At 43.9% G+C, this 56,094-nt stretch carries 50 protein-coding genes; 16 read left to right on the forward strand and 34 right to left on the reverse strand.

The window, feature by feature from the left end:
• Positions 1-167 precede the first annotated feature (167 nt).
• From NO992_RS21880 to rpe, 14 genes are all read right to left on the reverse strand, one after another.
• Positions 168-851, reverse strand: a complete 684-nt coding sequence (locus NO992_RS21880) for an AHH domain-containing protein (protein WP_371380459.1) — start codon at positions 849-851, stop codon at positions 168-170.
• 10 nt (positions 852-861) lie between these two features.
• The gene (locus NO992_RS21885; protein ID WP_371380461.1) at positions 862-2,907 is read right to left on the reverse strand and encodes a hypothetical protein; all 2,046 of its coding nucleotides are present in this window, start codon (positions 2,905-2,907) and stop codon (positions 862-864) included.
• Between the two features lie 100 nt (positions 2,908-3,007).
• A complete protein-coding gene (locus NO992_RS21890) occupies positions 3,008-3,205 on the reverse strand; it encodes a hypothetical protein (protein WP_371380463.1) in 198 nt (65 codons plus the stop codon).
• 244 nt (positions 3,206-3,449) lie between these two features.
• Positions 3,450-4,259 (reverse strand): adenosylmethionine decarboxylase, encoded by an 810-nt coding sequence (gene speD / locus NO992_RS21895; protein ID WP_010607075.1) that lies wholly within the window; start codon positions 4,257-4,259, stop codon positions 3,450-3,452.
• An 85-nt stretch (positions 4,260-4,344) separates the two neighbouring features.
• A complete protein-coding gene (locus tag NO992_RS21900) occupies positions 4,345-4,758 on the reverse strand; it encodes an OsmC family protein (RefSeq protein WP_010607074.1) in 414 nt (137 codons plus the stop codon).
• Positions 4,759-4,861: 103 nt separating this feature from the next.
• Positions 4,862-5,197: a DUF3802 family protein gene (locus NO992_RS21905; protein WP_026000926.1), complete on the reverse strand. Its 336-nt coding sequence runs from the start codon at positions 5,195-5,197 to the stop codon at positions 4,862-4,864.
• 152 nt (positions 5,198-5,349) lie between these two features.
• Positions 5,350-6,822: a succinylglutamate-semialdehyde dehydrogenase gene (gene astD, locus NO992_RS21910; RefSeq protein WP_017217246.1), complete on the reverse strand. Its 1,473-nt coding sequence runs from the start codon at positions 6,820-6,822 to the stop codon at positions 5,350-5,352.
• Between the two features lie 15 nt (positions 6,823-6,837).
• The gene (gene astA / locus NO992_RS21915) at positions 6,838-7,851 is read right to left on the reverse strand and encodes an arginine N-succinyltransferase (RefSeq protein ID WP_010368879.1); all 1,014 of its coding nucleotides are present in this window, start codon (positions 7,849-7,851) and stop codon (positions 6,838-6,840) included.
• 67 nt (positions 7,852-7,918) lie between these two features.
• Positions 7,919-9,130 carry an aspartate aminotransferase family protein gene (locus tag NO992_RS21920; protein WP_371380466.1) on the reverse strand — a complete coding sequence of 404 codons (1,212 nt, stop codon included), beginning with the start codon at positions 9,128-9,130 and terminating at the stop codon, positions 7,919-7,921.
• A gap of 357 nt (positions 9,131-9,487) precedes the next feature.
• Complete coding sequence (locus tag NO992_RS21925; protein ID WP_010368884.1) at positions 9,488-10,663, reverse strand: HDOD domain-containing protein; 1,176 nt, start codon at positions 10,661-10,663, stop codon at positions 9,488-9,490.
• A gap of 213 nt (positions 10,664-10,876) precedes the next feature.
• Positions 10,877-11,458 (reverse strand): aminodeoxychorismate/anthranilate synthase component II, encoded by a 582-nt coding sequence (locus NO992_RS21930; RefSeq protein WP_371380468.1) that lies wholly within the window; start codon positions 11,456-11,458, stop codon positions 10,877-10,879.
• Positions 11,459-11,643: 185 nt separating this feature from the next.
• Complete coding sequence (gene trpS, locus NO992_RS21935) at positions 11,644-12,648, reverse strand: tryptophan--tRNA ligase (RefSeq protein ID WP_010368888.1); 1,005 nt, start codon at positions 12,646-12,648, stop codon at positions 11,644-11,646.
• Positions 12,649-12,673: 25 nt separating this feature from the next.
• Positions 12,674-13,339, reverse strand: coding sequence for an HAD-IA family hydrolase (locus NO992_RS21940; protein ID WP_371380470.1), 666 nt, complete (start codon positions 13,337-13,339; stop codon positions 12,674-12,676).
• Positions 13,339-14,010, reverse strand: a complete 672-nt coding sequence (gene rpe, locus NO992_RS21945) for a ribulose-phosphate 3-epimerase (protein ID WP_010368892.1) — start codon at positions 14,008-14,010, stop codon at positions 13,339-13,341. The genes NO992_RS21940 and rpe overlap by 1 nt, the downstream gene beginning before the upstream one ends.
• 137 nt (positions 14,011-14,147) lie before the next feature.
• Here rpe and NO992_RS21950 point away from each other — a divergent pair, with 137 nt between their 5' ends.
• Entirely contained in the window at positions 14,148-14,450 is a 303-nt protein-coding gene (locus NO992_RS21950) for a hypothetical protein (RefSeq protein ID WP_010368894.1), read from the forward strand.
• A 38-nt stretch (positions 14,451-14,488) separates the two neighbouring features.
• Complete coding sequence (locus NO992_RS21955) at positions 14,489-14,683, forward strand: DUF2970 domain-containing protein (RefSeq protein WP_010368896.1); 195 nt, start codon at positions 14,489-14,491, stop codon at positions 14,681-14,683.
• 18 nt (positions 14,684-14,701) lie between these two features.
• Here NO992_RS21955 and NO992_RS21960 read toward each other — a convergent pair whose 3' ends face one another.
• The 9 genes from NO992_RS21960 to NO992_RS22000 form a co-directional block, all read right to left on the reverse strand.
• Complete coding sequence (locus NO992_RS21960; RefSeq protein ID WP_010368897.1) at positions 14,702-15,535, reverse strand: Dam family site-specific DNA-(adenine-N6)-methyltransferase; 834 nt, start codon at positions 15,533-15,535, stop codon at positions 14,702-14,704.
• 47 nt (positions 15,536-15,582) lie between these two features.
• Entirely contained in the window at positions 15,583-16,944 is a 1,362-nt protein-coding gene (locus tag NO992_RS21965; protein ID WP_371380473.1) for an AAA family ATPase, read from the reverse strand.
• On the reverse strand, positions 16,945-18,015 hold the full coding sequence (aroB, locus tag NO992_RS21970; protein ID WP_017217254.1) for a 3-dehydroquinate synthase: 1,071 nt from the start codon (positions 18,013-18,015) through the stop codon (positions 16,945-16,947). It abuts the gene before it with no gap.
• Positions 18,016-18,039: 24 nt separating this feature from the next.
• Positions 18,040-18,558 carry a shikimate kinase AroK gene (aroK, locus tag NO992_RS21975; RefSeq protein ID WP_010607062.1) on the reverse strand — a complete coding sequence of 173 codons (519 nt, stop codon included), beginning with the start codon at positions 18,556-18,558 and terminating at the stop codon, positions 18,040-18,042.
• Positions 18,559-18,708: 150 nt separating this feature from the next.
• Complete coding sequence (locus tag NO992_RS21980; RefSeq protein ID WP_069020527.1) at positions 18,709-20,775, reverse strand: type IV pilus secretin PilQ; 2,067 nt, start codon at positions 20,773-20,775, stop codon at positions 18,709-18,711.
• Positions 20,765-21,307, reverse strand: a complete 543-nt coding sequence (locus tag NO992_RS21985; protein ID WP_010368907.1) for a pilus assembly protein PilP — start codon at positions 21,305-21,307, stop codon at positions 20,765-20,767. Before NO992_RS21985 ends, NO992_RS21980 begins: the two co-directional genes overlap by 11 nt.
• Positions 21,304-21,909 carry a type 4a pilus biogenesis protein PilO gene (locus NO992_RS21990; RefSeq protein WP_371380476.1) on the reverse strand — a complete coding sequence of 202 codons (606 nt, stop codon included), beginning with the start codon at positions 21,907-21,909 and terminating at the stop codon, positions 21,304-21,306. The genes NO992_RS21985 and NO992_RS21990 overlap by 4 nt, the downstream gene beginning before the upstream one ends.
• A gap of 16 nt (positions 21,910-21,925) precedes the next feature.
• On the reverse strand, positions 21,926-22,498 hold the full coding sequence (locus tag NO992_RS21995; RefSeq protein ID WP_010368911.1) for a PilN domain-containing protein: 573 nt from the start codon (positions 22,496-22,498) through the stop codon (positions 21,926-21,928).
• Positions 22,486-23,565 (reverse strand): pilus assembly protein PilM, encoded by a 1,080-nt coding sequence (locus tag NO992_RS22000; RefSeq protein ID WP_010368913.1) that lies wholly within the window; start codon positions 23,563-23,565, stop codon positions 22,486-22,488. Before NO992_RS22000 ends, NO992_RS21995 begins: the two co-directional genes overlap by 13 nt.
• A 129-nt stretch (positions 23,566-23,694) precedes the next feature.
• On the opposite strand from NO992_RS22000, the gene NO992_RS22005 reads away from it, so the two are divergent.
• A complete protein-coding gene (locus tag NO992_RS22005) occupies positions 23,695-26,151 on the forward strand; it encodes a penicillin-binding protein 1A (RefSeq protein WP_371380478.1) in 2,457 nt (818 codons plus the stop codon).
• 75 nt (positions 26,152-26,226) lie between these two features.
• On the opposite strand, the gene metL is transcribed toward NO992_RS22005, so the two are convergent.
• Together metL and metB are read right to left on the reverse strand one after the other, a co-directional pair.
• The gene (metL, locus tag NO992_RS22010; RefSeq protein WP_371380480.1) at positions 26,227-28,575 is read right to left on the reverse strand and encodes a bifunctional aspartate kinase/homoserine dehydrogenase II; all 2,349 of its coding nucleotides are present in this window, start codon (positions 28,573-28,575) and stop codon (positions 26,227-26,229) included.
• 4 nt (positions 28,576-28,579) lie between these two features.
• The gene (gene metB, locus NO992_RS22015; RefSeq protein WP_039494015.1) at positions 28,580-29,800 is read right to left on the reverse strand and encodes a cystathionine gamma-synthase; all 1,221 of its coding nucleotides are present in this window, start codon (positions 29,798-29,800) and stop codon (positions 28,580-28,582) included.
• A 344-nt stretch (positions 29,801-30,144) separates the two neighbouring features.
• Here metB and metJ point away from each other — a divergent pair, with 344 nt between their 5' ends.
• Entirely contained in the window at positions 30,145-30,465 is a 321-nt protein-coding gene (metJ, locus tag NO992_RS22020) for a met regulon transcriptional regulator MetJ (protein ID WP_010368921.1), read from the forward strand.
• An 81-nt stretch (positions 30,466-30,546) separates the two neighbouring features.
• Here metJ and NO992_RS22025 read toward each other — a convergent pair whose 3' ends face one another.
• Together NO992_RS22025 and rpmE are read right to left on the reverse strand one after the other, a co-directional pair.
• A complete protein-coding gene (locus tag NO992_RS22025; RefSeq protein WP_069020522.1) occupies positions 30,547-31,788 on the reverse strand; it encodes a malic enzyme-like NAD(P)-binding protein in 1,242 nt (413 codons plus the stop codon).
• Positions 31,789-32,556: 768 nt separating this feature from the next.
• The gene (gene rpmE / locus NO992_RS22030; protein ID WP_010607053.1) at positions 32,557-32,772 is read right to left on the reverse strand and encodes a 50S ribosomal protein L31; all 216 of its coding nucleotides are present in this window, start codon (positions 32,770-32,772) and stop codon (positions 32,557-32,559) included.
• 214 nt (positions 32,773-32,986) lie between these two features.
• On the opposite strand from rpmE, the gene priA reads away from it, so the two are divergent.
• The 5 genes from priA (at position 32,987) to NO992_RS22055 (ending at position 38,055) form a co-directional block, all read left to right on the forward strand.
• Entirely contained in the window at positions 32,987-35,158 is a 2,172-nt protein-coding gene (gene priA / locus NO992_RS22035; protein ID WP_371380483.1) for a primosomal protein N', read from the forward strand.
• Positions 35,159-35,171: 13 nt separating this feature from the next.
• Positions 35,172-35,702, forward strand: coding sequence for an SPOR domain-containing protein (locus NO992_RS22040; RefSeq protein ID WP_010368930.1), 531 nt, complete (start codon positions 35,172-35,174; stop codon positions 35,700-35,702).
• 70 nt (positions 35,703-35,772) lie between these two features.
• Positions 35,773-36,291 carry an ATP-dependent protease subunit HslV gene (gene hslV / locus NO992_RS22045; RefSeq protein ID WP_010368932.1) on the forward strand — a complete coding sequence of 173 codons (519 nt, stop codon included), beginning with the start codon at positions 35,773-35,775 and terminating at the stop codon, positions 36,289-36,291.
• Between the two features lie 11 nt (positions 36,292-36,302).
• Entirely contained in the window at positions 36,303-37,631 is a 1,329-nt protein-coding gene (gene hslU, locus NO992_RS22050; RefSeq protein ID WP_010368934.1) for an HslU--HslV peptidase ATPase subunit, read from the forward strand.
• A gap of 49 nt (positions 37,632-37,680) precedes the next feature.
• A complete protein-coding gene (locus NO992_RS22055) occupies positions 37,681-38,055 on the forward strand; it encodes a gamma-butyrobetaine hydroxylase-like domain-containing protein (RefSeq protein WP_010607050.1) in 375 nt (124 codons plus the stop codon).
• Positions 38,056-38,057: 2 nt separating this feature from the next.
• Here NO992_RS22055 and NO992_RS22060 read toward each other — a convergent pair whose 3' ends face one another.
• From NO992_RS22060 to NO992_RS22075, 4 genes are all read right to left on the reverse strand, one after another.
• Positions 38,058-38,606 (reverse strand): hypothetical protein, encoded by a 549-nt coding sequence (locus NO992_RS22060; RefSeq protein ID WP_371380486.1) that lies wholly within the window; start codon positions 38,604-38,606, stop codon positions 38,058-38,060.
• Positions 38,607-38,896: 290 nt separating this feature from the next.
• A complete protein-coding gene (locus NO992_RS22065) occupies positions 38,897-40,777 on the reverse strand; it encodes a methyl-accepting chemotaxis protein (RefSeq protein WP_371380488.1) in 1,881 nt (626 codons plus the stop codon).
• Positions 40,778-40,882: 105 nt separating this feature from the next.
• The gene (locus tag NO992_RS22070; RefSeq protein WP_371380490.1) at positions 40,883-41,935 is read right to left on the reverse strand and encodes an MJ1255/VC2487 family glycosyltransferase; all 1,053 of its coding nucleotides are present in this window, start codon (positions 41,933-41,935) and stop codon (positions 40,883-40,885) included.
• Complete coding sequence (locus tag NO992_RS22075; protein WP_371380492.1) at positions 41,932-42,456, reverse strand: phosphatase PAP2 family protein; 525 nt, start codon at positions 42,454-42,456, stop codon at positions 41,932-41,934. The genes NO992_RS22070 and NO992_RS22075 overlap by 4 nt, the downstream gene beginning before the upstream one ends.
• A 158-nt stretch (positions 42,457-42,614) precedes the next feature.
• Here NO992_RS22075 and rraA point away from each other — a divergent pair, with 158 nt between their 5' ends.
• Positions 42,615-43,118, forward strand: a complete 504-nt coding sequence (gene rraA, locus NO992_RS22080; RefSeq protein WP_010368946.1) for a ribonuclease E activity regulator RraA — start codon at positions 42,615-42,617, stop codon at positions 43,116-43,118.
• A gap of 18 nt (positions 43,119-43,136) precedes the next feature.
• Complete coding sequence (locus tag NO992_RS22085) at positions 43,137-44,192, forward strand: arginase family protein (protein ID WP_371380495.1); 1,056 nt, start codon at positions 43,137-43,139, stop codon at positions 44,190-44,192.
• Between the two features lie 44 nt (positions 44,193-44,236).
• On the opposite strand, the gene NO992_RS22090 is transcribed toward NO992_RS22085, so the two are convergent.
• The gene (locus tag NO992_RS22090) at positions 44,237-46,021 is read right to left on the reverse strand and encodes an EAL domain-containing protein (protein WP_371380497.1); all 1,785 of its coding nucleotides are present in this window, start codon (positions 46,019-46,021) and stop codon (positions 44,237-44,239) included.
• Between the two features lie 24 nt (positions 46,022-46,045).
• Positions 46,046-47,269 (reverse strand): imidazolonepropionase, encoded by a 1,224-nt coding sequence (hutI, locus tag NO992_RS22095; RefSeq protein WP_371380510.1) that lies wholly within the window; start codon positions 47,267-47,269, stop codon positions 46,046-46,048.
• 111 nt (positions 47,270-47,380) lie between these two features.
• On the opposite strand from hutI, the gene hutC reads away from it, so the two are divergent.
• The 3 genes from hutC (at position 47,381) to hutH (ending at position 51,514) form a co-directional block, all read left to right on the forward strand.
• Positions 47,381-48,142 (forward strand): histidine utilization repressor, encoded by a 762-nt coding sequence (gene hutC / locus NO992_RS22100; RefSeq protein ID WP_017217272.1) that lies wholly within the window; start codon positions 47,381-47,383, stop codon positions 48,140-48,142.
• A gap of 157 nt (positions 48,143-48,299) precedes the next feature.
• Entirely contained in the window at positions 48,300-49,979 is a 1,680-nt protein-coding gene (gene hutU / locus NO992_RS22105) for a urocanate hydratase (RefSeq protein ID WP_371380499.1), read from the forward strand.
• Between the two features lie 2 nt (positions 49,980-49,981).
• Positions 49,982-51,514, forward strand: a complete 1,533-nt coding sequence (gene hutH, locus NO992_RS22110) for a histidine ammonia-lyase (protein ID WP_371380501.1) — start codon at positions 49,982-49,984, stop codon at positions 51,512-51,514.
• Here the strand turns inward: hutH and NO992_RS22115 are convergent.
• Positions 51,506-52,303, reverse strand: coding sequence for an NADP-binding protein (locus NO992_RS22115; RefSeq protein WP_371380503.1), 798 nt, complete (start codon positions 52,301-52,303; stop codon positions 51,506-51,508). The two genes, hutH and NO992_RS22115, sit on opposite strands and share 9 nt — an antisense overlap.
• A 127-nt stretch (positions 52,304-52,430) precedes the next feature.
• On the opposite strand from NO992_RS22115, the gene NO992_RS22120 reads away from it, so the two are divergent.
• On the forward strand, positions 52,431-54,461 hold the full coding sequence (locus NO992_RS22120) for a methyl-accepting chemotaxis protein (protein WP_371380505.1): 2,031 nt from the start codon (positions 52,431-52,433) through the stop codon (positions 54,459-54,461).
• A 109-nt stretch (positions 54,462-54,570) separates the two neighbouring features.
• On the forward strand, positions 54,571-55,941 hold the full coding sequence (hemN, locus tag NO992_RS22125) for an oxygen-independent coproporphyrinogen III oxidase (protein WP_371380507.1): 1,371 nt from the start codon (positions 54,571-54,573) through the stop codon (positions 55,939-55,941).
• Positions 55,942-56,094: the final 153 nt, after the last annotated feature.

A 56,094-nucleotide genomic window follows, 5' to 3' on the forward strand; every position in this document is an offset into this window, starting at 1 on the left:
TTGTCCTTCGATCAACTGCTTGTAACTCATGGTAACTACTCTTGTTTTTTGGCGATTACAGAGTACCACCAACAGGCGGTTGATCTCTCCTCACCGATTAACCATGAGTGGTGCACTTATTATCTGAATTCGGATGTAATAAGAATCATTATAAAGACTACTCATATTCACCTCCCCACTCTCAATTTATAATAAGATTTATTATAATCGATAATTTTCCCTGATTTATAGAACTCTGCTTTTGGGTTCAGAAAATCAAGTTCACCATTATGATTCCTTTCTTGATTACATCTATCTAAAACACCTTTACACTCACTTATTTCAACTTTGTTTGCACACCCAGTTTTACTAGAAGGCTTAAAATTATTAAAAATTGGAGTTAGAGGTATTCGGAATTCTGCTACCTTTTGTAAAATATCCTCACTTATTGAGTTAAGCATACTTTGTATTTCATTGTTGGAACCCGTTACTTTTGGCACGCATTTTAAAACTTTAGTTCTAACTTTCACCAAAGCGGAAGCTACTTGCACATGATAAGCAGCTTGATTTGGTAAAGCATAAGTGTGATTATATCTATGTAATTGAACCCGTAATTGACATGCACCTTGCAATGTACTTGGTAAAAAAACTAAATTTTCAACTAAGTTAATGTTATAGCCTCGATGTACTAAAACATCACCAAGCTCACTGATCAGTACCCCTTTATTTGAAATCAGATGATGAGCCGCCATATGAATACCATTATGGAATGGATGATCTTTCTTGTGTTTAATATTTGCGATTAATCTATTTCTATACTTTTTGTCCTTATCAACCATCCCTTCAATTTGTTCTTCAATTTCTTCACTCATGAATCACTCCTTATTCATAATGAACGATGCCACGTAGACTGCGTGGTGTTGTGTGATCTGTTTTGCCACATAAGCGGCATCGTGTCTGTCGTTTTGTTGTTTGCTTTTTCGCAGTTAGCGTCGAGTTGGTTTTGCCTTTAAGTAGCAACCCACTTGAACGCGCGGTTGTAAGCTTTTTCCCTAAGTTTTTTAAGGTTGTAGTGCTGTCGTTAAAGTCTTCAAGCGTGCGGATAAAAGCGCTGATTGCCGCTTGTGCTTTTTTAACTTTTACTGATGTACTTGCGGCTCTGGCACCGTTGGCTGATAACTTGGCAGCAAGTGCTGTTACTCTTGCGGCTGTACCCGCTCCTAATGTAAGTAATGACGTTGCTAGTAACAGACAAACCTCTATCGCGACATAAGCGCCGCCTTTTCCGCCAATGTATGCATAAAAGTTAGGAGGCACAGCTTCCATAAAGAGGGAAGCGTAAGCAACATAAGTTAGTGCACTATCATGATCGTCTATGAGCGCCAACACTAAATAGAAATCAGGAGTGTTTTTTATACTAGCGGCTAATTCAGGGTCAATATCAACTAAAGTGGTATCAACAAATTGTTGTACTTTGGCGACCTCTCCTTTCGCAATATCATCAAGTAAGTTGGTAATTGCATGGCGATGCGTGTATAACGCACTTGCATAATGGCTTGTATTTTTAATTGCGTCTGCAGCGTCGTTAAGGTACTCAGTAGTATCATGATGTACATCGCGATAAGCCTGTTCGGCTGCATCTAATGCTCGCTGTGTATTGGCTTGATACCAGTTCCAACTGAGCAAGTCTTCACTGGCATCCTCTTCAATCCAATTGGACATTTCATTGGCACTTTGTCGCAATTGCTCAAAGCGCTCGCTAGCATAATCTGCGGTGGTATCATATGCGCTACCTGCGACGGACTTAATGGTTTTTCCTAAGTCAATCCATGTTTGTGCTTCGAACAAATCTGCTTGGTCTTCAAGCCACTTACTTCCACCTTGATACGCACCTTGCGCGCCATTAATTGCAATTGCAGCAAAACCATATTCGTCCCAATCAGATTGAAATCCACTCATATTCGATACGGTATCTCGATATGCACCATCAAGCTGCATTTGTAATGATGATTTGAGGTTATTGATTTCCGCTTCTAGCGCTTCGTTACGAGCAACTTCTACAGTGACTTGCCCCTCTTGTGGTAAGTCGCTTTTTACCACAACTCCAGCCTCATTCGCCGTTGACTCTGCTCGTTCAAGTGCATTTGCATCTGTGCTTTTATCACCACTTGAATTGAGTTTAAGTTTTCCGTGGATAAGTGTATTACCTAAATGAATATTGACTTGTTCAAGGGGAAGCGCGGTCTGCCATTCATCATCGTAATACGCCCTCACTTTTATCCATGCGGCACTTGACTTAACACCGAGTACTTCAACGTCAATACTATGATTGGCTGAACCTGCGCTCGCGGTAAGAATATAAACGCCGGGATCGAGTTTAAGTCGAGTGTCCCAAAAGTGTAATTGATCTGGTGGTAGTTTTGGTACATCAAGCACTGCGCTTCCCTTGCTTGGACCTTGCCACTGCAACCTTACCGCGCGGGCATTACTTACCGAGCCACCCACTTTAGTATCCCAACCACTCGGTACCCGTAAACGGTCACCAGCCTTTGGGGGATTGTTGCGATTGACATGGTCGTTGTAACCATAAATCAGCTTAGGATCGGGCCTACCCGCATATTGGTTAGCGACGGACTCTATGGTATCTCCAGCACGAAACATGTGATCGCTAAAACGCATATAAACTTGTTGGGAGCGTTTTAGTTCCACTTTGGAATTGTTATTTGGATTAGAAATAAAAACTGTTGGCTCGAGTACCACTTCAGATTGTATTGCTTTGCTGCCACCAAGTAAGGCGCGATTAATTTCAGCTTGGCTAAGTCCTCGAGGCATATCTGCTTGCACCAAGCTATTAAAATCTTGCGCACTGCGATTTCCTCCCCCATAGCTTGTCGGTTTATCTTTTACATCAAGTGATTGATATGGCACAAAGGCATATCTCTCACCACTGTGGTGACTAAAGCTAGAGTAATTTACTCGCTGCCAGCGCTTGCTTGCAAGTATCCAAAATTGAGCCTGAGAGTGATATCTAAAAAGCGGTGCTTGTCATGCTCCAAATACGACCATGAAGCACATGCATGATTTCAATAGGAAGCTTTCGTCTTTGAATGGAGGACATTGCTGTTGCAGCAAGAAGTTGTACTTCACTTGGCGCGTCATGCTCCGTGCTATTCGTGGTGCTTTCCTGATTATCACCTAAGTGCGAGATGAGATCATCAAATGCCATTTTTAGTCCTTTAATAGCGTTATGAAATGAGAGGTTAGTATTTAATCTGAGCCTCGGATAATTAGTGTCTTCTTCCAGCTGGTTTCAGCCTGCACTATTGCCTACCGAATAAGCACTTAAGCCGCGATTTATTGCGAGCAAATATTGTCCACATTTAATTTAAATGTAGGCTGAATATCTTACAAATTTCAGACATTAAAAAAGGCGCTTGCGCGCCTTTTTTAATACCTTAATTTACCGCTGATTATTCAGTTTCTGGTAAATTGCGACCGTAGAACACTTCCTGAATTTCACGATTCAGCTTAAGACGAATTTCTTCCTCTTCGTCTGCGTCTAAATCATCAGTACTAATTCCAAATAGATATGCATTTAGGTCTGTTTCCTTAAGCATCATCTTAGTATGGAATAGGTTCTCTTGATACACGTTTACGTCTACCATGTGGTATGCGTCTTTAGTATCTTCCGTCATGTAATTCTGGATCGAGTGAATTGCGTGGTCGATATAGTGTTTAACACCATTAACGTCACGAGTAAATCCACGAACACGATAGTCAATCGTCACCACATCTGACTCTAAAGAGTGAATTAAGAAGTTAAGCGCTTTAAGTGGCGAAATAATACCACACGTTGAAACTTCGATATCAGCTCTAAAAGTACAAATGCCATCATCAGGGTGTGCTTCAGGATAAGTATGAACACAGATGTGACTCTTATCTAAGTGTGCTACCACTGACTCAGGAAGTGGACCTGGTGCTTCATTACTATCAAAAGTCTGTTGATCAACAGGCTCTTCTGATACTAATATCGTCACACTCGCCCCTTGTGGTTCATAATCTTGACGTGCGATATTCAGTACGTTTGCACCGATGATATCCGTTACGTCTTTTAGAATATCCGTCAAACGATCAGCACTGTACTGCTCATCGATATATTCTAGATATTCTTTACGTTGCTGCTCGGTCTTGGCGTAGCAAATATCGTAAATGCTAAAGCTTAAACTCTTAGTTAAGTTGTTAAAGCCATGGAGTTTAATTTTATCAAAGGGCTTGTTCACGATAGACCCACCTTAATACAAAAAATCTGCGCTGCAGAAACAAAAGTTCGCGGATTTTATACGAAAATAGCGCTATGAAAAAGCGTTATTTTTCGTCAATTTCAACCACTTCATGGCTATGCGTAATTTCTACTGCTTTTTCAAGCATTAATGCCACTGAACAATACTTTTCAGCGGATAAACTTACAGCTCTTTCTAGGTGTTTTTCAGAGACATTACGCCCTTTCACCACGAAGTGTAAATTGATCTTGGTAAAAACCCTAGGTGCGCTTTCTGCGCGCTCTGCGGTTAATTTTACTTCCACGTCGGTAACATCCTGACGCGCCTTTTGTAGAATGCTGACTACATCGACTGACGAACAACATCCCGCTGACATTAATACCATCTCCATTGGACTTGGCGCTGCACTGTCAGAACCGGCATCAAATACCACATTATGTCCCGACGCAGAGCGACCGATAAAGGTATCTCCTTCAACCCATTTTACGCTAGCTAACATAGTTATCCTCTATAAAGCATAACACCGCCAAATGGCGGTGTATCTTAAACCTAGAATTGCCTCTAAGTGTGTTTTCTACACTGTCGATAGTGATTGTGCCAAGCTATACAGCAGAATCAAACAGGTTTTTGACCAAACCTGCGAATTCTTCGATAAATTCTTTTTGTTCTACGGTGACACGTCTATCAACAACACTTGATAGCACTTCTTGTAAGTCGTACACAATGCCATCTACCTCACGCACAATCATGCTGCGCTGCTCTGTAGATAACTCTTTGTGCTGCTCGCATATACGGATAACGTTTTCAGCGATCACATCTTCGATTAATTCCATGACTGTTGGAGCCCCTGGTTCAACCGTCCCAGACTTCTCAAACAAGGCTAAGTTTTGCGTCAAATACATGACTAAATCATCGTACCCTTGTTTATCTAAAACCATACTTTGCTCACCCGAACCTATCAAAGACATCTCCTATTGATTTAAGCAGAAAGTTTTTTCGATTGCTACTTTTGTAGTCAACTAGACACAAAAAAGCAGCCGAAGCTGCTTTTCTTATCTATTTTTATTGAGTAAACCTCAATATTGGCATTTTAATCCAAAGATAAACCTGGGCTCAAGCTAGAAGGTAAAGTTACCTTTTCTAGTTCCACAGAAGCCACTGGGTATGCACAGTAATCTGCCGCGTAGTATGCACTTGCACGATGGTTACCTGATGCACCGATACCACCAAACGGAGCTGCACTTGAAGCGCCAGTGATTGGGCGGTTCCAGTTTACGATACCTGCGCGAATACGACGTAAGAAACGATCGTAGTCAGCTTCGTTGTCGCCAAGCAGACCTGCTGATAAGCCAAAGCTTGTCTCGTTCGCTTTTTCGATAGCAGCGTCAAAGTCTGTGTAACGGAATATTTTTAACAGCGGACCGAAGTGCTCTTCATCAGGGAAGTCTGCAATGTTAGTACATTCGATGATCCCAGGCGTCACAAAGCCAGTGCCTTCTGTGTGTGTCAGCTCGATAAGCGACTCACCACCGAGCTCAACAAGCTGTTGCTGTGCTTTTACCATACCAGCGGCGGCAGCATTTGAGATCATTGAACCCATAAACGGTTGATCTGCATCGTCAAAGTTACCCACTTTAATCGCTTTAGTTGCTTTGATCAGTTGCTCAAGGATTGTGTCACCTTGTTCACCAGCAGGAAGGAATAGTTTACGAGCACAAGTACAACGTTGACCACTTGAGATAAACGCAGATTGAATAATGTCATGTACTGCCGCTTTGGTATCCGCTACGTCTTTTACGATAAGTGGGTTATTACCACCCATTTCAAGCGCTAGGATCTTACCCGGTTGACCTGCATATTGCTCATGTAGCAAGTGACCCGTACGAGATGAGCCTGTAAAGAATAAGCCGTCAATGCCCGCATGTGACGCAAGTGCTTTACCTGTTTCAACTTCACCCTGAACTAGGTTAATCACGCCAGCAGGAAGACCCGCTTGTTGCCAGTATTTAAGCGTTAGCTCAGCAACATATGGCGTTAGTTCAGATGGCTTAAAGATAACCGTGTTACCAGCAAGTAGCGCAGGTACGATGTGGCCATTAGGTAAGTGACCTGGGAAGTTATATGGGCCAAATACAGCAACTACACCATGTGCCTTGTGACGGATCACGGCACGGCCAACTGGCATTGGATTTTCAACAACGCCTGTACGCTCTTGATAGGCTTTTTCAGAAATCGCGATTTTACCTACCATAGCACCCGCTTCTGTACGAGTTTCCCAAAGTGGCTTACCCGTTTCTTTAGCAATTGCGATAGCCAGCTCTTCGCTATTTTCTTTTAGTACTTCAGCGAAACGCTTAACAATTTCTAGACGCGCTTCAAAGCTCATGTCGCTCCATGCATAAAAAGCTTCACGAGCCGCTTTTACTGCGCCATCAACTTGCTCAGCAGTAGCTGCGTTTGCGCTCCAAATAACCTCGTTGTTTGCTGGGTTTACAGAGCTAAAGCTTGCGCCTTGTCCTGCAATCCACTCACCATTTATTAGTTGTGCTGCATGTGTTGTCATAATCTGTTCCCAATCTTAAATCTTTACTAGGCTTACTTGATCGCCTTCTTCAACTTTTAGCGCCGCGGCAACATGTGGAGCAAGCGTTACTTCATTGCTATCAGTCAGGGCTAACTCGATTACCGCCGCGCGATAATCAACAAGTTTACCATTTGCGACCATAACAGGGAATCCACCGTTGCTTTCGCCTATTTTCACAGTACGAGTTTCACTATTGCGAACCGTGCGGATATTCCCCACTTTTGCTTCTACCGTTGGACCTGCGTCGAAGATATCAACATAACCATTAAATGTGAAACCTTCGCTTTTTAGTAGCTCAATTGCAGGACGCGTATTGTCGTGAACTTCACCAATCACCGCTTGTGCTTCTTTACTAAGCAGGTTTACGTAGATTGGGTACTTAGGCATTAATTCAGCAATAAAGACCTTTTGGCCAATCCCCGTTAGATAATCCGCAGTCGGGAAATCCATCGAGAAGAAGTGCTCTTCAAGCCATTGCCAGAACGGACTTTCGCCTTGCTCGTTAGAAACACCGCGCATTTCCGCGATAACGGTTTCAGCAAAACGATCACGATGTTGATTGATAAACATAAAGCGAGAGCGAGACAGCAGTTTGCCGTTTGCACCTTTGCGATAGCCATCTTTTAAAAACAGAGTGCATAATTCCGTCGCGCCAGTGTAGTCATTACATAGCGTTAAAATATCCACTGCTTTATAAACATCGAGTGTGCGTGAAGAGTGGATCACTTTGCTTAGGTGATAATGATAAAACGCATCATCTAAACCAACCGCAGCTTCGATACCGCTGGTACCAACCACCTCGCCTGTTTCAGTATCTTCTAATACAAATAAATAGCCTTCATCAAAAGGCTTGTCAGCTTGCTTGCCAAAGGAAGCAACTGAGCGTGCAATCTTCTTCTGTAATAGCTCTTCGTTTACAGGCAAAGAGGTAAAACCATGACCTGATTCGTGAGCAATGTTTAAAAGCGCTGGATAATCGCTTTCTTGGATTGGGCGAAGGATCATCATGAGCCCGCTTACTCCTCAAAAATGTGGATAACAACAAGGCCACCAAAAGGTGACCTTGCAACCAGTATTAAGCGTTGTTAGCAACTACCGCAGCAACGGCTTTTTCAAAACGTGCCATCCCTTCGCGGATGTCAGCTTCTGGAATAACAAGAGATGGAGTGAAACGCACTACGTTTGCACCTGCAACCAGTGACATCACGCCTTGCTTGATACCTTCAACCAAGAATTCTTTTGCTTTGCCTTCGTACTTTGCAGTGACTACACCACCAAGCAATAGACCTTTACCACGTACTTCGGTGAATACGTTGTACTTTTCGTTGATGTCGTTTAGTAGCTCACGGAACAGCTGCTCTTTTGCTTTTACGCCATCAAGTACAGCTGTTGTGTTTACTGTGTCAAATGCCGCTTCTGCAACCGCACACGCCAGCGGGTTACCGCCGTATGTAGAACCATGAGTACCTACTTTTAGGTGCGCAGCAATCTCTGTTGTTGTGATCATCGCGCCGATAGGGAAACCACCGCCAAGCGCTTTAGCCGTTGTTAAAATATCAGGGGTTACGTTTAAACCTTGGTATGCATACAAATCACCTGTACGACCAACACCAGTTTGCACTTCATCAAAAATAAGTAGCGCATTGTGCTTGTCACACAGCTCGCGAACACCTTTTACAAACTCAGCAGTTGGTGAAATGATGCCACCTTCACCTTGTAGCGGCTCCATCATCACGGCACAAGTGTTGTCTGAGATAAGCGCTTCAAATGCCGCTAAATCGTTATAGTCTGTATGAACAATGTCGCCCGGCTTTGGACCAAAACCATCAGAGTATGCAGCTTGACCACCTACGGTCACAGTGAAGAAAGTACGGCCGTGGAAACCTTTATTGAAAGAGATGATTTGCGACTTTTCAGCACCAAACTTATCTAGTGCCCAACGACGTGCTAGTTTAAGCGCCGCTTCGTTCGCTTCTGCACCTGAGTTTGCAAAGTAGACTTTCTCTGCGAACGTCGCATCAGTTAGCTTTTTCGCTAAACGTAGTGCAGGCTCATTGGTCATCACGTTAGACAGATGCCAAATTTTCTCGCCTTGCTCTTTAAGCGCGCCCACCAAAGCTGGGTGACAATGACCTAGACAGTTAACTGCGATACCACCAGCAAAGTCGATGTACTCACGACCTTCCTGATCCCATACTCGAGAACCTTCACCTTTCACTGGAATTACCGCTGAAGGTGCGTAGTTAGGTACCATTACGTCGTCAAACAATTCACGATTGATAGTCATTTTATTTCCTCATATTTGGTGAGTGAAAGTGCAAACAAGAAGTCATTTCCTTTTGGAGGTCGGCGCGTTGCCGCCACTTGATAGGATATTTATTCACACCAATTCGGTGCTATGTATTTTGACCCGCCCCTTGATGGCACAAAATTCATACGCTCATTATTCCAGAAAAAGCGCCATTTGTCTCACTTATACCACGTTCTCAGCCCTTAGTATTCAAGGGTTTAACATATATTCTCAACTCAAGTGAATAACTATCTAGGGCAGATATTTAGGGCAAAGCAAGCGCCGTGCAGCCTTGCACAGATCATTTAAGATTAGGTTTTGAATGAATAGTCGCAAAAAAAATTTCAATTTTTTTTACAAAATCGTCAACTGCAGGTTATGGAACGCACATTTTGCCAATTGCTGACGCATTTCCTCGGTAAGTTCTAAATGATTGAGCAAAATCTCAGCTTCATCGTCTTCAATCAACTGACTATCTTTTAAAACAAGCAGTTGTGCGTAGCCATAGGCTTTTTGCATCACTTGCGTCAGTGGTAATGGGTCGGCAATGTTTTTATGCGAGTTTGGTAGATAAGTTTGCGCATACTCTTCCATGACAGCATTAAAGGGTAAATAACGTAACTCCATTTTTTCAATTAACTTACGTGAAATCTCTGCCGAATGTTCAATCAACAAATTACGTAAAAATAACGGATCAGGAGACAACTCCATTAATGCGGTGTGTAGATCTTTTTGCTTTTTGTCTCGTGCTATTTGCACCTTGGCTTGCCACACCTTTTCGAAGGTGCGTAAATAAAGACGGATCAAGGCCACTTTTCCAAGCTCTAACAACATGCCTAAAGTAAACGCATGCTGTTCTTTTACCCCAAAAAATGGTGCCAGCTCTTTTGCCGCAATGGCCGTACTCATACTCAATTCGCGTAATTTACGTTTCATCAGAGTAAACGGCTCTGTTGCATGCGGCATCCAATGTCTCACCGCCATTGTCGGGATCACCATTTGCAAGTTCTCAAGGCCTAAATACCTTAATGCTAATGCTGGCGTGTCGACCTTAATGGACGTGCCTTTACTGTTTTTTTTGCGATACTGTGGCAAGTTGACAAGCGAAACCAGCTCGCGACCCAGCCAACTTAAGTCATTGACCAAAGGCTCTAAACGTCCAACTGAAGCTGAGCGCACAGCAAGAATATCTAAAATCGCAGGAACGGAGTCTTGAATGCCAATGACTTCATGATAGATATTATCAAGGTCATGCAGTTGCTTTGTGATAGCTTCTTCGATAACGGAATGTAGATGCTTACTCGCTTTGGCAATGTATTTGTGATGACTTGTGCTGCTTTCTTGGCGTTTTGCAGCCGCAGCAATTTCCACCTCTAGCATAGTGCGCTGTGCGATATTCTCACCGTAGCTAATATCAAATGTATGGATATAGCCTATTTGCTTCTGCGCAAAGTTGAGGCTGATAAGAAGGTCATGGGCACGCTCGGATAGCGCTTGTGCCATTCTAATTTGCTTATTTTCTTGCGTCATGCATGCTACTTATCTAAAGGAAAAACACTGAGTTAAGCACTCAACAGAATCGTCTTACTGATTAACATTATACCAGTAAAAGCAATATTATGATTTGATATTGCGCACAATAGAATCAAAAAGTTATGTATCAAAAGCCAGTCTAACCAACAAAAGCGCAGCGAATATGGATATATAACACCTAGGCGAAACTCTGTTGGTTTTGTTTAAACTTTAGAAGCGTTTTATAAAGTTATCAAGTAATGCTAAGCCGTGTTCAGTGAGGATAGCTTCTGGGTGAAATTGCACTCCTTCAAGTGCCCTATCGGATACTAAGAGTCCCATAATTTCATCACGTTCACCCTCTTGCGTCTGTGTCCAAGCCGTTACGGCTAGAGACTTTGGTAAGCTACTTTGCTCAACAACCAAAGAGTGATAGCGGCATACTTCGTATGGTGATGGCAGACCATGAAATACACCCATATTGTTATGGTGCACTTGAGACGTTTTCCCATGCATCACTTGTTTTGCGCGAATGATTTTACCACCTAAAGCTTGTGCAATAGTTTGATGACCAAGGCAAATGCCAAGAATAGGGATTTGTCCCTGTAGACGTTTTACGACTTCAAGCGAGATCCCCGCTTCATCAGGACTGCAAGGACCAGGAGATAGCACGACATACTTAGGATTAAGCTGTTTGATTTGTGAGGCGCTGATTTCATCATTTCGCTTTACCAACACGTCCACATCTAAGCGCTGAAAATACTGCACTAGGTTGTAGGTAAAGGAATCATAGTTATCAATCATCAACAGCATGTAGGTACCACTAAAAGAACCAAGCGGCCTATTCGCCACTAGGGTAAAGATCTTCGTTATAAGTCTATTTTATCACGAACTCAACAGGAGGGTTTTCTTATATCTCGTATCTACTTTAAGCCAAGGGGCGATAGGCCCTTGTAAAACAAAAAGACACCCTAAATGGTGTCTTTCTTTGTGTTTTACTAACCGCGAGGAATAAAACCGACGGCGTCATACACAGCTTTCAGTGTTTTTTCGGCACGAATACTTGCTTTTTCCGCACCTTTTTTCATGATCTCGTCCAGCAGAGTTTGATCTTCACGGATTTCTTTAAAGCGCGCTTGAATAGGCTCAAGCATATTCACTACCGCATCGGCAGTGTCTTTCTTCAAATGACCGTACATTTTGTCTTCGTACTCTGGCACTAACTCTTCAATTGAGCGTTTAGTTGCAACACTAAGTAGAGTCAGTAAGTTGGATACACCAGGTTTTTCAACACGATCAAAGTAAATGCGTGCTTGCTCATCTGAATCCGTTACCGCTTTTTTCAGCTTTTTCTCTATCTTCTTAGGCTCATCCAACAACATCACAAAACCATTTGGGTTTTCGTCTGATTTTGACATCTTCTTGCTCGGATCTTGCAAGCTCATAACACGAGCGCCAAACTCTGGAATATAAGGTTCTGGGATCTTAAAGACATCACCATACAAGTTGTTAAAACGCGTTGCGATATCGCGGGTCAACTCAAGGTGCTGCTTTTGGTCTTCACCAACCGGTACCTGATCCGCTTGATACAATAAAATATCAGCTGCTTGCAATACTGGATAGGCAAATAAGCCAACGTTTACGTTATTGGCGTGCTTTGCTGACTTATCTTTAAACTGCGTCATGCGGTTTAGTTCACCCATTTGTGCATAACAGTTCAGCACCCAACCTAGCTGTGCATGCTCAGGAACCTGTGATTGAACAAATAGTGACGATTTATCTGGGTCGATGCCGCAAGCGGTATATAGTGCTACACCATCTAATACGCGATCGCGTAGTTGCTGTGGCTCTTGGCGAACCGTAATGGCATGCAAGTCAACCAACATAAAGTAACAATCATGATCGTTTTGTAGTTTAAGCCACTGGTTAATGGCACCTACGTAATTGCCTATTGTCATACCACCGGTTGGCTGAATACCACTTAATACTACAGGTTTACTCATGTCGTTCCTTTATTTCTTCATTGAATTAACGTTGATTGATAATGGGAATAATATCTAAGAATCCATCACAAAGGTACTGTGGATTGAACTCTTTCAAATCGAATCCCTGATTATACCCATAATTTAGCGCAATCACAGGTATCTTAGCGCCCTGAGCGGCCAAAATATCGCTTTTAGAATCCCCAACCATGATTAACTTATCCGCTGGTATTCCAAGACGCTCGGCAGCCAGCAATAGCGGAGCTGGTGATGGCTTTTTGTCAGTGTCATCACCACAGACGATACAATCAAAATGCGATGTGAGATTTAATTTATCTAGCAACTTTAGCGTAAATGCACGATTTTTATTGGTCACGATGGCTTTTGGCACTGTGGCAAATGCAGATAACCCCGCCTCAACATGCGGATATAAACCTGCATACTGACCAACTAATTCATCATAATGCACTTTAAAACGCTCAATGGCGGTGTGCGCTAAACTTTCGGATAAGTCTTCGCTAACTTCATGGCTACCGCTTAGACCTCTTTTTACTAACATATCGATGCCGTTACCTACCCATTCTCGCACCAGAGCATGACTAACAATCGGGTGAGCAAGCTCAGACAGCGTTAAATTGAGCGCCATATACATATCCTCGACGCTATCAACTAACGTGCCATCGAGGTCAAATAAAATACCCTCAAAACGCATTATTTTACCTTTGCTAATTCTTGACGCATGGCGTCTATTACCGCTTTGTAATCGGGTTGATTAAAGATAGCGGAACCCGCAACAAACATGTCTGCACCGGCAGCTGCGACTTCAGCAATGTTGTCTACTTTAATCCCCCCATCCACTTCAAGACGAATATCGCGACCGGAAGCATCAATGCGTGCTCTCGCTTCTTTTAATTTCTCAAGTGTATGTGGGATAAAACTTTGGCCACCAAAGCCCGGATTTACCGACATCAAGAGGATTTGATCAATTTTATCCATCACATGATCGAGATAATGCAGCGGCGTGCCCGGATTAAATACCAAGCCAGCTTTACAACCTGACTCTTTAATCAGCGCAAGACTTCTGTCTATATGCTCACTGGCCTCTGGGTGAAATGTAATAATGCTCGCCCCGGCTTTAGCAAACTCGGGAATTAGACTATCTACAGGCTTTATCATCAAGTGTACGTCGATAGGAGCGGTAATTCCGTAATTTCTTAATGCGTCACAAATCATTGGACCAAAAGTTAAATTTGGCACATAGTGATTATCCATTACATCGAAATGAACCACGTCGGCACCTGCTGTCAGTACCTTTTCAACATCTTCGCCTAACCTCGCAAAATCTGCGGATAGAATGGATGGTGCAATTAAAAAATCAGACATACTTTTCCCCTAAACGTAAGACCGCGATACTGTACCGTAAATTGCCCAAAATGTCTGCGATTTAAGGCGCTTTATGATTGTGCAATAAACGAACATTGTGTATCATTATGTGATATCTAACTTCTGGGGATAGGGTTATGGTTTCTAGATATAAAGCACGGATTGCTCTGCTTGGGACGGTATTAGCCGTGTCGGCAGGGGTATTTTCTTTCGACAATGATGAAAGTCTTGCCGCAAATTACTCCGCATGTACTTGTAGCACTGGCAATTTGAGCAGTCGAATAAATGCAGTGGAATGTCAGCAAGAAGCGCACACCAGTTGGGCTGCGTGGTTGACTGGCGGTAGTTCGAGTGGCCAATTCCATTATTTGGATTTGCTTGAGCTATTACTTGGCTCTAAAGACAATCAAAGCAGTAGTAAAGTTTCATCTCCTTACTAATACCAGTTGAGCCAATCAACTGGTAAGAGGTAAACACTATGGCTTCTTCCAATAGTAAATTCGCGTTAGTTCAAAGTGTCTGTGCAGCAATGTTTGGTGTGCAGAGTGGTCAAAAACAAGCATATGACTTTAACAAAAAGCATTTTTGGCCGTTTGCTTTTGCGGGCATCGTTTTTGTCGCCGCCTTTGTCATTGGCTTAATTTGGTTTGTAAATGGTGTGGTTTTGGCTTAGTCCTTTATGCCGCGCAAATTACGGACGGTGATATAACGCCATTAGTTCGTCAACTTTATTCCGCCCATTACCTTTAGGGCTAATTGTACGTTTCACCTTGATCACATCTAGCTTCGCTTGATTATAAATCTTTCGAGTCCACACTGTATCGTGATTGGAGATTAACACTGGCGTTTGCTTTTCAAAAGCCGCGGTTTCCGCAAGATTCGCCAGCTGTGCTTGATCGTCTAAGTTAAACCCACCTTTTGCATAGCTAGTAAATGACGCAGTTTTGCTCAAAGGTACATACGGAGGATCGCAATACACTACCGCATTCTTTGGCATGGTTTCAAATACTTGGCTGTAACTTTGACAGGTAAAAGTAGCCTGTTGAGCCTTTTCAGCAAACACATATAACTCGCGCTCTGGAAAGTAAGGCTTTTTGTATTTACCAAAAGGGACGTTAAAGATCCCTTTGAGGTTATAACGACATAAACCATTGTAGCCATGGCGATTCATATATAGAAATAGAATCGCACGCTCATACACATCAATGCTTTCGTTAAACTGTTGTCGATACGCGTAATAAGCATCTGGGTGGTTATTTAACTCGACGAATAGCCTTTTAGCATCACTGATAAATTCATCAGGAATACGCTTCAACTCTTTATACAGGTTGATAAGATCAGCGTTAATGTCATTTAAGACATAATGCTTAAACTGAGTGTTAAGGAACACAGATCCCGCTCCAACAAAAGGTTCTACTAGCGTGTCGGCTTCATTACTTGCTGCTTGTAGGCGCTTAGAAATATCTTCTACTAAGCTGTATTTTCCGCCTGCCCATTTTAAGAAGGCTCTAGTCTTTTGTTGCATGCTCGTTCTATGTCGTGAGTGGTTGCGCGATTTTACACTAAATGTGGCTAATTACCGAGAGACTGAGTAATTTCTTGTTTAATTTTACTCATTCTCTTAAAAAATGGCTGACCTTTTCGTAGCGCCTCAGGCAATACCGCCTTTGCTTGCTTCGCTGAGGCCAAACTCTCATAAGCATCAGTAGTAACTACAAACCAAGTTCGGCCGTTTCTTAAGACAGTAAACTGCTGTGTCACTACCTCGTTATGCTCCGCCATAAACCCAGCCGCAATCTCACTTTCTGTCACCGCAAGTAACTGGATAACCCATTCATCATCTGAACGACTGAGATACCAAGGGTTTCCCGTCAATGGTTCAGGCTCTGCGTACTGAGGCTCTTTTACCGGCGATAAAGTGGCCGGAGTACTATCAACATTGGCTTCTTCAGCTGCATTCGCTTGCTCTGATAGCGCGTTATTGTTGTTTGTAGTATCTTCTTTTGTTTCGGTTAGTGCAGATAAAATACTGCCAACAGGCGCAGTTTCGACTTGCGTTGGCGCTTCGGCTGGCAACTCTGGTTGTACGTTGTTTTCAACTTCAACTTTTTCAACTGTAGTAATTGGCGCTTCAAACACAGCTTGCGCATCAATAGCAGTAGCGACGGCTTCTTCATTATCTTGAGTTGGCGTCCAGTATCGTTTTAATTCTTGCTTATACACTAAAGCAACCATTAACGCGGTCAGTATCAAACAAAGCGCAATGACATACCATTGCCATTGTGATTTGCTACTCACTTTTGAACTTTGTTCACGTAAATTCAGACTCTGTTGCTGCGGCTGCCAAGAAAGTAATACACTCGGATTACCTCGAGCTTCAGCTACAAACGTATTAAAAATAGGATCTTCATCAGGTGGTAAGTCTTTGTAAAACATGCTCATCAAACGCTTACTCTCGAGCATGGATAAAGGCTCGATATGAATATCCAAACTTTCAGGGATCAGCTGAGGCTGCTGCGCCGTAGCGAGTATGTAAATTATTTCGCGAGAAGATTTTGCGAGCTTTTGTAGTTGTTCCGCAAGCTCTTGGGTTAAATGCCTAACGTTGTCTAAAACCCATAAGCATGGTCCACAAGCTTGTTCATCGTGGAGCAACATGAAGTTTTCACTTAGAGATAACTTCTGATCAATGAGAGGACTGCGAAAGCTATGCTCAAGCAGCTGCCTCACCACATCAAACTCTTGAGTACTGGCTGTCAGCTTTACAAACGCTTTGTTAAAGTCTGGATATTTATCGGTAAGAAACGATTCTGCAAGGTAGCTTTTACCAAGACCTGAAGAGCCGACTAAGGTTATCAGGTTTTGGCCATAGTCGAATTGCATAGCAATTCTATCTACCAATGCAGCTCTGCTTGGTAAAATTTGCGACTGCATTTAACGACCTATTAGAGTTACCACGGTTTCATCGCTAACATCATCCACTAGCGCACATTGACCTAGTTGCGTTGGCAGAATAAAGCGAATTTTGCCTTGTTTGTTCTTTTTGTCTTTGCGCATATGTTGTAAAAACTGCGCTGCGCTCATCTCGCTAGGCGCTTCTGTCGGTAATTGATAAAGCGCAATAACGCGACGGATCTTTTCAACATCAGCAGTACTAAGCGCGCCGCGCTGGCAAGCAAGGTTTGCAGCTATCATCATTCCAGCAGCAACAGCCTCACCGTGCAACCAATTACCATAGCCCATTTGCGCTTCAATCGCATGGCCAAAGGTGTGACCCAAATTAAGTAATGCACGCAATCCAGCTTCGGTTTCGTCTTTGGCGACGATCTCAGCTTTTATTGCACAACACTTATAAATAACTTGTTGAAGGCTTTCAGCATCTAGTGCGCTGAGCTGAGGGTGCTGATCCGTTAATGTATCAAGAAAGGATGCATCATAGATCAACGCATATTTAATGACTTCAGCCATACCCGCAGCAAACTCTCTTGCAGGTAATGTACTTAAGGTCTTAGTGTCGATAAAAACCGCTTTTGGCTGATAGAAAGCACCAATCATGTTTTTACCTAACGGATGATTTACCGCAGTTTTACCACCAACTGACGAATCGACTTGTGACAACAAAGTCGTAGGGATCTGAATAAATGGAACACCACGCTGATAGCATGCCGCAACAAAACCAGTCAAATCGCCAACAACGCCGCCACCGAGGGCAATTAAACACGTATCTCTACCACAATTATGCTCAAGCAAAAAGGCAGAGATCTTTTCAAACCATTCTAGCGATTTGTATTGTTCACCGTCAGGGATAACAAAATGTAGCGGCTCTTGAGCGTCAAATATCGCTAACAGACTGTCTAAATATAAAGGTGCGATGGTGGTGTTGGTGATGATAACAGGACGACTTTGCCCAACATACTGCTTAAGTCGTCCTTCATCTGATAAGAGATGTTCACCGATGAAGATGGGATAGCTTCGCTCGTTTAAATCAACCTTTAATTCAAGCATGGCTTCCCTCCTACGGTGTTGTTATTAGAAATCTAATTTTTCAATAATTTGGTTTGCAACTACTTTAGCGCTTTGCTCATCCGTACGAACAACGTGATCTGCCACTTCTCTATATAGTGGTTCACGCTCATCGGCTAAGCGCTCTAGTACGTCACGTGAGTCTTCACTTGTTTGTAGTAATGGACGACGCTTATCACGCTGAGTACGAGCTACCTGTTTTTCGATCGGCGTTTCTAGGTAAACAACAATACCGCGCGCAGACAACTTGTTGCGCACTTCTTTGCTGATCACAGAGCCACCACCTGTCGCTAACACAATGCCTTGCATTTCTGTTAGGTCAGAGATGACGCTTTCCTCACGCTTGCGGAACCCCTCTTCGCCTTCAATATCGAACACCCAAGAAATATCGGCACCTGTGCGGCGCTCAATTTCCTGATCCGAATCGAAAAATTCAAGGTGTAATTGATCTGCAATGTGACGACCAATCGTGCTTTTACCAGCCCCCATCGGGCCTACTAGAAATATATTACGTTTCTCAGCCATATCTTTTTAGTACAAACGAACTCTAAAATTTGAAATAAAACCCCGCCTAACGACCTGGCCCCAAAATTAAGGAGGGGATTATCTCAGTAATCCGTGAACAATTTCAAGTCAAACCACGCAAAAAGCGTAATACTTTTACTGTCAACGGGCCTATAAACTGTCTTGAATGATCTTAGGCGTCACAAATATCAGCAATTCTCGCTTCTCATTAATATCACGAGAGTTCTTAAACAATAGACCTAAATATGGGATGTCGCCCAAAATTGGGATCTTACTTACTGCTGTTTTCACTTCTTGCTGATAGATACCACCCAGTACGATAGTTTGACCATTTTCGACCAGTACTTGTGTTTGGATCTCTTGGGTATTGATTGCCGTCGCCGGGCCATTTGGCGTTTGCACGGTATCACCTTTAGTGTCTTGTGTAATCACTAAGTCGAGAATTATTTTATTATCAGGTGTAATTTGCGGTGTCACCTCCAAGCTTAAAACCGCTTTTTTGAAACTCACCGTCGTTGCACCACTTGACGATGCCTCTACGTAAGGAATTTCTGTACCTTGCTCAATACGCGCCTTTTTCTGATTGGCCGTGGTGATACTTGGCGTCGCAATTATCTCGCCTTTGTTCTCTTGTTCCAAAGCTGACAACTCGAGATCAATCAGTGTGCCATCCGCCAATTTAGCAATGTGCATACCAATACTACCAGCAGGAACCCCTTTCACGCCTAAATTAACGTTCAAGCGATTTTCCAAAGACGGGATGTTACCATTGGACAAAGCATCAGCGCCTTCCAGCGTACCAGATATAGCATCGCTACCTTGCTGGTCGCTAAAGCCCCAGCGGACACCTAAGTCTTCTTGTACGGTATCATCCACAGTAACCATACGCGACTCAATACGCACCTGTTTTACTGGCACATCTAAGGTTTCCACCATCCGGCGCACACTTTCAATACTGCGCGAGGTATCTTTAATTAATAAAGTATTGGTACGTTTGTCAACGGACACACTACCACGATGGCTAATAATAGAGTTGATATCTGTTTTAAGTAAGTCTGCAAACTCTTCCGCTTTCGCGTAATTAAGTTGAATATACTCGCTATATAATGGCTCTAGCTCTTCCACTTGCTGACGCGCTTGTAATTCTTTGGCTTCTCTTGCTGCGAGTTCTTCTGATGGTGCAACCATCAAAATAGAGCCATCCATACGCTTATCTAGCCCTTTCACACGTAACACAACATCAAGCGCTTGATCCCAAGGTACACCGTCTAAACGCAGGGTTATATTGCCAGATACCGTGTCACTCGTTACCAGATTGAAGTTGTTTGTATCGGCGATGATCTGTAGTACGGAGCGAATTGGAATATCCTGAAAATTCAACGTGATTGGCTGACCTTTATACTCTTTTTTATCGCCAAAGGTTTTATTACCCTCGTCTTTTTCAACTGATAACGTAAAGATGTTATCAAGCTGCTGATAGGTAAACTTGAATGCCGCATTTGGCTCAATCACAATGCGGCTTTTATTGTCTTCTTTAAAGGTCTCGATACGAGATACCACAGTGCCAAAATCTAACACATCAAGTTCATATAACAGGTCTTCTGCAATATCAATATGGTGGAAGTCCGCAATGATTTTGCCACCGCGCTCTTGTACATCAATAGCAGCTTGATTGTGCTCTAAAAACGCTAATACCTTCGCCTCACCTTTCTCACCGCGACGAAAATCGATAGCTTGAATTTGGTTAATAAATGCGGTGACTTTTTGGCTTTGATCTTGTTCGGAGACAATCGGTTTGTTAGATACTTCCACTATCACAAGATTATTCTTAACCTCGGTTTTATATAGCTTCAGCTCATCCATGTTGATGGAAACGGCAAAACCGCCATCTCTGAGTTCACTGGTAATGCCTTGAATGCCAGCCTTGTTAATGCTCAATGCTTTTAAGCTTTCTTCAAACTCAGCCTGCTGGAAAAATAATTCGATACTAGCACTTTCACCAACAACTCGAACTTTTGGCTCTGTATTGAGTTTTTCGTCAAACACCAGTTGTAGCTGGGTTTCCCCTGTTGGCACAGGGTTATAGCGAATGTCATACAACATAGGAATGGCATGCGCTATTGACGAAAGGCCAACTAAGGCAACACCGAGCACGGAACGCCATAGTGTTCGAGTGCTTTTAATGGTTGATTTTATAACGTTATTGTTAGTATTCACTCGCGCCACCTTGTTCCGCTTCTAACATTTCCACTTTTGTTAGCCTTTCTTTCCAACATCCCGTTCCATCTGGGATCAATTCTAATAATTCTAAATGATCGGCATGCACACTTAGCACTTTGCCATGATATAAACCCATATATTCGCCACGTTTAACACGATATAACCCCTGCGTTGCCGCTTCGATTAGCGCCCAACGACCGTCAGATTTGGCGATAATGCCTTTCATACGCAGATTATCCAATGGAAACTTCTCTAACGGATAGCGATCTCTATCTGGATCTGGGTGTAAGCAGTTTTTAATTTGAACGAGTTTATTTTCAATCACTTCGGGCTGTGGCGCAACAAAAGGACTACGTAACTCTGAAGCGCTATACTTAAACGGTTCATAATTTTGCATTTCAGGTATAGGCTCGATTTTTGGCGTTGAGCTTGCCTTTACCTGATCAATAAATTCTTTTTGTTCTGCCGTACTATCATTACAACCTGAGATGAACATCAATGTGGTCACGCAGAGCATCAGTCGGATCATTTCTGACCTCCTTGCTCATAGCGATAAGTTTTTGCCACGACACTAAATACCAGCTCGCCATTTCCTGCATTTTCGATTCTAAAATCGTGTAGGCTGACTATTCGAGGTAACTCAGATACTTTACTCACAAACTGACCAAATTCATGATACTTACCAATCACCTCTAACTTAATCGGTAATTCGGTATAAAACTCTTTACGTACCTCTGGCATCCAGCCAATTTTTAGGAAGGTTAATCCGCTTGAAGTACCAACGTAAGTCAGATCATCAAGTAACCCTGGCGTTTCGTTGGAACTTGGCAGTCGTCTCAACAGCTCTGTAAATTGCGCTTCCATATCTATCATTTGCTGTTTATAAAGCTCTAGATTATTTGCTCTGGCGTATTTTATTCGGTAGCTCGTTCTTAGCTCCTGCTCCTTTTTAACCGCTTGGTCGTAGCGGTCAATTGAGCTTGAGACCATCAGGTTATAACCCAATAACATCATCAATAAAACCACGAGAATGGAACATAAAACTTTTACAGGAAAAGGCCAATGACCTATGTTGTCTAGCTCCAGCTCATTCCAATCGATTTCTTTTAAACTGTTTAAGTCAAAATTCATGCACTGTGCCTCCGCCCTATTTCGCTTTATCGGCTAAGTGGATGTCTTCATGAGACTTAACATAAAAATGCATGGTAAAATCACTCAGTAATTTTGAACTTTGCTCACCGGCTACTATACCTTGGATCACAGGTCGCTCTAATAAATAAGACGATTCAACTTGTCGTAGCATTTGTGATAAACGGTTGTTCGATTCACTTCGACCAATGACTTTGATCATATTGTCTTGCCGTTCAAGACTGGTGAGATAAACCCCAGCCGGAACCACTCGTGCTATTTCATCGATAATTTGCGTGCCGAGACTACGGTTGAGCTGTAACTCTTCAATAAGCCGAATGCGGCGCTGTAAGTTTTCTTTTTGCTTATTCAAGTCGTTAATAGCAACTATCCGGGAATCAAGTTGAGAGATCTCACTTTCGAGATAGCGGTTCTTAATTTCTTGCCCGGTTTTCAAGCCGTCATAGAAGCTGCCAAGCAAGTACATTAACAACAGACAAGCCGCGATGATCACCGCAATGATAGTCAAAAAGATTTGTTGCGACGCTTGCCTTTGCTGCTCGCGCCAAGGTAGCAAATTTATATGTGGCATGATGAGAAGCTCCTTAGTGCTAAGCCTGTCGCTAAGGCGAACTGCGCTTTATGCTTTTGCAGCACATGCCTATCTACTTTTGGTGCAATCTCCATGTCTGTAAACGGGTCTGCCACTATTGTGTGGATCCCAAGCTCATCAATAAGCAGTTTATCTAAGCCATCTACCAAAGCTGTTCCACCCGTCAACACGATGTAGTCAATATGATCTTTACCACTAGTCGTCATAAACATTTGCACTGCTCGACGAATTTGCTGCAGCATAGAAGTTTGAAAAGGAGCCAAGACTTCAAAGGTATAGTTTGGCGGTAAATCCCCCGTTGTTTTTGCCAGTTCTGCCTCATCGTAGGTTTTGTTGTAATAAGCAACAATACTGTTGGTATATTGCTCACCACCAAACACTTGGTCACGGGTATAAATCGTTTTCCCAGATTGAATAACGCTTATCAACGTAAGCACAGCGCCAATATCTATCATTGCTACGATTTTATCAAAGGCATCATTTGGCAGTTCAGGGTAAATGACATCCATGGCTCTACTTAGTGCGTAGTTTTCTACATCAACAACTTTCGCTTTGAAACCAGCTTCTTCCAATGCGCCTACCCGTGCTTGCACGCTTTCGGTACGAGCCGCAGAGAGCAGCACATTCATTTTTGACGGATCGGCTTCGTTTACTCCAATTTTTTCAAAATCTAGACTAACTTCATCTAACGGGTAAGGGATCAGGCTATCTGCTTCAATAGCTATCTGGGACTCAAGTTCAGCATCAGTTAATGACACATCCATAAAGATCACTTTTGTAATCACGGTCTGACCGGATACGGCAACTGCTGCATATTGCGTGAGCTTTGGAATGCGCCGCTTCATTTTAGTTATCGCGTTGCCGATCGCTTCAATGTCTTGAATGGCCCTTTCATTTACTGCTCCTTTCGGAATAGGTTCAATCGCAACGGCTTCTACTCGGTAGCTGGAACTTGTCTTCGACAGCAACACCGCTTTGACACAATGGGAACCGATATCGATCCCTATCATCAGAGGTGCTTGTTTTTTTAGTAGTTGGCTCAGCATGTGAAGCGCCTGTTTCCTTTTAAGACTGTGTACCATAAAAATTTAGCACACAAAAATATTAATCGTTTTTTAATCAAGATATACTAGCAGTGTCTACCTGTAATTGGGAGTCTAACTAGGGATAATTCCGTGAAATTATTGAAAAGATTTTTACAATTCGTTTTTGTTTGTACCCTTTTAGGCGTGTTGACACTTATCAGTCTTTATTATTATGTCAAATCTGACATACCAAGTGTAGAGGTTTTGAAAGATGTTCAACTACAAACACCCATGCAAGTCTTTACACGAGACGGAAAACTCATCAATCAGTTTGGTGAAAAGCGCAGGATCCCTGTACGTTTGCAGGATGTTCCACTCCCCATGCGCAAAGCATTCTTAGCGACAGAAGATAACCGTTTTTACGATCATTTCGGCATTGACCCGATAGGTATCGTCCGCTCCGCTTTAGTGCTTATCACCACAGGGCAAAAAAAGCAGGGAGCCAGTACGCTCACCATGCAACTTGCCAGAAACTTTTTCTTAACAAGAGAGAAAGCCTATATTCGTAAAGTGAAAGAAATCTTTATTGCGTTGCATATTGAGCAGCTATTAACGAAAGATGAAATTTTTGAGCTTTACTTAAACAAAATTGAACTGGGTAATCGCGCCTTTGGTATCGGTGCAGCAGCACAAGTCTACTACGGTCGCTCACTATCAGAATTAACTTTAGCAGAAATGGCAATGATTGCAGGCCTGCCAAAAGCGCCTTCTGCGTTAAATCCAATTCGTAACCCAGAGCGCGCGCAATTGCGCCGGAATGTTGTGCTCGGACGAATGCTTGCTGAAAAGTATATTTCCCGCGCAGAATATGATGAGGCGACACAAGCTCCCATCACAGCTAAATTCCATGGTGCCGAAATTGAGCTGTATGCACCTTACATTTCTGAAATGGTTCGCGCCTATATGGTCGAACGCTACGGTACTGATAAAGCCTATAACTCTGGCATGAAAGTTTACACCAGTGTGGAATCTGACATGCAACAGGCTGCTCAGCATGCATTAGTTGATAATTTACATGCCTACGATATGCGTCACGGCTTTAGAGGCGCAGAAGAAACCTATTGGCATGCTGAGACGGAATCGCCGCTCAGCCATGAAGACATTATTACTCGCCTTAAAAAGGTCAATGAAATTGGACCTTTAAAAGCCGCTGTGGTGCTAAACATTGCAGAAAAAGCGGCCGACCTGCTCTTAAAAACCGGTGAGCAAATTACATTGGAATGGTCAGGCTTAAGTTGGGCTAGACAATACATCAGTGAAACGCGTCAGAGCTTACCACCAAAAACAACCGCAGATATCCTCGCGCCGGGCATGCAAGTGTTTGTCCGCAAACAAGACGACGGCTGGATGTTAAGTCAGTTACCGCAGGCATCCAGTGCTCTTGTCTCACTCGACCCGCAGGATGGGCGTGTAAAGGCGATTGTGGGTGGCTATAGCTTTGAGCTTAGCCAATACAATCGTGCTACCCAAGCTAAGCGTCAAGTGGGTTCAAACATCAAACCCTTTATTTATTCATCCGCATTAGAAAATGGCTATACCCTAGCCACCATCCTTAATGATGCCCCGATTAATCATTGGGACAGAAGCGTTGGCGTGGCTTGGCGTCCAAAAAATAGCCCTGAAGTGTATAACGGCCCAATTCGTATTCGCCGAGCACTTGCACAATCGAAAAACGTGGTATCTGTTCGTTTGATCAAAGGTGTTGGCATAAATAAGGCTGCTGATCATCTGCTTAAATTTGGTTTCCAAGACGCTGATATAAATCGCAGTGAGTCATTGGCGCTTGGTAGTGCTGCACTGACTCCTATTGAAATGGCGCGCGGCATGGCCACTTTTGCCAACGGCGGTCACCTGATTGAGCCGTACTTTATCGATAAAATTACCGACTCATTCGGCACTGAGCTGGGTTCGGCAGAGCCATTATTGGTCTGCGACGAACAGCAGCTGGAAGAACAACCTGAGCGCTGTGCACCGCAAGTGATTTCGGAGCAAAACGCATTTCTGATTGCTGATGCACTTCATAGTGCAATCTGGGGTGGCGGTAGCTGGAAACATGACACGGGCTGGAGCGGCACAGGCTGGCGTGGTCAATGGTTAAAACGTCGTGATCTTGCTGGAAAAACGGGTACCACCAATGACTCGGTAGATACTTGGTTTACGGGCTTTAACCGTAATGTCCTCACCACCGTTTGGGTTGGCTTTGACGATGCGAGTAAATCCTTGGGTCGTGCGGCCTACAACGCTAACCTTGGTGATAACCAACTTGTTGGCGCAGAAGCAGGTGCGATTTCAGCACAACCTGCTTGGATAGACTTTATGCGTGAGGCACTTAAAGATGAGCCTTTGGCCCCGATAGAGCCACCTCCAGGGCTTATTTCAACTCGGATTGATTTAAAGACAGGGCTGTTGTCCCGTAAGAACGATTACACATCTCGGTTTGAATATTTCGAGCAAGGTACAGCCCCAACCAAATACGTATTAGATACGGATAGCAGCACACCGTTTGACGATACCGCGCCGCTACCCACTCACGAAGAGTTATTCTAGAATAAAAATGCCGATACAGATGTATCGGCATTTTTGTCTTATACCAGTTGTATTATATCTATTTTCTTAATAGAGCTATTTTAGATTTTGCGTTAGCCAGAATAAATCGGAATGTATTCCCGCTGCTGTCACTTCTTTGCCTGCTCCGGGGCCTTGGATCACCAGTGGGTTTTGTTCATACCATTTAGTGTGGATCACAAAAATATTATCACCCGGTGTTAAATTCGCGATTGCCGAGCCGTTTGGTACCTGTGCAATGCCTACTTTTGCAGACACTTTGCCATTGCTTGCAATTTCAAGCGCACCAGTATAGCGAAGCGCAGCGTCATTCGCTGTGGCCTTTGCATAGTGTGTCGCATAAAAGTCATCGAGTTGCTGGCGATTTTCTAAAAACGTTTGCCATGAACCCACACTCAAGGACTCAGGCATTAACGCCTCTAATTCAATATCGTCAAGCTCAAGTTCAATGCCTAACTCTCGTGCTAAGATCAAAAGCTTACGCTGCATATCTCGGCCAGATAGGTCTTCGCGTGGATCAGGCTCGGTAAAACCAAGCTCTTGCGCTCCAAGCACTAACTCAGAAAATGCTTCAGAGCCATCATAGCGACTACAAAGCCAAGATAAAGTGCCAGAAAAGACGCCTTCAATTCTCACCACTTCATCACCACTATTTTGCAGATCAGCCAACGCAAAGTTAATGGGTAGACCTGCGCCAACACTGGTGTTGTAACGCCATAACAGGTTACGCTCTTGCAACTGCTGACGCAGCTTGGAGTACCAACCTTGTTGTGCCGTGCCGGCATATTTATTGGCACTGATCAAATGGCAGTCATGTTCAACAAACTGCGGATATAACTCGCTGAAACGCTCGCTCGCAGTAATATCGACCACCACTTTATGCTCGTAATCTAGCTCTTTAATACGAGTGAATAGCTCTGTTTCATTGTATTCGATAGCCTCATTTTGCCATTGCTGTTGCCACGATGTTAAATTCAACCCGCTTGGACAAAACAACATTTGCTTAGAACGCAGTAAGCCAACCAACTTAAGATCAAAGTGCTCACTCAGCTTAGCGACTTGGTTTTTGCATTGTTCGATAAACACTTCACCCACATTGCCAACACCAGCCACAATCACAGCAAGCTCTCTGCCTTTATTGACCAAACGTTCGTGCAATATAGCAAGTAGATCGCTATCAATTGCTTGATCGGTTAACACTAAGCTGTAATGACGCTCTTGCAGCACAAAACGGGTGACAATCGCATGTTCATCCAATAGCTCCAGTGCCTGCTGATGTAAGCCAGCGACATCCTGACTTGGTGCAACAATAGCAAAGCCTTGAACTTGCGACTCAATAATATTGGCTCGCGAATCCAGCGCTTTGATCACAACATGGCTAAACTCAGATGGCACCAGTAAGTGTGCCTCTCCACCTTTAACAAAATGATGAATGCTATGCTGGATAAGCTGGCTTAGCTGTTTTACTTCACCACTTTTTAGCTGCTCAACGCGTAACAGGTCAAGTTGTCCAAAAGTGGTAATAAAGCGCTTCTCTTTGCTATAGCCTGCCTTTACTATCTCAGTGCCAAGCGCATCGGCATCAAAGCTGCTACGAACTTGTAGTTTTATATCGGTATCTTTAAGTGGAGACAGCGTTTTTGCATGTAATACAGGGTTACCCAATCGTGCGAGTAATTCAGCTTGGCCACGGCATACCTTAGTGTATTTTATGGCATTGGCGACTTTACGTGGATCAGTGCTGAATACACCAGTTGTATCCGTCCAAATTGATACTTGAGCCGCATCAAGATAACTTGCCAACAAAGTTGCGCTATAGTCACTGCCATTTCGGCCTAAAGTCACCGTTTCACCTTGTGCATTTGCGGCAATAAAACCGGTAACGATATAGATAGCGTGATCATCAATAGCGCGATAGCACGCTTCTTTGTTGTGGGCGTGGAGTAACACTCCCTCTTGTTGTACAAATAACGTACGAGCGTCGATAGCTTTGGCTTCAACACCTTGAGAGCTGAGGTAGTTTGCTAATATACGAGCTGACCATCGCTCTCCATGTGCAAGTAAACTCGCGTAGTGAAGTTGCTGCTCTTCTCGCCCTAAAGCGATTGCCTGCAGCTCATTGACGAGCTGTTTGAGTAACACACTGTGTTGTTCACCTACAAACAGAGCATCAATTAATTCTCGTTGATGATTTTCAACTTGTAATAAAACATCGTTGAATGCACGAACATCTTGCTGCTCAAAGCTTTGCCATAACTTCACTAGAGTATTCGTTGTTTTTCCTGCAGCAGAAACCACAACACTGTCACCTAGTTGACATTGCTCTAACACTATCTTGGCAACCGCCTGATAACGCTCTGGCGAGCTTAAACTCGAACCACCAAACTTATGTACTACTTTTGCCATTTACTCACCACAACGCTACTGTATGTGCAGGCGTTAACTTGAATGACTTAGCATCATCACTCGCCTGACTTTCATCAATACATGCAAATCCCGATTCCAGATCTGCAATGAGATCCTGTGCATCTTCAATGCCCACAGAAATACGAATTAACGTGTCGCCCACTCCCGCTTCTAAACGTGCTTGCGGATCCATACCTGCGTGTGTCATCGTCGCTGGATGGCAAATAAGACTCTCAACCCCACCTAAAGATTCTGCCAATGAAAAATGCGTTAGAGACGTTAAAAACTTCGCTGAAGTTTGCAGATCGCCTTTGATATCAAAGCTCACCATACCACCAAAACCGAGTTGTTGTTTTTTCGCAAGTTCGTGTTGAGGATGCGACTCAAGGCCTGGGTAATAAACTTGGCTAACATACGGGGACTTTTCTAAATACTCCGCAATCAGCTGGGCATTTTCTTGATGCTGGCGTAAACGCACGTTTAAGGTGCGCAGTCCACGTAAAGTAAGATAACTATCAAAAGGCGCGCCGGTAATACCGATATTATTCGCCCACCAAGCTAACTCATCACCCAACTCCTGCGTACGCGCGATCACCGCGCCCCCCACGACATCAGAATGGCCATTGATATATTTAGTAGTTGAATGCACGACTACGTCTACGCCAAAGGCAATGGGGTTTTGTAGTGCAGGAGACAAGAAGGTATTGTCGGCGGCGACCAAAGCCCCCACAGCGCGTGCTGCATTTACGACAGCTTCTATATCCGTTAGCCTTAATATTGGGTTACTTGGTGTTTCAATCCAAACTAATTTAGGTTTGATCTGCTGCAGCTGTGCAAGACTTTCAGGTTGCGTGAGATCCAACACGGCTAATTTGAGCAGTCCACGCTTAGCAAGCGATGTAAACAAGCGATAGCTACCACCGTAACAGTCATGTGGAATAACCAGCGTATCGTCATGGTTAAGTAGCTGAGTTACTAGGTGAACAGCAGCCATGCCAGTGGCGGTAATAATGCCACGAGCACCACCTTCAAGTTCAGTCAGTGCCTGTGCAAGCACATCACGATTAAAGTTACCACTGCGGCCATAATCGTAGTCGCGTTTGGTATCAAAATCGGCAAAAGAATAGGTGGTAGAAAGGTAAAGCGGTGGCACTACTGCCCCATGTGCTTTATCAGCTTCTATACCGTGACGCACTGCAACCGTCGATTTGTTAACTTGACTCATAAGGTCACCTAGATAGTTGGATGTTTAGACGTCTAAAAGGTTAGAACAACAGAAACTAGAAGTCAAAACATTTATACTGCTAAATGGCTAAATAACTAGTATTTGACTATCTTTTTTAAACCGATAAAATTTCGCCACTCTAGGCGTTGCTAATACGACTGAGTTATTGAAAACTATGGCAGAGATTCTTCTATCTCGCTATGGCGGATTAGTTTATTCATCTATTTGAATTTAGGATTTATCTTTAATTCGTAAAGTTATCCCTATATTCATGCGGTTGATGAATAATGTAGACCAGAACCCAGTCATATTGGCATTGATGTAACTGAGGCAAGTACACAATTATGGCAAAATGGAACGGTGAGTATATTCACCCATATGCAGAACACGGTAAGAAAGCAGAGCAAGTAAAAAAGATCACGGTGAGCATACCTCTGAATGTACTCAAAGTGCTAACTGATGAGCGTACACGTCGCCAAGTGAATAATTTACGTCATGCCACGAACAGTGAGCTTTTATGTGAGGCGTTTCTACACGCCTTCACAGGTCAGCCACTGCCGAGCGATGAAGACTTGAGAAAAGATAATCCAGAGCGTATTCCGTTAGAAGTAAGACAAATAATGGAAGAACGCGGTTTGGAGATCCCAGAAATAAACGAAGAGTGATAACTACTCTTTCTCTGTGGACATACAGACACAAAAAAAGCCTCAATCGAGGCTTTTTTCATTTGGATAATACCAATGGTATTATTCCATATATCCAGCTGGCATATCGATTTGTGCCACGCCTGATTCAATTGCAGCTACCGCTACCGCTTTTGCGATACGAGGTAACAAACGCGGATCCATTGGTTTTGGAATAATGTACTCAGGACCAAACTCAAGACTATCCACGTCAGCCGCTTTTAACACTTCAGCAGGCACAGGCTCTTTCGCAATCGTTCTAATTGCTTCAACCGCTGCAATCTTCATCTCATCATTGATAGCAGTCGCACGTACATCAAGCGCACCACGGAAGATAAACGGGAAACACAACACGTTATTTACTTGGTTTGGATAATCTGAGCGGCCAGTCGCCATGATCAAATCATTACGAGCACCGTGTGCAACTTCAGGACTGATCTCTGGATCTGGGTTAGAACAAGCAAATACCACGGGCTTGTCAGCCATTAGCTTTAGATCCTCAGCAGAAAGTAAGTCTGGGCCAGAAACACCAACAAATACGTCCGCATCCGCAATCACGTCTTGTAACGTACGCTTATCCGTGTTGTTTGCAAACAACTCTTTGTATTCATTTAGGTCATCACGACGAGTATGGATCACGCCTTTTCTGTCCAGCATATAGATGTGCTCACGTTGAGCACCGCATTTGATCAGTAATTCCATACAAGCGATAGCGGCTGCACCCGCGCCAAGACACACAATAATCGCATCATGAATATCTTTACCTTGGATTTCCAACGCATTCAGCATACCCGCAGCGGTTACAATTGCGGTGCCGTGCTGATCATCATGGAATACAGGAACGTCACAACGTTCGATTAGCGCGCGCTCAATTTCAAAGCACTCTGGCGCTTTAATATCTTCGAGGTTAATACCACCAAATGTGTCTGCGATATTTGCCACAGTATTGATGAAATCTTCGGTGGTGTTGTGCTTAACTTCGATATCGATTGAATCAAGACCCGCAAAACGCTTAAATAATAGCGCCTTACCTTCCATAACAGGCTTTGACGCCAAAGGACCTAAGTTACCCAAGCCAAGAATTGCCGTACCATTACTGATCACCGCAACCATATTTCCTTTACCCGTGTAACGGTATGCATTCGCCGGATCAGCCGCGATTTCACGTACTGGCTCTGCAACACCTGGGCTATATGCAAGTGCTAAGTCTTTTACGGTCTCGGCAGGTTTAGTGAGTTCAACACTGATTTTACCTGGAACGGGCTTCTCGTGATAATCTAGAGCTTGTTGACGAAAATCTGTCATGGCGCGATATTTTCCTACGAAGTTAATGTGAGAGTGTGGTAAACGTTCGCATTCTGAATGTTGGCAACCTAGCTAGCTGATTACAGCAACACACAGTGCGATTAACTATATGAGCGACGACATTCAACCACTCAACAAGCGTTTGTGCTTTGCTGTCGCGGTATGTCAATAGGACATATAGTTAATCGACCGTATTCACACAATACCGAGTTTTGCTCATTATTCAAGTAAAATCAGGTCTATCCACTAGCACGGTATTTTCTATACTTTTCCGAGAAGATAAGCTCAATTTTAAGAAATATTTCACAAACAATGTGACTAAAACTTAAAAAACAAGACGCTAAAACCAGCACAAAATGCAGAAAATTAGCACAGATGTACACTAACTATAAAAACAATAAGAAAATTGCAACTTAACCAATTTTAACGTCAAGATACCTACATTTAGTCGCAACATAATGACTTTAGTTTATATAAAGTGCTCATAGCTGATACTATTTACTATATGAGCTTTGATTATTTTCACAACTTAAGCTCGTAAATGTTGAATATTTATCTACTAAATAGAGTTTTTACTCTACCCAAGAGATCAGTAAAGTTTTGCTGCCAAACTGGCAAGTTTTCTATTTTAGAAGAATAAAAGACACAATGAAGGCGGGATGACTGGCGGTCTGTTGGTAAAAAACAGGATGTATAAATCGGGAAGGTATTTTCAAACCGGCACAAAAAAAGCACCCTAAGGTGCTTTTTTCGACTAGACCAACAAGATTACTTCTTGCTGCTAAGTGCACCGAAACGCTTGTTAAAGCGATCTACACGGCCACCTGTGTCAAGGATCTTCTGCTTACCAGTGTAAAACGGGTGACATGCAGAACATACGTCTAGGTGAATATCTTTACATAGCGTTGAACGAGTTTCGAACTTGTTACCGCAAGAGCACGATGCAGTGATCGTCTCGTAATTAGGGTGAATACCTTCTTTCATAGCAACCTCTAGTTAAGGCCGTATCGCTCTCCAAACCCGAAGTCTGGCACCATACGTAGTTATACAAAAATGTGGACGCGTATTTTAGTGCTTAACTGAACAATCTACAAGCAATATTTCAGAGTTTTTTATCACCGTCGCAGAGTACGTTTTCAATTCGTACTACCTTAGGTATATACTTCGTCACTGCGCTCACTTTATGGAATTGTAATACATGCTCATTCTTGAAGTAGCTTTAAAGCTGCCACTGCACCGAACATTCGACTATTTGCTAGCACCAACCATGCAAGTTGAAGCAGGAATGAGAGTCACCGTCAATTTCGCCAACCGTCGCTGCACAGCGATTGCGCTTGCTAAAAAAGACGACACCGATGTACCAAAAGAAAAACTCAAGCAAATTATTGAGGTGTTGGACGAGCACCCAGTCTTTAGCCAAGCACAACTTAGCTTCTTACACTTTGTCTCCCAGTATTACTGTCATCCAATTGGCGATACCTTATTCACAGCACTACCGGCAGTACTTAGAGATGGTGGAAGCCCAGATAAAACTCAGATCCCTGTCGTCAGATTAACGGAAAAAGGGCAGAAACTACCAACACTGCGAGCCAAAAAGCAACAAGCACTGCTTTCTCAATTATATGAAGGTGGCGCAATAAAATTAAGCGAACTAAAAGCGCTCGGATTTGCTAGCCAAACAATTAAAGCATTGGAAGAAAAAGCGCTTATCTCACAATCTATTGAGCATGATAGCGATTGGTCGCAAAATGAATTACAGCTAGGCGAAAAGCCACGCCTAAACGACCAGCAAGCGACTATTTGCAGCGCCGTCAATGCACAAGTCGGTTACCGTACCTTTTTAATCGAAGGTGTAACGGGAAGTGGTAAAACCGAAGTCTACTTACAGAGCCTTGAAAACATAATAAAAGCGGGTAAACAAGCACTGATCTTGGTGCCTGAAATTGGACTCACACCACAAACAGTCAACCGCTTCAAAAAGCGCTTTAATAACCTGCCCATCGATTTATGGCATTCAAATCTAACTGATAACGAGCGTCTACATACTTGGCGTCGCGCCGAAAAGGGTCTGAGCGCCTTGGTTATCGGTACTCGCTCGGCCATTTTTTTACCATTTCAAAATCTCGGCATGATCATCGTTGACGAAGAGCACGACAACTCGTTTAAACAGCAAGAAGGCCTGCGCTATCACGCCAGAGATCTCGCTGCGTTTCGAGCGCATCAGGCACACTGCCCTTTGCTTTTGGGAACAGCAACACCGGCATTAGAAACATTACACAAGGCCATTACCAACAAATATCAACTCGTCACACTGAGTAAGCGAGCGCAGACCCAGCACGATAACCAATTTCATCTTGTAGACATGAAAGGTCAGCCAGAACAAGGCGGGTTTTCACCAATGAGTTTACATTGGATGGAAAAAACACTCGCTCGCGGTAAGCAGGTTATGGTGTTTCTAAATCGTCGGGGTTTTGCACCAACATTGATGTGTCACGAATGCGGATGGCTTAATACCTGTAAACATTGCTCTACCAGCGCCACGTACCATAAAAATATGAACCGCTTGGTATGCCATCATTGTGGTGAACAGGACTTTGTACCGAGACAGTGTCCAGATTGCGGCAGCACCCAAATCATGCCTACAGGGCTTGGTACAGAACAACTCGAAGGCTTTTTAAGCGAACGCTTCACCGATATTCCCGTTACTCGCATTGACCGAGATTCTACGCGCCGTAAGGGCAGCCTTGAAAGCGCACTTGACGAAATTAATCAAGGTGGTGCGCGAATACTGGTCGGTACTCAAATGCTTGCCAAGGGCCACCATTTTGCCGATGTCAGTCTCGTGATTATCTTGGATGTGGACTCAGGACTTTACTCTTGCGACTTTAGAGCAACCGAGCAAATGGCGCAGCTTATTACGCAAGTTGCTGGGCGAGCCGGGCGCGCCGGTGAAGCGGGAACCGTGTTATTGCAAACGCATTTTCCAGAACATCCATTATTGCAAGATTTAATCAATAATGGTTATGGCGACTTCGCGCGGTATGCCTTACAAGAACGTGAAGAAGCTATGCTTCCCCCCTTCGCACACTTAGCTATCATCCGCGCCGAGGCAACAAATATAAATACAGTATTGCGCTTTTTGTCGGATTTGGTTCCAGCTACCCCCTATCCTGGTATACAATTGCTGGGTCCAATTCCAGCACCACTTGAACGAATAGCTGGAAAGTTCAGATATCAATTACATATACACGCACAACAACGCACTGTGCTGCGGGACTACCTTTCGCAACTTGCGCGCTATATTGCTACGCATGAGTCTGCCAATCGAGTACGCTGGAGCATAGATGTTGATCCAATGGATAGCTATTAAAATCAAATAACCTATGGCACAGCACGATTACATCAATAAGAAACCTAAAGGCAAGGGGAAAGACAAGCCAGAAAAATCGGCGAAATTTCCTGTTATTGCTGCTATTTTTGCATTTCTACTAATCGGAGGGTTTGCCTACGGTCTTTGGTTTATAAAAACCAATGCCGATCCTAAAGAAGTAGAGCAAGCCAAAAACCCGCATCCAGTTGCCGAGCAAAAGGTTAGTAAACCCAAGCCTCGCCCACCTGAGTTCATTGAAGAAATTAAAAATCATGAAATCAAGGTCGAAGTTAAAGAGATCGAGAGCAAAGGTCCTTATCAAATGCAGTGTGGTTCATTTAGAACCCATAGCCAAGCCGAAGCCATGAAAGCCAAAGTTGCGTTTGCAGGGTTAATCGCGGAGATCCGTCGTACCGAAGGGAGTAACGGTGTCTGGTATCGTGTCCGTCTTGGCCCCTACGATACCAAGCGTTTAGCGGAAAGCGATAAAAACAAATTGCAGCGCGTCGGGATATTTGGCTGTGGGATTTGGGGCTGGACTTGATTTTTATAAGTCCACCCATATTTCCTACTAATCTAGAGTTACACGGGCACAGGCCCAGATAAGGATTACTATGACTACCATCGTTAGTGTTCGTCGCGATGACAAAGTGGTTATCGGCGGTGATGGCCAAGTTTCGCTTGGTAACACAGTTATGAAAGGCAACGCGCGTAAAGTACGTCGTCTATACAATGGTAAAGTACTGGCAGGTTTCGCTGGCGGTACAGCTGATGCATTTACATTATTTGAACGCTTTGAAGCAAAGCTTGAGATGCACCAAGGCCATCTCACTAAAGCAGCCGTAGAAATGGCAAAAGACTGGCGTACCGACAGAGCATTAAGAAGGCTTGAAGCCCTACTTGCGGTAGCCGACGAAACCGCCTCGCTTATCATCACAGGTAATGGCGATGTGGTGCAGCCAGAGCATGACCTTATTGCTATCGGCAGTGGTGGTAACTTCGCACAGGCGGCTGCAACCGCACTACTTGAAAATACCGACTTAAGTGCGAAAGAAATCGTGGAAAAGAGCCTGAAGATCGCTGGCGATATCTGCGTATTTACCAATAATTTCCAAACTATCGAAGAATTGTAATAGGATTCGCCATGACAGCTATGACTCCAAGAGAGATTGTGCACGAGCTTGATCAACACATTATCGGTCAGGACAAAGCCAAAAAAGCCGTCGCGATTGCACTGCGCAACCGTTGGCGTCGTATGCAGCTTGATGAAGAGCTGCGTGCAGAAGTTACACCAAAGAATATTTTGATGATCGGCCCAACGGGTGTGGGTAAAACTGAGATTGCCCGCCGTCTAGCAAAGCTTGCTAACGCACCATTTATCAAAGTAGAAGCGACTAAGTTCACCGAAGTGGGTTATGTTGGTAAAGAAGTTGAGACCATCATCCGCGATCTAGTCGAAGTTTCTTTTAAGCTAACACGTGAACAACAAACCAAGAAATTCAAATTCCGCGCTGAAGAAGCCGCCGAAGAGCGTATTTTAGATGCACTTTTGCCACCAGCAAAAGACGCTTATGGTGAGTCTCAGCCAAATGAAAACTCGTCAACACGCCAAGTATTTCGTAAGAAGCTACGTGAAGGTCAGTTAGACGACAAAGAAATTGAGATCGACATCGCAGAAACGGCGCCTCATGTTGAGATCATGTCACCTCCTGGTATGGAAGAAATGACCAGCCAGCTACAGAGCATGTTCCAAAACATGTCGGGTGACAAGAAAAAGAACCGTAAGCTGAAAATTAAAGAAGCACTTAAGCTATTGATTGAAGAAGAAGCTGCAAAGCTTGTTAATCCAGAAGAGCTTAAAGAGCAAGCTATTGAGTCAGTTGAACAAAACGGTATCGTGTTCATTGATGAAATCGATAAAATTTGTAAGCGCGGAGAATCTTCTGGCCCAGATGTTAGCCGTGAAGGTGTACAACGCGACTTACTACCACTTATCGAAGGTTCAACCGTTAATACTAAACACGGCATGGTAAAAACCGACCACATTTTATTTATCGCGTCAGGTGCGTTCCAAATGGCCAAGCCGTCGGATTTAATCCCTGAACTACAAGGTCGTTTACCTATTCGCGTTGAACTAGAAGCACTAACTGCGGGTGATTTCAAACGTATTCTAACTGAGCCAAATGCATCTCTTACAGAGCAGCAACAAGCGCTACTGAAAACAGAAGACGTCACTATCGACTTTACCGATGACGCTATCACCAAACTGGCTGAAGCTGCATATCAGGTCAACGAGAAAACTGAAAACATCGGTGCGCGCCGCCTTCACACTGTGATGGAAAAGCTGATGGAAGAGATTTCATTCGATGCCAGTGAAAAGGCCGGTGATACCTTGACGATTGATGCCGCCTACGTTGAACAGCATTTAGACATGCTTGTTCAGGATGAAGATTTAAGCCGCTTCATTCTGTAAATTAAAATCAAAAGCGGAGCCTTGCTCCGCTTTTTGAGTTATACCAATTATGTATCAAGTCACCAAACTTCATTATCATACGCTCAGTAAAGTACTCGATGTTTATTTTGAGGACGGCCGCTGTTTTACGCTAAGTGCCGAATTCCTACGAACACATTCACCATCCGCCGAAGTGCAAGGGCATAGTCCGGCGCAAAAGCAACTCGTGCTAAACAAACAGAATGTCGCCATAAAGAAAATTGAACCCGTTGGTCACTATGCTGCACGCTTTGTTTTTGATGATGGCCACGACTCAGGGCTCTACAGCTGGCAATACTTATACACTATAGCTACACAACACGATGTGCTATGGCAGGAATATGTAAACGCGGTAGAAGAGTATAAAACCCAAAAGGACAGCGTACCTATCAAGTTTGTGCCTTAAATTTACTGTTGATAAGCAGCCTGATACGAAGATTTGACATTATCGACCAAGCTATCTAACACCTTTAAATTCATCTTATTGGGGAAGAAATCAGCTTGTGCCGCTAGTTTGTTACGCATCTTCATTAGTGTCACTCTATCTTCTTTTAAGAACGCAACGCTCGCAGCTATGTACTCTACCCAAAGAAACTCGGCAGGATTATTCTTCGCAGAGAGCAGAAGTGCCTCTCCAACCGCTATCGCCTGTTCTCGCTTTCCCGCCATAGCGTAATTCTGAAATAAATGCCATTGCAAACTTGCTTGCTGCTCTCCAGTCATGGTTTTATATTGCTCAATGAGCATTGCAGCTTCTAAATAACAACCCTGATTATACAGTACTCGCCACCCAGAGTTAGGTGTTTGATCAAAGCTTTTATAATTCATATTAGTCATGTTATTGCGTACAGTATCGAAGCTATCTCGACATAACATCGAAGCTTGAACAGAAAAGTTTCCCATAGCCAAAAGTAAAAATAGCCCCCGGATACAAGAATTACGTGTGGAGAGTTTCATTTAAATATTCCTTTTCAACATGTGATTTTCTCTTTATAAAACATACCTTTTAAAGATGCAAACCCCTACCTAAGACGATCCGGAAAATTTCTGCAACAGTACATATTACTCACGATGTTGAATAGAGTCGCCTTAAATGCAATACGCTTCTCAATATCCAAAATGACAATCAACATGAACTTTAAAAATAATAAGTAAGCTCATTTCTTATCCAAACCTCAGGTTAAATAAAAAGCCCCACTATAAATAAGTAGGGCTTTGGCATAAAGAACCTCAGGTTGAATTGGTGTTTATACCTGATACTTAGCCACGGCTTCGTGTAATACGCGCGCTTGCTCTGCGACTTCTTCACTACTTTGCGCATTAGAACGAGCATGTTCTGATGCACCTTGCGCAATGTCTCTGATTTTAACCACGTTTTTATTCACTTCTGAAGCAACTTGGTTTTGTTCATCAATTGCCGTCGCGATATGCGTGCTCATTTCCATAATCGTTTGCACATCTTGGGTGATCATGCTGAGCAACTCCCCAGCCTTTTCAGCTTGCGACACACTTTCATTGCCTTGCTCACGACATTGTTCCATGATGTTCACCACTTCTCGTGTACGCTGTTGTAGTGTAGAAATGATGCTTTCGATTTCTTGTGTGGAGTCTTGAGTACGCTGCGCAAGTGACCTAACTTCATCCGCTACAACAGCAAAACCTCGACCTTGCTCACCTGCGCGCGCAGCTTCAATAGCAGCGTTTAGCGCAAGTAAGTTTGTTTGCTCTGCAATACCACGGATCACATCCAATACCGAGCCAATGGTTTCACCGTCACGCTCTAACTGAGCAACAACGCTTGAAGCACCACCTAACGATTCCGATAACTGCATGATGTGCTCAATTGTTGCAGTGACCTCACGGCGACCTTGTTGCGCATTTTCATTCGTTGTCTCGGCTTTATGCGCCGCTTCACCCGTATTATGAGAAATGTCTTGGATCGTCGCTTGCATCTCGGTCGCTGCGGTGGCGACCATATCCGCTTCGTGCAACTGCTCAGCCATACCAGTACTCGTTTGGGCAGTTGTCTCCGTTAAATGATCCGTGGCTTCATTAATGGTTGCCAACGCCCCATTCACATCTGCAATGAGATCTCTAAAGTCAGAAATTAAACTATTAAAATCACGAGTCATAATCGTGATTTCGTCGTTACCGCTTTGCTCAATAAGCAAACCGAGATTATTTTCACGGCGTATTCGCTCAATGGTTTGGTAAACGCGCTCTACAGGTTGAATAATTGAGCGACTGGTCGACAGCACCAATGCCATCACGATAATGCCAGCTGTCACAAACACACCGACAGCGAGCATCTGTGTTTTATCAACGTTTTCTTTAATCTCTGTTTTTGCCTGCTCAACAACCTCAGCTACCACTGCATCGCTTTTTTCAACACTCACTTTCATCTTGCCAAGCGCACCACTTGTCAAATCTAAACCAAGCGCTTCTTGTGCTTGAACTAGGCCTGCAAACTTGGATTGATAGGTGTTCAACAAACTAAGCAGTTTAGATTGATATTGAGCGTTAAGCCCAGCACTACGAATTTCCTGAGAAAACTGTGCAACAAGCTCGTCAAAGCGCTTTAGATATTTGATATCAAAACGTAACATAAAGTCTTTTTCGGCTCGGCGGAGCTGCAACATGGTTGAAAGGAGTTGATAATTCTGCTGCTCTTTTAATAGTGTTTCTACCTCATGTACCGCATCACGAAGCTCACCGTAAAGAGCATCTTTTGGATGCAAGCCAATCGTTTTTTGTAATTGCACCACTTTTTGAAAGTCATCGTAATAACTTTTTGCTAAGCGTTCAAATTCGTTGATCCGACCTAAATCAATATCAAAATCAGAAAAAGTACCTTGCAACAAAACGAGCTTAGTTTGCAGCTCACGATACTCGTTTTCAAACTCATCGAGTGAATCTACCTGCTTGTAAAAAAGGAAGTTTTTCTCGTGTTTTCGCATTGCTAATTCATGAATGTCGAGCTCTTCTGCATATTGAATGGTTTCATTCAATTTCAGCATAGTACGAGCTTCGTACATGATCATAATTAACATAACAACCAAGGCAATCCCTACCACTAATGCATTCACTTGCAAACGACGTCTGATAGTCAGATTTTCTAATACCGCCATCGGCTTACCTACAATGTTAATAGACTGGCTAAAGTATAGCTGAAGCCTTTCTGCCTTGCCTCATAATAGGTAATTATTCTGGGTTCATATTACAAAATAATATATTTACGCCGCTTTTACATACAAGTTATTAACACCATTCCAAAGTTGATTGTGTAATAAATCAATATTGTGCCATTGACCTTCCATCAACCATGCCACTAGCAAGCTAGGATCGGATGGAAAATAAAACGATGCCTTCGCGTCTGTTTGCAGCCATTCTTCCAGCGCGCCAGCATTGAGATAATTCATCACTTGAGCATGACCGAGCTCAGCTAGCGTCTGCGCATTATTCTGCTGTTCAAATTGACCATCTAATGGCTTAAGTAGCAGTTTTTTACCGAGTTTTAATGCTTCACTAGACAGCTCAAACCCCGCATTTGCAATCACCCCACTAGTATTTCTTAAGTCCTGAATAAACCCAGAACGACTCGGTTTTCTTAGGTGAATATGTTGCAACGAAGCATTGTCGGCATCCGGGTGATAGCAGTAAAACTCCTTATCGGGGAAGTCTTTTAACAACTCAATAATGCTATCCAATGCTTCAAACGGCAGATAAACCAAAACTTTGTTAATTATCGATGCACATTGCTCCTGCTCAGCCTCGTAAGGAATAAAAGGCGGAATAATATGCTTATCAAACGGTTGCCAGTGCACACCCAAATGAATATCAGCTGGTGCAAAATACCGGATCAGGGCTTTGTGCCAAGGCTGTACGGCAAATTGTGGGACAGCATCATATAAATATGACGCTTGATGACTCATTGCTATTACCGGAACCTTTGCCAACTTCCCTGCCCACGCGCTGACAGGCTCAAAGTCGTTAAAGATCAAATCATAACCTGATACATCTAATTTTCTAACATCGCGAATAAACTCACCAAACTTGAGCGATTGGAAGGTTTTTATGCGATTTAACTGGCCGCGCTCGGTAACGAATGACAGCCCTCGGCAACTGCGATAATCACCAAAATCATGCATATCGAAATAGTTTTCCGAAGGGCGTCCAGAAAAAAAGTAGTCAACAGAAATTCCCATGTTGCGAAAGCAATTTGCCATTACCCGAGCTCGAGTCGTATGGCCATTTCCCGTTCCTTGAACACCATATAGTATTTTCATACGCTTCCTAATATCACTATCGCTAAACTTGCACAGGCAACACCCATTGCCGCACCAAGCACCACATCAAGTGGATAATGTACCCCTACAATTACGCGTGACAATGACACTCCTGAAGCCCAAATCATCAACGGAAACGCAGCCAATGGAATTTGCTCCATCAAGCAAATCGCATATAGCCAAGCGCCAGCACTATGCCCCGAGGGCAGACTAAATTTATCGCTCGGCGTCAACAAGGCTTTCACTGCGTAGCAGTCACATGGTCGTAATCGTGCAAAACGATTTTTTAGATAGAAGTAAAGCGGCCTTTCAATTGCAAAGGCCAAAATCACGGTGAGTGCAAATTGCTGACCTAACTGCTCCAAAAACAGAGCACACGCAATTGCGACCAACACATAGAGTCCACCGTTGCCACTTTTGGATAGACCTAATGCTATCAATCTAAACCAGTTTCTTGGTTTAGGGCAAAACACCACAAAGTATAATGCAGCGTCCAGCTCGGCTAGTTTTGCTTTCATCATTCGAGTCACGCCTAATTGCTCACAGTATCAGCATAGAAGAGCAAAATAACAAATGGGTGACACTTTTAAGACACAAATATGTAAGTTGAATCAAAGCATTGCTAAGCACAAGTATGAGAGTATACTGGTTATCGACAATCAATATTCGAGGATTCAATATGGAATACAGCACTTCTGATCTTTGCGACCACTTTGCTGATGTGGTTGATGTGCTAGAGCCTATGTTCATCAATTTTGGCGGCCAGACGTCATTTAGTGGTCGTATCACTACCGTCAAATGTTTTGAAAACAATGAGCAAATCCAAGATGTACTACAACAAGACGGTACTGGTCGTGTGCTGCTCGTTGATGGTGGTGGTTCAACTCGTCGTGCACTGGTTGATATTGATTTAGCTGAGCTGGCAGTCGAGAACAACTGGCAAGGCATCATCGTTTACGGCGCGGTACGCCATGTTGATGAACTAGAAGAAAGCGATATTGGCATTCAAGCAATCGCTTCTATCCCAGTAGCAGCAGATAGCAGTGGCAGCGGCGAAGTCGGCATTCCCGTTAATTTCGCAGGTGTCTCCTTTTACGAAGATGATTTTGTTTACGCCGACTCCACCGGCATTATCATCTCTGCAGAAGAGTTAGTTTTAGAAGACGATAACGAAGACAATTAAGCGCTAGAAGTAACAGTCATGAGTACAGCAGTCCGTATATATGATGAAAGTGATATTGCCACTTTTGTCAGTGCAAGAGCTGGTGAAACCAGAATTTGGCAAAGCATAAGCTTTTTACAATGTGATCATGACTACGCGGCTTCGCTTAGAGACGCGGCCCAATTTGGGATCCGTTATGTGTTGTTGGGGATCCCCGAAGATATAGGCCCGCGCGCCAATTGCGGTCAAGGCGGCGCCGAACTTGGTTGGCAAGCCTTCTTAAAGCGCTTTTTAAATCAGCCCGATAACCAGTTTTTGTCGGGCGATAAGATTTTGTTGCTAGGCGAGGTGGATACCCAGGCTATTCAAACGCGCGCACTATCGCTCGATAACACTAATAGCGAACAGCTAGCGCAGTTACGCACTCTCTGTGCCGACCTCGACAACCAAGTTATTGCAACCCTAGCACCTATCTTTGCTGCAGGCTTGGAGCCAATTATCATTGGTGGTGGTCATAATAATGCTTTTGGTATTTTGCAGGCACATTTTGAGGCCAGCAAACGTGCCGCTGGTGCCATCAACTTTGACCCTCATGCTGACTTTCGAGCTTGTGAAGGTAGACATAGCGGTAATGGCTTCAGTTACGCGCATCAAGCTGGTAGCTTGTCACATTATCATGTCATCGGCTTGCACGAGCACAAAAATAACCAAACAATCCTTACTCAATTGCAAAACGCTGGATTCGGATTTTCAAGTTATCAAGCGATAAAAACCAGACAAACTCAGAGTTTATCCGCATCACTCGACAAAGCGTTGGCAACGATGCCAAGCGACATTCCATTAGGCGTAGAGTTAGACGTTGATGCCATCGTCGGTATACCTGCAAGTGCCCTGACCTATCAAGGCTTCACAACTAGCGATGCCGAATATTTTGTTTACCGTATGGCTCAGGCTCGAAATGCTAAATATTTGCACTTATGTGAAGCAGCCCCGGCTAGACACCCACTTGGTGAGCAGGCGGGTATTGAACATTGCGGCCAAATACTAACGAACCTTGCGAACGCTTATTTAAGTACCCGGCAACAGAGGCGCTAAACTCTACCGCAGCCAAAACCTATGTAAAGGTAAGGCGCTCCTAGTTATTGAGGCAGCCTTTGTTTCAGCCAACTGATCAAAATATTGCTGTTCTGTGGCCGAGAAAAGTAAAACCCTTGCGCTGCCACCGTGCCAATGCTTTTTACAAATTCGAGTTGCCCGAGAGATTCAATACCCTCGCCAATCACGCGACAGTGCTTTTCTTGATGCATCTCTACAATGCCTTTTACCAAGGATTTGGTATGCCCCATATGCTCAGGCTCTTGCGTCATATTGCGCGACAGTTTCACATACTCAAAACGCAGTGCCGGTAATTTAGCTAGCACCAGCGGCGCATCACCAAAACTATCGACACACATTTTTACACCCAAGTTCTTCAAACGACTGATCATCGCAATTTCTTGCTCATCTAGCTCGGCAAGCATACTAGCTGGACACTCAATAATGATAGCACCTGGGCTTAATTGATGGTTGAGCATGGTGTAGTCAATAAACTCGATAAAGCTTTCGCTCAACAGCTCAGCACCAAAGACATTTATACTGATGGGAACGCTGATCCCTTCCATCTTCAGTGCCAATGCAATTTCGCAAGCACGCTCTAGTACATATTCAGCAACGGGAATAGCAAGTCCAACTAAACGAATATCATCAATAAACTCATTGGCACTTAAAATCCCTTGCTTTGGATGCTGCCAGCGCAACAGTAATTCCACAAACTCAATGCTGTTATCTTCATGACGAACGACTGGATGAAAATAGAGCTCAAATTCAGATCTAAAGTTGATTTTAGCTAACTCCGATAACCTAACCTGTTGCTCCAGTCGATGAATTTGCATACGTTGTTGATACGGTACGACTTGTTGATGGCTATGCTGATGCGCTTCTGATTGTGTATCTAGCGCTAAAAACACGCAAGAAATCAGGTTCTCAAGTTGCCCCATTTCTTCATCGCAATTCACGTAACTCGCACGCATCATGATCTCTAACGTACAGCTACCAACATTGAATGGCTTTAAAGTGCTGTTTGATATTTCCTCTATCAACTGCTCATGAAAGTGCTTACCATGCTTTAACGAACAGACAAACGCAAAGTTAAGACCACCTAGATGCGCCATTTTCGCAGTTTCATTGCCATGAGTGATGGCCATAACATCACCGGATTGCAAACATTGTGCAATACGATTCGCCGATTGAGCTAGCAGCAAGTCACCAAACTCACGCCCTAAATGAAAATTTACCTGCTCGAAACCCATGAGACGGACTAGCACGAGCATACAAGGGCTCCCTTCCGTTTGGCGATATTCATTAAAAGCACGTTTAAAACTTTGCCGACCAGGTAACCCCAAACTTTCATGCTCGGTGTGGTCATCATTGTGTTCTTTCAATTCAAATTCATTTGCGCTGCTATACGCTTGATAGGCAAGGAAAAGAATATACATAAACACAATGACAATTGCGCCATGCTGGGCAGGAAATGTCCATAGATATTCAGACACAGTCCACATTACCAAAGTGATTATCGCAGCAGCACTTATCAACAATAAGCCACTTTTGTGCTCCTGTAAGCCATGGAATAAATATAAGAGTATCGTCAGAGTAAGTAAATGTAATGTAGTGGTATTGCCCGTAAAGGCGAGCAGTATTGCAAGTGTTGCACTGCTAAGGTGAGCCAGCTTGAGCATACCAGAGGGGCGCTGCAACATTAATGCTAACGCCCCCATTACAATGGCTCCGGCCATGCCAGCCATCATTGGCGTAATTAGTATCGCTATTCCTTCAGACAGCAATAATTCCGTGGCTCCGCCACTAGCTGTTGAAATTGAAAGCATAATTTGTTGCTTATAAAAGGATCATTACTGATTAAGTTTACCTAAGATCCACAAATTTGACAGGTCCGCTACACCAAATTGATAACTTAACTGTGCAGGATGGGTAATGTCCCATAACGCTAAGTCTGCGCGCGTTCCAACTTTCAATACTCCACGGTCGTTCAACCCCAAGGCTTTCGCAGCATTAACCGTAACACCGCTAAGCGCTTCTTCCGGTGTCATTCTAAATAATGTGCATGCCATATTTAGCATTAATCGCAGTGAGCACAAAGGCGCAGTACCTGGATTGAAGTCGCTAGCGAGTGCCATTGCTACTTTATGCTTTCTGAGCAAGTCAATTGGTGGTAATTGCGTTTCTCGTAAGAAATAAAAAGCGCCGGGTAAAAGTACCGCAGTCACACCCCCTCTCGCCATCGCTTCCACACCAGCTTCATCAAGATATTCAATATGATCCGCTGAAAGCCCTTTAAACTTTGCCACCAGCTCGCTGCCATGTTGATTAGATAGCTGCTCAGCATGACATTTAACCTGTAATCCCAACTGTTGTGCTCGAGTAAATACTTGCTCAGTTTGCTGATAGGTAAATCCGACGTTCTCACAAAATACATCAACAGCCGTTGCTAATTGGCGCGAAGCAACTTGTGGCAGCATCTCATCACAGACTAAATCAATGTAGGCTTGGCTATTGTCTTTGTATTCTGGGGGTAATGCATGCGCGCCCAAGAACGTGCTATGCACATCAATCGGGTGATGCTCATTAAGTAGTTGATTAATTTCTAGCAGTTTTAGCTCATTTTCAACATCAAGGCCGTAACCCGATTTACTTTCAATCGTGGTAACCCCTTCTTTGAGTAAACTATTCAAGCGGTTCTTACCGTTAACATACAGCGTTTCTCTGTCTGCTAATCGTGTCGCCTTAACGGTACTTGCGATACCACCACCTTGCGCGGCAATCTCTTGATATGACGCTCCCAGTAATCGTTGCTCAAACTCGTTGGCCCTAGAACCTGCAAATAAAATATGCGTGTGGCAGTCGATTAACCCTGGGGTCAACCATTGGCCATTGGCTTTATGAATAGGTGTTGCAATGGCGTCAACCTCTGGTAGTTCACTACGAGGGCCTAACCAATTAATTTTGCCATCTTTAATGGCGATCGCTGCGTTTTCTATCGCACCATAAGGGGTATCCAAACTGGGATCCATAGTTGCAATATTGACATCGATAATAAGCAAATCGGCTTCTAACATCATACTTGTCCTAATCTAAATCAAATCCATATGCCAACACATTAAAATAAACTCGCTCACTGCGAGATTTATTCATTGAGTCTATCAGGGATACTTGTATATACAAGGGAAGTGTGCCATCTTTATTTACATAAATATGAACTCGAGACAACAACTGTGCCTGAGCTTCCTAAATTTGCGCTTATAAAACAATATATTATCGATAATATTCGCGCCGCGCGCTGGCTCGAAAACGAGCGCGTGCCGTCGGAGAATGAGTTAGCTGACCAATTTAATGTTAGCCGAATGACCGCAAGACGAGCACTAAGCGAGCTAACTGAAGCCGGAATTTTAACTCGTAGCCAAGGTCTAGGTACTTTTGTTGCCAGTTTTAAATCTCAGTCTTCGTTACTTGAGATCCGCAATATTGCCGACGAGGTCAACGCACGCAATGGCAAATACTCATGTACCGTACTAACGCTTGAACTTATTGCTGCAGTAGCGCCTATCGCCATTGCATTGGGTGTAGAAGCGGACGCGCCAGTCTACAGAAGCGTAATTGTACATAATGAAAATGAACAACCACTGCAAGTCGAAGAGCGCTTTGTCAATCCACAGTTAGCACCAGAGTATTTAGACCAAAACTTTGAACTGACTACCCCTCATGAATATTTATCTCAAGTCGCACCACTCACAGAGGCTAGACACACCGTTGAAGCGGTTATGCCATCACCAGAGGTTTGCCAGTGGCTTGGGCTTTATAATGAAGAACCATGCTTACAAATGATCCGCCGAACTTGGTCTGCAAAAGGCATTGTTAGCTTCGCGAGATTAATTTCGCCAGGCAGTAAATATCGCTTAGGTGGTCATCTCACCTTTAAGCAAAGGTCGTAACACATAAAGTGTCGCCAAACATCGCGACAGGTAAATCAAAACGACATGGCGGCCTAGATTGCCATGCAATACAAATAGACTAACAACCTAGCGAAACTAAGCAATCGCAGCAACTAGACGTTTCACTTAGGTTGTATATACAACAGGAGAGAGCAGAATGAGTGACAACCCAAGATTAGACCTTAGCCGCGAGATCCGCGCGCCACGAGGTACAGACATTACCGCAAAGAACTGGCTTACTGAAGCGGCAAAGCGAATGTTGATGAATAACCTTGACCCTGAAGTTGCGGAGCACCCAAATGCACTAGTAGTTTATGGCGGTATTGGCCGTGCCGCTCGCGACTGGGCATGCTTCGATAAAATCGTTGAAACGTTAGACCGCTTAGAAGAAGACGAAACCTTACTGGTGCAATCAGGTAAACCTGTCGGGGTATTCAAAACTCATAGCAACGCTCCTCGCGTCTTAATTGCTAACTCAAATTTAGTACCACATTGGGCTAACTGGGATCACTTCAACGAACTCGATAAAAAAGGCCTGATGATGTACGGCCAGATGACCGCTGGTTCTTGGATCTATATTGGCTCACAAGGCATAGTACAAGGCACATACGAGACCTTTGTAGCAATGGCAAAGCAACACTTTAATGGTGAGGCGAAAGGCAAGTGGATCTTAACGGGTGGCCTTGGCGGGATGGGCGGCGCACAACCACTCGCGGCAACAATGGCAGGCTTTAGCGCCCTCGTTGTTGAGTGTGATGAGTCACGAATCGATTTTCGTCTTAACACACGCTATGTTGACCGAAAGGCAACCACACTTGATGATGCATTAGCTATTATTGATGAAGCTAAGGCTGCTGGGCAACCGATATCAGTTGGCCTGTTGGGCAATGCAGCGGATGTGTATGCTGAATTAGTTGAGCGCAATATCACGCCTGACGTAGTGACCGATCAAACTTCTGCGCACGATCCATTAAACGGCTACTTACCGCAAACGTGGACTATGGCTCAGGCAGCCGCGCTTCGCGAAAGCGATCCACAAGCAGTTGTAAAAGCCGCAAAACAATCTATGGCGGTGCAAGTACAAGCCATGCTAACGCTGCAATCGCGCGGGGCCGCGACAACTGACTACGGGAATAACATTCGCCAAATGGCCCTAGAAGAAGGGGTTGATAACGCCTTTGATTTCCCAGGCTTTGTTCCAGCCTATATTCGTCCACTGTTTTGCCAAGGCATAGGTCCATTCCGTTGGGTTGCGCTGTCTGGCGATCCTGAAGATATTTATAAAACAGACGCGAAAGTTAAAGAGCTTATCCCAGACGACCCACACCTTCACAATTGGTTAGATATGGCGCGCGAGCGCATTCAATTCCAAGGCCTGCCTGCTCGTATTTGCTGGGTTGGACTGAAGGACAGAGCGCGTTTAGCACGAGCATTCAACGAAATGGTCAAAAATGGAGAACTCAAAGCACCGATTGTGATTGGTCGTGATCACTTAGATTCTGGCTCTGTAGCCAGTCCAAACCGTGAAACGGAATCGATGATGGATGGTTCAGATGCAGTATCGGACTGGCCGTTACTCAATGCCTTGTTAAACACGGCTGGCGGTGCAACTTGGGTCTCACTGCATCACGGCGGTGGCGTTGGTATGGGCTTCAGTCAACATTCGGGAGTCGTTATTGTGGCAGATGGCACAGACGAAGCTGATGCTCGCTTATCTCGCGTATTATGGAATGACCCAGGTACCGGTGTAATGCGTCATGCCGATGCTGGTTATGACATAGCCAAAGACTGTGCAAAAGAACAAAAACTAGATTTACCTATGCTGGAAGGAAAGTAAGTATGTACTCACTAAATTTAATCCCAGGCCAATTGACTTTAAACACGTTACGAAAAATCAATCAACAGCCTGTTCATCTCAGCTTAGACGAATCAGCGAAAGCCGCTATTGCTAACAGTGCAAACACAGTTCAGCAAGTGATCAAAGAAGGGCGCACCGTTTACGGCATTAATACGGGTTTTGGCTTGCTGGCCAACACTAAAATTGCAAAAGACGAATTAGAGTTGCTACAACGCTCTATTGTACTGTCGCACGCAGCCGGTATTGGCGAGTTAATGGACGATAGTACCGTTCGACTCATGATGGTGCTAAAAATCAACTCACTCTCTCGTGGCTTCTCTGGGATCCGCTTGGATGTAATTGAATTCTTAGCAGCCTTGGTTAATGCCGAAGTCTATCCTTGCGTGCCCAAAAAGGGCTCAGTCGGGGCATCAGGCGATCTCGCACCACTATCGCATATGTGTTTGCCAATCCTTGGCGAAGGCCAGGTTCGCTATCGTGGCGAGCTTATCGATGCCATCGATGGGCTAAAAATAGCAGGACTTGAACCACTTACTTTAGCTGCAAAAGAAGGCCTCGCACTACTTAACGGTACACAAGCATCTACAGCCTTTGCACTGCAGGGCCTATTCAGAGCTGAAGATCTTTATGCTCAAAGCTGTGTCGTTGGTTCAATGAGCATTGAAGCAGCTATGGGCAGTCGCTCACCATTTGATGCGCGTATTCACGAAGTCCGTGGTCAGCAAGGCCAAATTGACACCGCAATGGCGTTTAGAGATATCTTACAAACTCGCTCAGAAATAAGTGATGCGCATGTTGATTGTGAAAAGGTACAAGATCCTTATTGCTTGCGGTGTCAACCACAGGTACTTGGAGCCTGTTTAACTCAGATCCGTCAAGCCGCTGAGGTGATCCTCGTAGAATCCAACGGGGTAACAGATAACCCGCTGGTATTTGCTGATGCTGGGGATATTATTTCTGGCGGCAACTTCCACGCTGAGCCTATCGCGATGGCGGCTGATAACCTAGCGCTTGCCATTGCTGAAATTGGTGCATTGGCTGAACGTCGTATCGCGCTGCTTATTGATTCGAGCTTATCAAAATTGCCTCCCTTCTTGGTTAACAATGGCGGTGTAAACTCGGGCTTTATGATTGCGCAAGTCACCGCTGCAGCACTGGCCTCTGAAAACAAAACACTCGCACATCCTGGTAGCGTTGACAGCCTCCCAACCTCCGCAAACCAAGAGGACCATGTTTCCATGGCAACCTTTGCGGCAAGACGCTTACAGGAAATGGCTGATAATACCCAAGGTGTACTCGCAGTTGAATATCTTGCTGCAGCGCAGGGGTTAGATTTTAGAGCGCCACTTAAGCCATCTGACAAAGTGGCTGCAGCTCAGCAAATATTACGAAAAGTCGTAAGCTTTTATGACAAAGATAGGTATTTTGCACCTGATATTGAAAGTGCCAATGCATTATTGGGTCAAGCTGCACTGGCGCACTTGCTACCAGCACAACTCTTACCTTCAGCCTAACTCAGATTCATTAACAATCGGATGATGGTAGGCAAAGCCGAGTTCGGTAATACGCTCGGCTTTAATTATACGCACTTCTTCTTTTGAAGAAGCAAAACTTGGCATCTCACTCCCTAACTTTTCACAGTGATATTGATAAAACGCCTGTCTCGTGGGGTGCGCTGGATAGCAAACATTATAAATGTCTGCTGCATCCTGCCACTGCGCGATCACGGTATTGATTGCAGTAACAACATCACCGCGATGAACCATATTCACTCTACCATTCGCTGAGCTAGACAAAGCCTTACCCGCTACAAATCGCCCAGGTTCCCTACCGGGACCTTGAAGACCTGCTAAGCGCACCACTTTACCGCCTGCGTTAAGCACCATCTCTTCAGCAGTTCTTAGTATATCAACACGCCTGTTGGCTTTATCAGCTAACTTACCTTGCTCATCATACTCACCATTTTCGGTGCTATAAACGCCAGTGGTAGAACACAATAAGAAGCCTGCTGCTGACATCTTCTTTGCAAGTAACAACGCCTGTTCTAACGTTTTTACATAGTTACTATCAACATGCCTAGCTCTTGGTGGGATCGCACACACCCAATACGCGTTGTGTAAAGAAATTGAGTGCGCTAAGGTGCCGCTTTCAGTTAAGACCAGCTGCCTTGACCAGCTATGCACCTCATTAACTTGAGTTCTGGTGCCTTCAATTTGCCACCCTTGCAACTCGGCTTCGCGACACAACGCTTCACCGAGCCAACCCGCGCCCAGTACGACCAGACTGCGATTTAATACTTTCATATGAATATTACCTTAACCATGAAGTTACCTTGTATTATCAATGTAAAAGAAGTTAACGCAAACGGTGGCGTTCTCCTGTTATCTATGGTTTGATTACCGTTTGCATAAGCTAAAAATAAGAAGTGTCATGCTTGAGAATTTATCCCTTAGAAAGAAAATATTGCTGCTAATTGGCGGCACCATTTCCGTATTATTAATTATTGCATCAAGCTTTTTCGTCAGCCATATTGCAACACTCTCTCGAGATGGAATTGAACGAGAAACGCAAAGCTATATTCAAGCCGAAAAATTGGCGATGGAAGCATTCTTTGGCCAATACGGCAAAGTAGTTGAAACCTTTGTTTCTACGCCTCACAACATTCATTGGTTTGAAAATTATAATACCCGTGGCGCCGATCTGACTAAAGATAAAGACTATCAAGAGGTCAATGAAGACTTAGTTAGAATCGCCAAAGGTGATGAAAATATTCTCTCAGCCTTTATTGCCTCAGCAAACACAGGTGAATATTTTAAAGAAAATGATCGTACATCAGCATATTCAGATGGTCGACCTTACTATGCTTATAAACGCCCATGGTGGCAGGATACGCTTGATGTAGGTAAATTGTATGTTGGTCCAATTGCAACCGATATCAATACCGGTGCGGTGTCTGCTGTGATCCGTCAACCTATCTACAATAACGGCGGCAAACTCGTCGCCATGGGTGGCGTCGACTTACAGATCAATAAATTGAACGATATGGTTGAACGTATCAAGTTTCAAGATAAAGGTTTTGGCTTTTTGCTTGATGGTGATTTAAATGTTGTGCATTTATCCAAGCGTACTGGTCATTCACTCTCTACCACAGATGAAGGCGAGAAAGGCAAAGAAGGTCTAGATGGCCTTGAATCCCAGTTTGCCAATACATCAGGCTTTGACGATCTAAACGCCGCTATCAAGCGTAACCCCGTTGGCAATAGTACGGTCACGTTCAAAGGGGAAGCGTATTATGTTGTTTATGACAATGTGAAATTAGACAACCCCCTATTGGATTGGCACGTTGGCCTACTCATTCCGGTGTCGCTGATCGAAGCACCGGTGAATGACGCCGTCATGAGCACAATCACAGCCTTGATTATTATCTTAGCCATTATCGTGGCAATGATCTTGCTCGCCACGCAAATGATCACCAAACCGATTGTAGCGCTTACCGAAACCATGCGAGACATCGCATCGGGTGAAGGCGACCTAACTAGACGTATCGATATCACCAGTAAAGATGAAGTTGGTCAACTCGCGCTGCATATGAATACCTTCATCGATAAACTTAGAGCAATGATGCTCGATACCGCAGCACAAGCTGAGCAATTAAGTAATGCTTCCGCCCAGTTGCGTGAAGTCTCAAACAATACTAACAGTGAGATTCAGCGCGAAAAAGAGCAGGTGGATAGCGTAAGCGCGGCAGTGACCGAGATGGCAGCCACTGTGACTGAAATCTCACGTAATGCACAAGAGACCAACCAAGCCGCTGATGTCGTGCAACGTATTACCAATGAAGGTGCAGGACGTTCATCACAAGCCCAAGAAGTCATGACTGAACTTGCACTTCATATTGGTGAGGCCGCAAAAGTGGTTGCCGGGCTTGAACAAGAAACCAGTAATATAGGTGCCGTTATCGATGTGATTAACGGTATTGCTGAACAAACGAACTTGCTGGCACTCAATGCCGCCATAGAAGCCGCTAGAGCGGGCGAGCAAGGTCGAGGCTTTGCGGTGGTTGCTGATGAAGTCAGATCGCTTGCAAGCCGCACGCAAGAGTCTACCGATGACATCCGCAATATGATCTCTCGTTTACAGCAAATTGCCCAACAAGCTTCAGTGATGATGCAACAAGGTCAAGACCGCGCAGAGGGGACCGTAGAGGAAACACAAGCCGTACTGGATGCCTTGAAAGAAATCACAGAATCGGTCACGACAGTACAAGACCAGAGTCATCAAATTGCGACATCAACAGAGCAGCAAACCGTTGTTGCAGAAGATATTAACAATAGCCTTAACCAAATTAATGAGCTCGTTAATAGCACGGCCAACCACGCAAATGTACTGGCAGATGAAGCCCGTGACTTGAACGACTTAGCCAAGGCGCTCAACTCAACGGTCAACCAATTTAAGCTTTAATCAAACACTAAAACACGTCGCAATCGCGGCGTGTTTTGATCTGAGGCAAACCTAACCCAAGCGGTAAAAAGTACACTGACACTCTTAATAAAACTCGAGAGTGCGTATCGTGATTAATTTACCTATTTGGAATGATTCCCTTATCAACAAGTACAATATATCTGGTCCTAGATATACCTCATATCCAACGGCCTTGTCGCTTGAATCTGGCTACAGCCAAAAAGAGTTACAAGCGGCTATTACGGGCTCTAAATCTCGCTCACTCTCGCTGTATATTCATATCCCTTTCTGTCATCAACTATGCTACTACTGTGGCTGTAATAAAATCATTACTCGTCATCAATCCAAAGCTGACGTTTACCTAGACTACTTAGAACAAGAAATCGCAGCAAAAGCGCCGCTATTTTCTGAGTATCGTGTAGAACAACTTCATTTAGGCGGTGGGACACCAACTTTCTTAACTACCGAGCAAATGACACGTCTAATCGAAATGCTGAATAGTGCATTTAATTTCTCTCAAAGTGCACAGCGTGGTATTGAAATAGATCCAAGATCACTTGCACCAAATATGATGCGACATCTACACGATCTCGGATTTAATCGTGTATCTTTTGGCGTACAAGATTTTAATGATGAAGTACAAGCTGCGGTAAATCGCCCACAGCATCTAGATGAAGTTCTAGCTATCTTAACGGAAGCGAGAACGCTCGGTTTTAAATCTATCAATATGGATATGATCTATGGGCTACCATTTCAAACAGTAGAGAGCTACAAGCAAACGGTTGAGCAACTTATCGCGCTTTCTCCCGATAGAGTCTCTGTATTTAACTATGCCCATCTTCCGGATAGATTTGCAGCACAGCGAAAACTAAAAGAAGCCGACATGCCAAGTGCGGGAGAAAAACTTGAAATCTTTAAGCAAACACTGGAACAGATGACCTCTGCTGGGTATCAATTCATCGGTATGGATCACTTCGCCAAAAAAGACGATGAACTGGCTATGGCGCAAAATGAAGGGCATCTACATCGTAATTTTCAAGGCTACACCACTCATGGCGAGTGTGACCTGTTAGGTCTTGGTGTGTCATCCATTTCTCAAATTGGTCACATGATTTTGCAAAATGAAAAAGAGTTAAAACCTTATTATCAGGCTTTAAGTGATAAAAGGTGTGCGATCACTAAAGGGATAACTTTAAGTGATGATGATGAAATACGCGCGGCTGTGATCAAACAGCTTATTTGTCATTTTGAGTTAGATAAAAAGGTGTTCGAGCAACGCTATGATATAAATTTTGACGAATATTTCGCTCAAGCACTTAACTCACTAGAACCGCTAGCGGCAGATGAACTGGTAGAGCTGAATGAAGACACCATAAAAGTCACCAGTAACGGTAATTTATTTATTCGCATCATTTGCATGTGCTTTGATGCTTACTTACAAAACCAAGTCAAAAACACCCGCTTCTCTCGCGTTATTTAACCACCTAGCCCTCTCAAACCTCCCACAATACTGTGTTTATGGTGGGAGTGAGTTCACCTCGCGAGGTTTTTTATATCCCAAACAGCAAAAAACCCGTCGCATTGCTGCAACGGGTTTCTCTTATTTGGCCCTGGCGATGTTCTACTTTCACAT

The organism is Pseudoalteromonas sp. DY56-GL79 (assembly GCF_041414765.1).
Taxonomy (GTDB): Bacteria; Pseudomonadota; Gammaproteobacteria; order Enterobacterales; family Alteromonadaceae; genus Pseudoalteromonas; species Pseudoalteromonas piscicida.

Bases quoted from the DNA above. Each gene is read 5' to 3' on its own strand.
- NO992_RS21930 (WP_371380468.1), bottom strand. From the start codon at position 11,458: ATGCTGTTGATGATTGATAACTATGATTCCTTTACCTACAACCTAGTG.
- metL (WP_371380480.1), bottom strand. From the start codon at position 28,575: ATGGCAAAAGTAGTACATAAGTTTGGTGGTTCGAGTTTAAGCTCGCCA.
- NO992_RS22055 (WP_010607050.1), top strand. From the start codon at position 37,681: ATGTATCAAGTCACCAAACTTCATTATCATACGCTCAGTAAAGTACTC.
- astA (WP_010368879.1), bottom strand. From the start codon at position 7,851: ATGATGATCCTTCGCCCAATCCAAGAAAGCGATTATCCAGCGCTTTTA.
- NO992_RS21950 (WP_010368894.1), top strand. From the start codon at position 14,148: ATGGTTTCTAGATATAAAGCACGGATTGCTCTGCTTGGGACGGTATTA.
- NO992_RS22085 (WP_371380495.1), top strand. From the start codon at position 43,137: ATGAGTACAGCAGTCCGTATATATGATGAAAGTGATATTGCCACTTTT.
- NO992_RS22070 (WP_371380490.1), bottom strand. From the start codon at position 41,935: ATGAAAATACTATATGGTGTTCAAGGAACGGGAAATGGCCATACGACT.
- hslU (WP_010368934.1), top strand. From the start codon at position 36,303: ATGACAGCTATGACTCCAAGAGAGATTGTGCACGAGCTTGATCAACAC.
- NO992_RS21900 (WP_010607074.1), bottom strand. From the start codon at position 4,758: ATGTTAGCTAGCGTAAAATGGGTTGAAGGAGATACCTTTATCGGTCGC.
- priA (WP_371380483.1), top strand. From the start codon at position 32,987: ATGCTCATTCTTGAAGTAGCTTTAAAGCTGCCACTGCACCGAACATTC.
- astD (WP_017217246.1), bottom strand. From the start codon at position 6,822: ATGACAACACATGCAGCACAACTAATAAATGGTGAGTGGATTGCAGGA.
- NO992_RS21960 (WP_010368897.1), bottom strand. From the start codon at position 15,535: ATGCAACAAAAGACTAGAGCCTTCTTAAAATGGGCAGGCGGAAAATAC.
- NO992_RS22090 (WP_371380497.1), bottom strand. From the start codon at position 46,021: ATGCTTTCAATTTCAACAGCTAGTGGCGGAGCCACGGAATTATTGCTG.
- NO992_RS22065 (WP_371380488.1), bottom strand. From the start codon at position 40,777: ATGGCGGTATTAGAAAATCTGACTATCAGACGTCGTTTGCAAGTGAAT.
- NO992_RS21905 (WP_026000926.1), bottom strand. From the start codon at position 5,197: ATGGTTTTAGATAAACAAGGGTACGATGATTTAGTCATGTATTTGACG.
- NO992_RS21985 (WP_010368907.1), bottom strand. From the start codon at position 21,307: ATGATCCGACTGATGCTCTGCGTGACCACATTGATGTTCATCTCAGGT.
- hutI (WP_371380510.1), bottom strand. From the start codon at position 47,269: ATGTTAGAAGCCGATTTGCTTATTATCGATGTCAATATTGCAACTATG.
- aroB (WP_017217254.1), bottom strand. From the start codon at position 18,015: ATGCTTGAATTAAAGGTTGATTTAAACGAGCGAAGCTATCCCATCTTC.
- NO992_RS22000 (WP_010368913.1), bottom strand. From the start codon at position 23,565: ATGCTGAGCCAACTACTAAAAAAACAAGCACCTCTGATGATAGGGATC.
- rpmE (WP_010607053.1), bottom strand. From the start codon at position 32,772: ATGAAAGAAGGTATTCACCCTAATTACGAGACGATCACTGCATCGTGC.
- NO992_RS21990 (WP_371380476.1), bottom strand. From the start codon at position 21,909: ATGAATTTTGACTTAAACAGTTTAAAAGAAATCGATTGGAATGAGCTG.
- NO992_RS21920 (WP_371380466.1), bottom strand. From the start codon at position 9,130: ATGACTATCAATCGTGAATTGTTTGACGACGTAATGGTACCTAACTAC.
- trpS (WP_010368888.1), bottom strand. From the start codon at position 12,648: ATGAGTAAACCTGTAGTATTAAGTGGTATTCAGCCAACCGGTGGTATG.
- NO992_RS22075 (WP_371380492.1), bottom strand. From the start codon at position 42,456: ATGATGAAAGCAAAACTAGCCGAGCTGGACGCTGCATTATACTTTGTG.
- NO992_RS22115 (WP_371380503.1), bottom strand. From the start codon at position 52,303: ATGAAAGTATTAAATCGCAGTCTGGTCGTACTGGGCGCGGGTTGGCTC.
- NO992_RS21940 (WP_371380470.1), bottom strand. From the start codon at position 13,339: ATGCGTTTTGAGGGTATTTTATTTGACCTCGATGGCACGTTAGTTGAT.
- NO992_RS22025 (WP_069020522.1), bottom strand. From the start codon at position 31,788: ATGACAGATTTTCGTCAACAAGCTCTAGATTATCACGAGAAGCCCGTT.
- NO992_RS21890 (WP_371380463.1), bottom strand. From the start codon at position 3,205: ATGGCATTTGATGATCTCATCTCGCACTTAGGTGATAATCAGGAAAGC.
- hutH (WP_371380501.1), top strand. From the start codon at position 49,982: ATGTACTCACTAAATTTAATCCCAGGCCAATTGACTTTAAACACGTTA.
- metB (WP_039494015.1), bottom strand. From the start codon at position 29,800: ATGAGTCAAGTTAACAAATCGACGGTTGCAGTGCGTCACGGTATAGAA.
- NO992_RS22040 (WP_010368930.1), top strand. From the start codon at position 35,172: ATGGCACAGCACGATTACATCAATAAGAAACCTAAAGGCAAGGGGAAA.
- aroK (WP_010607062.1), bottom strand. From the start codon at position 18,558: ATGGCTGAGAAACGTAATATATTTCTAGTAGGCCCGATGGGGGCTGGT.
- NO992_RS22120 (WP_371380505.1), top strand. From the start codon at position 52,431: ATGCTTGAGAATTTATCCCTTAGAAAGAAAATATTGCTGCTAATTGGC.
- hutU (WP_371380499.1), top strand. From the start codon at position 48,300: ATGAGTGACAACCCAAGATTAGACCTTAGCCGCGAGATCCGCGCGCCA.
- NO992_RS21965 (WP_371380473.1), bottom strand. From the start codon at position 16,944: ATGCAGTCGCAAATTTTACCAAGCAGAGCTGCATTGGTAGATAGAATT.
- NO992_RS21925 (WP_010368884.1), bottom strand. From the start codon at position 10,663: ATGACGCAAGAAAATAAGCAAATTAGAATGGCACAAGCGCTATCCGAG.
- rpe (WP_010368892.1), bottom strand. From the start codon at position 14,010: ATGTCTGATTTTTTAATTGCACCATCCATTCTATCCGCAGATTTTGCG.
- rraA (WP_010368946.1), top strand. From the start codon at position 42,615: ATGGAATACAGCACTTCTGATCTTTGCGACCACTTTGCTGATGTGGTT.
- NO992_RS22060 (WP_371380486.1), bottom strand. From the start codon at position 38,606: ATGAAACTCTCCACACGTAATTCTTGTATCCGGGGGCTATTTTTACTT.
- NO992_RS21880 (WP_371380459.1), bottom strand. From the start codon at position 851: ATGAGTGAAGAAATTGAAGAACAAATTGAAGGGATGGTTGATAAGGAC.
- NO992_RS21955 (WP_010368896.1), top strand. From the start codon at position 14,489: ATGGCTTCTTCCAATAGTAAATTCGCGTTAGTTCAAAGTGTCTGTGCA.
- metJ (WP_010368921.1), top strand. From the start codon at position 30,145: ATGGCAAAATGGAACGGTGAGTATATTCACCCATATGCAGAACACGGT.
- NO992_RS21995 (WP_010368911.1), bottom strand. From the start codon at position 22,498: ATGCCACATATAAATTTGCTACCTTGGCGCGAGCAGCAAAGGCAAGCG.
- hslV (WP_010368932.1), top strand. From the start codon at position 35,773: ATGACTACCATCGTTAGTGTTCGTCGCGATGACAAAGTGGTTATCGGC.